Origin of the sequence: Acidithiobacillus albertensis (assembly GCF_001931655.1) — a bacterium.
GTDB lineage: Bacteria > Pseudomonadota > Gammaproteobacteria > Acidithiobacillales > Acidithiobacillaceae > Acidithiobacillus > Acidithiobacillus thiooxidans.
Genome location: NZ_MOAD01000001.1, coordinates 108,111 through 159,904, shown reverse-complemented (window position 1 = coordinate 159,904; position 51,794 = coordinate 108,111). Strand labels below are relative to the sequence as shown.

The following is a 51,794-nucleotide window of genomic DNA, read 5'->3' as shown; positions in this document are numbered from 1 at the left end:
ATGCCATTGAGTCCACCTTCGCTACGGTACGCCACCGGACTACCCGGACGAAGAACTGTGTATCACGCAGCAGCTTTCTGGGATTGGGTTTCAAGATGCTGCAGCAGGCTGAAAAACGCTGGATTGGGATTTATGCTCCAGAGAAAGTCCTGCAGCTTTTTGCAGGGGTGAAATTTATCGATGGCATACCGGCTAACCTCACCCTGCCGGATGATCAACAGACCGCCGCCTGATCTATGTCAGAAAATGCTCATACACCAGATTTGACTATAGCTCCCGCCCAGGCGGATCCCCCCGTCGGTCAGCACCTTGTGTAGCCGGTTCTTTTCGGAGGCCAGCATGCCGACCAACTTCTGGCGTTGGCGGGCAATCAAGCGTAATTCCCGCAGTGGCGCTGGCGGGACAAAGGAACCGCGTAACAAGCCCGCGCGCGCCAGCATGGCCAGCCATTCCGCATCGCCAACATCGGTTTTGCGCCCGGGCACCTGTTTGACGTGACGGGCATTGACGACCTGGGCACGAATGCCGACCTGCTCCAAAGCCGCATAGGGACTTTTCCAGTAAATCCCGGTACTCTCCATGACCACTGCATCCGGCTGCCAGGTCGCACACCAATCCGCCAAGGCCCGGCGGTCTTTCTTGAAGCCGCCAAACTGACGGCGCTCTACCTCCACAGTGCCATCCGGGTTGCCTATGATGGCACAGGCCGTGACTTGTGCCTGATGAATATCCAGGCCGATCACACGTTGAAAAATGGGTTTCAGTTCCATTGGCTTTCCTCTCCATCTATACTGAAAACGTGGGAGGCGACGGATGCCGATGCCGAATCAACCTGCCTGCAGCAAGCCACAGGCGGTCCTCTTAATGTGCGCTCTCATGGAGGCAATCCGGGGTACGAGTCGGCCCGGCGGGTCCCGTTAGAAACGGGATCAAGTCACCAAAATTTCGCGCGATCTCAATCCGCCGCCACCCGCTCCCATTCTCTTTCATTCTCCGGGGTGGCGCGAGTCGCAATGGACGTTAGAGTGAATCAGACATAGGGTGCGCGAAATGGAAGACAATTTGGTACTGGAACAACTCGGAAAAATCCGGGCTGAGCTGGATGCCGCCCGTGGGCGTGACCACGAAATCTTGGCGAGATTAAGCGGTATAGAGACAGGGCTTACCCGCATTGCCCGTGACGAAGCGGGTAATTATGCTGAAGTTATCCATGACCGACACAGCATTGACAGAATTCGGGAAAGATTGGACCGTATTAAAAGTCGCTTGGAAATAGCTGACTAAGGCCGCTTCATCACCAAGGTCACGCAAAGCGTTACGAACAAACTTAATCTGCACGCGAAGCCCATTTGTCGAACTCAGCCGCAACATCCTCTGTGCTGGAAAAATCTTCGGCATCAGCTTCTACAAGCCCAACATGAATCTGGGATGCCTGCCATTGCTCCCTTTCCAGGTACTCTTTGATAGCCTCCATAGCCAACCAAGACCGGCTACGTCCGGTCATTTCCGCCAACGATTCTAAATCATGCTGAACAGCTTCTGGCGCTCTGATAGTCAATACAGACGACATGATGCACCTCCGTACTCAATGTATGACTAAGCATACATAAGATACAGCGCAACATGAATGGGGTGTAAAGTCCAATGGTACGAAAACTTACGCGAAGCCCGGCGCGCTCAAGAACGAAGTGCAACCCAATGAAGAATACACTGGTTGAGCACGTTCAAACTTGCTTTTTATCCTGCCAGCAATGGTCAGGGTTTTTTGGTCTTTATAGTCCTGCCAGACGGTGTGCTGGACATATTACCCACTTTCTCCTGCGCTACATTGCCCGGCAATCTGTCAGACCATGAATTTCTCATCAGGATGCGCGGTCAGTTGGTCGACAATTGATTTGTCAAGATTAAGTGCCCTCTTCTTATCTTTCATTCGTAATGCTCTCAAACCGGCACTGTATTGAAATCACCGGCCAAGGCTGTGTGCTGTTTTACTCCACGAAGATCGACTGCAGTTGCGAGAACGCTGGAAGCTTCAGACAACGCTCCTTAAGACAAAACGGCAGCACCCAAAGGCGCATCCCGCTGGTTTTCGGAAAATCAAACACAGGTAACGGGTCGGCGAAGGCCCCCGTTCTGGGGTAGATCAGCACAACATCCCCGGCACCATCGAGATAACTCAATCCATAGGCCTGCAACTGGTAGAAGTCGCTTTGTGACAAGCCATATTTATCCGTTCCGTTCGACTTCAGTCCATCCAGTAGCTTCCACTTGGTGTCGAGTACCAGTAAATCGCGATCCGAATTTCTAACCAACAAGTCCGGTTTCAACCGAAACCAATTCTGTTCGCAGTGGCGCACCAGATGATGACTTCGTGCCTGAGTTTTCAGAATGAGCGAAGTGGCTAACTGTCGTGGAAGATGCTTGGCCACATAGGCTTCAAAGACAGCCTCCATCGGAAACAACAATGATGGAGCGCTGTGGCGGCCAGAACCGGTCAGGGGTGATTCCCCGTCCAAGATAAGCCTCGCCCATGCGAGGGCATCGGCGTAGTGGCCCATACCACGATCCAGTCGCACCTGCTGGAAATCGATCCTAGTTTGCGTGGAAGGCGGCACATCCGCAAATACGAAATCCAGCTCTCGGGCCAGCTGCTGGTTGGCCTGCGTTCCGGTCAGAATCAACACGCGCTGTAACGCCGCGTGTAGCAGTCGGTTCTCTGGTCGGTTAGTCGAAAACTCATCGTGCTCGGTAAAGAATCGGTCTGCCCGGAACAGGTTTTGCCGCAAATGAGGCGACATCAAGAGTTTGCCACGCAAGGCAAATAAATTGTCTTGACGCTGGCGATAGTCGCTGCGTAGCCCACGTTTGACGATGTGCTCGACAGTGCGCAAAAACTCGCTGATGAAAATTTCCAGTAGCGGCATCCGCGCCGCAGAAAGTTTGGCACTATCGGTAAGGACATGCCGAAAACCATGCAGGCAGCACAGCATTTCAATCAGCAACTGACGCGTCTCGACAGCGCCACCACCGATAGCTTTGCCAACCTTCGGCAACACCTCTATCTGGTATCCATCTGGAGCACGGATGACGCCGACAAAGCTGGTCACCTGTATGACACGACGACCTCGGCGTTGAGTCCATCGCAGCCAAGCGGCATCTCCAGCGTCTGCAGCCCGTAGGCATTGCTCCTCAAGCCAGCCAAATACATCGGTCGGAACAATGTGCACACCCTCGATGCCCGAGGAGTCAGCCCCCGCTGTTGCCAAGGCGTCAAACTCGTAAATCGTCAAGACATTCATGAGGCTGGCAGCGTCTGATAGATGCCGATGTAGGCATCTGGATTAGTGAAAGACGCATCCTGAACCACGTAGCGCTGCTTGGTGGCATAGGTGTCCAGGCCATGATCGCTGCCGAACAAGCGCGCCAGATCCTCTTCATGATCCTGGCTCTCAATCACAAACCGCGCCGCCTCGGGCTTCTGGTTGTCTGCCAGCACAAGCCGAATTTTTTGCCAGTCTTCGAAGAAGTATTCCTCGAGCAAGGGGACGATGCGATTACTGAAGAGCTGCGACAACGCCACGAGCCGTTCGTCTCCGTCAGGGACCTGTGCAAGCGATGTGAAGTAAGCATGACCGATGCAGTGATCACGGTCGTAAAGTGCCTCGACACGCTGATTGATGACAGACAGCATTCGCGGGATGTCGACCACCTGCCCACCCAATGTCACCCGCAGGCCAAAAAGTGGCGCACCCGCCTCATCACGCGCATCCGGCAGCACAGGCACAAAGTCGAACCTGCGACGCAGCGCCGTATCCAGCAGGGCAAGCGACCGGTCCGCTGTGTTCATCGTGCCGATGATGTCAACGTTGGGTGGCACCGAGAACGATTCGCCCGAGTACGGCAACGTGACCGAAATGGCGTTTTCCGCACCCTCACGCTTGTCAGGTTCGATCAACGTGATCAATTCACCGAAGATCTTGCTGATGTTGCCCCGGTTGATTTCGTCGATGACCATCGCAAAGCGCTGGTCCGGTGCGAGGCGTGCCTTGCGACACAGATCCTTGAATGCGCCTGGGCGTATTTCGTACTTGATCGCACCAGACTCAGTATCGTCATCCAGCACGGGACGCAGCCCCTCCACGAACTCCTCATAGCCGTACGATTGATGGAACGTGACAAAGCTGTAGTGACGAAGGATTTCCGAAGACTGGGCACCAGCCCGGTACTCCTTGAGCAAGGCAACGAGGTCGGCGCAGGCTTCTTCCCATTCACCGGCCAGTTGCCAAACAGACTCCTCTCTCTTGTCGAAAACCTGTGGGCTAAAGCGCAATTTAGTCTTAACCGTCGTTGACTCCTCGATTGTGCGCTCTTGCAATGTGCCCCAAATGGTTTGCCGCACATTCTGCTTCCGTCCTTTCATGCTCGAAATTGCATCAATAAAGTGATGTTCCAACAGCTGGCTGACATTCGCCTTGCCTCCCAGATCAACCAAGGCCAGGACGACACCTTCCCACCATTTCAGTGGAGCAATCCTGTCAGCGATAAATTGGCTCTGCCATTCCGCAGCGGACACCGAGGTCATTGCCTGCTCATAATCCCGCCGCAGCAGCTTGGATACCTCGTAAGTTTTGCCTGTCCCCGGCGGCCCGTAGTAAATACGATTGAAGGCTTGCGAAACGGCTGTATCCATTGGCGGCTCCTCATCATCAGATTCCTCGTCGGGCTCCGTAGGGTCATCTCGAAGTTGATAAGGCCACAGTCCTGGGCGTTCGGTTTCCAACACCCACCACTCGTCCAAGGTTTCGCGTTCGGCGACCAAAGCGGCTTCAATTTTGGCCACCAGATCATCGGTCAGTGGCTCCCGGTTCAACTTGGGCACCGCACCGACATTGCGTAACCAGGATAACTTCCTAATCCGGGTGCCACGGATCACACCGAGCACGCCGATCGCTCGCTCACTGCCAGGGTTCTTGCGGCCAAAGCGCACTTGAATCCCTTTGCCCATGTGCCACCAGTCCAGTCCCGCTGCGTGAACAGCTCTGGCCAGTCTGCAAAACGTCCCATTGTCTTGCGGCGACCATGAAGCTCGGAAGGTTTTGAAAGCAGGCTTGCCATCGAAGTGCTTGAGCAGATCTTCATCACTCAGCTTTTCAACCAAATCCAGCTGGGTCACCAGCTCGTCATAACGTACGCGGAATTTGCGAATGGCCTCGATGCTCCAATCCACCAGCTCAGCCAGCGATTTGCCCAGTCCTTCCGAGGCCGGAAGCATGGCGACGATGGGCGACCCGTTGTCGTAGCCGCCGCGCAGTGCAAGGTAGTCACGACGCTCGGGTGCGTCTTCATTAAGCCCGACCGTGTCGATCTTGACCACAAAGCCATCATCGGCCCCAATTCCCACGGTATAAGCCAGTTCCTTGGGCGAATCCGCTGCCGGGTAGATTCGCGCCCAGTTGTACGGCAGGAAGGAATTCGCCTGATTGGTCGGGCGCTTGCGAACCTTGACCACACCCGTCGGGAACAACTTGGTCTTCACCTCGTCGGCCCACGCCTCGGTCACCTCGTAGGCCTTCTTCAGTTCCTTGTAGGCGCGGTTCTGCTCGGGGTTGGATTCGTCGCGCTTTTGCCCCTTCCACTTATTCAGCAGTTTGAAGTGGTCACTGGTGAAATAGTCCGCCATGTTTTCTTATATCCCCTCAACATCAATTCCATGTTCGGCCAGCCAGGCCTTTCGCTGCGCATAGTCGGGCATTGCGCGCTCAACGCGTAGCCAGAAGGCAGGGGTGTGGTGTGGCTCGTGCAGGTGGGCAATCTCATGCACCACCACATATTCCGCGATACGGGCTGGCAGCAAGATCGTTTTCCAGTGGAAGTACAGCCAGTCGCCCTTTCCGCAAGAACCCCAGCGATAACCGAGGTCCTGCACCTTCACGCCAGCAGGTGCCACCTCCATGCGTGACTGGTAGTCGGCCACCCGGCCCGAAAGCCAGATCCGAGCCTTTTCGCTATACCAGCGGATGAAGTGCTCCCGTGCGCCTGCCTGCGCATCATGGCGCAGCGCAAAGCGGCCATTCACCAGCTTCAGGGGGGGGTCTTGGTCGTCGACCAATTTCAGCCGATGGCTGCGCCCGAGATACAGGAAGCCCTCGCCGCCAACGAACTCTTTGCGCGGCACCTGGCGTTGCAGCCGATCCTTCTCGGCCAGCTTGGTGTAGATCCAAAAGCGCTTCTCGCTGACAAATTCGCGGAGTTGGTCGATGCCCACCTCGGGCGGCGCGCTCAGAGTCAGTTCCCCCGTTCTTTCCACGGTGATTTGCATCGTCTGGCGCCGGGCACTGCGCCGTATCGTGAACTGCAAGTCGTCCACCTGGATGCAAGCCTCTGCCACAGTCGCAGAGCTTTCCGCGTGGTGGTGGGTAGATTTCAGGGGCGACAACATGGCTTTACACCTGCACCAGCTTGTCGTGACTGGCGCGCGCCTGCTCCATCAACTTGTCGGCCAGCACACCCGCCTTGTCGGTGTCCACCAAGGGTGGCCGTAGACGCATCAAGTGCTCGAACAGTTGCGTATTCAGGTCTTCTTGCGCCGCACGTTTATGGGGGCTCCAAATATCACGGTTGCCTTGCAGCTCCTGCACCAGCAGGTCCACCAGCTCCACGGTCACATCCTTCAGCCGCAGCAACTCGGCTGCCGTGGGCGTCTGGCCAGCACACACCACGTCCAGCACGGTGCGCAGGAAGGGCGCGCAATGCTCGGGCAAGTCGCTTGGGGCATCGGCACTGCCTGCCTTGCCCGAGCGCAGTTCGTCGATGATCTCCTGTAGTTGCGAGATCACCTCATTCCACTGCTCGCCCAAGGATTTCAGTATTTCATTCAAACGCTCCGAGAGCCTGCGGTAGAGCACAGGGTCCTCATCGATATGCTTGCGGATGTGCGAACGGATAGCGTGTTCCATTTCGGAAGCCACTGCACGACTGGCTGCAACACCCGCTTCACGGGCTGTTTTCTGCAGGTGCTTCTCAAAGGCAGCATCAGTCAGTTGAATAGGCGGAATCTTCGGATCGACACCGAGCGAGATCACATGGTCGTCGATCAGCTTGCGTACCTTGGCACCGACGTCCTTGCCCAGTACCGGCGTGTCCTTGTAGCGGTTGCGGGCGCGAGCGTAGATGTAGGCCAGGCGTTTGGCGTCGCCAGAATAGGGCAACCCTTCCGGTCGTGGCAACACGGAGTCGAGTGATCCCAGGAAGGCCTTGAGCTTGACGGCAAACTCGGCGCGCAGTTTCTCGCTGCCCAATGCCTCGACGCAGGCTTCGGTGTCGTCCAGTGACTCGATGCCTCGCTGGCGGAACAGATCTACCACGCGCAGATGCCGGTCGCGCAGTACCGGCACCTCGTCCTTCAGGCTGGCCAGCGCGCCTTCCACGTCCTCATCGGCGTAAGCCGCCAGCGCTTCCTTCAAATGCTGCGCCACGCCGAAGTAGTCCACCACGATGCCACAGCGTTTGCCGAAGCCGGTGCGGTTGACGCGGGCAATCGCCTGCAGCAGTTCCGCCTCTCGGATCGGTCGGTCAAGGTACATCACGCCCTCGATGGGTGCATCAAAGCCGGTGAGCAGCATCGATTTCACCACCAGGAAGGCCAGCGGGTCAGTCTTCTCTGGTTTGGCATGGAACAAAGGCTTCTTGAAGCGCTTGATCAGCTGCTCGTGCGTTACGCCGTCGGTCCACTGCTTCCAGACCGGGTCATCGTTGTTGCTGCCCGAAATGATGGGCGCGAATTCAATGCGCGTCAGCGTGTCGCGGTAGCGCCAGGCCTGCACCACCGCCTGCACGCTCACAGGGCGCTGACACAGCGCCTCGTCATCCAGCGCCTTGTCCTCAGGCGAGAGCGCGTGGGCCTCGGTCAGCAACTCATCGCGGGCTGATCGCAGGGCCTCGAAATAGCGAATCGCCGCCAACCGGCTGTACGCCACCACCTGCGCCTTGTAGCCGTTGGGCAGGATGTTGGTCACGTAGTGGCGAAGGATGTCGCGCGCTTTGTCGGCTATCAGCGCCGGGGCGTCAAAGATGTGGCCCTTGGTGGCGTACTTTTTCTTGATCGCCTCCAGGTCCTCCAGCGAGTGCTGGCGGAACAGGTCTTCGAACAGTTCGTCGAGGCTGGCGCCGTCCTTGATCGCGCCGTTGGCCGTGCGGCCCTCGTAGAGCACCGGCACCGTGGCACCGTCGGCCTCGGCTTCCTTGATGGTGTACTTGTCGATGAACTCGCCAAAGATCTCGTGGGTGCGCTTCTTATCGCCCATGATGATCGGCGTGCCGGTAAAGCCGATGCGCGCGCAGTTGGGCAGGCCCGCCAGCAGGTTCGCGTGCAGGTCGCCCGCCTGGGTGCGGTGCGCCTCGTCCACCAGCACGAGGATACTGTCGTCCTCGTTCAGCACCTCAAACTTTTCGTCGGGTTTGTAGGTGGCCTTCGGCTCTTCCACCTTCGGCAAATCGTCTTTCGTCAACGGGGCATCACCTGCGCTGTCCTGGTCGCGGTATTTCTGGATCGTGGCAAAAATCAGCCCCGGCCCTTTGCGCCGTGCCAGCGCTTTCACGCCCGCCGTGCTTTCGGCCACATCTACCACCTCGCCGGTCAGCGTGGCGGTCACCGACAACTGGCCCTGCAGGTCCTTGCGGTCGGTGACAACGATGACCTTGAAGCGCCGTAAGTCAGCGTCTGCGCGCATCTTGCGCACCAGAAACACCATGGTCAGGCTCTTGCCCGAGCCCTGGGTGTGCCAGATGATGCCGCCACGCTTGTCGTGTTCGCCGTTCTGCAGCCGCGTCTGGCCAGTCTTGAGGCGGGCAATCGCCCGGTTCACTGCCCGGTACTGCTGGTAGCGGCACACCGTCTTGATGGTCTGGCCGCCGGTCTGCATGAACAACATGAAGTTTTTCACTACATCCAGCAAATGCGCGGGGGCCAGCAGCCCGGCGATCAAACGTTCCTGCTCGGAAATTGCCGCCTTGCCTAGCGCCTGCGCCACCTCAATCTCGCCACCTGAACCCTCCGGGCCGACCACCGTTTTCCATTGGGCATAGTGCTCAAAGGCCGCGCCCACGCAGCCCACCCGCGCCTCGTCGAAACTACTGGCCACCAGCAACTGATTGGTGGCGAACAGCGCCTCGTTGCCCTCATTGTCGTCCACCTCGAAGGCGGCCTTGCGCTGGTTGCTGTAGCGCCGCAGCTGATCGACGGCCTCGGCCAGCGGCTCAGGCACGGACGGGCTTTTGCACTCCACCACCACCAGCGGAATGCCGTTCACCAGCAGCACCAGATCGGGCACGATGAAGGCCTTGCCGCTGTTGAAGCCGGGCGGGCAATCGACGCGGTACTGGTTGATCACCGTGAAGCGGTTATTGGCTGGGGACTCCCAGTCGATGTAGCGGATGGTCTGGCCGCGCCCACCGTCCCAGCCGGGTAGGCCGTCCACCGTCAGGCCACGGATCAACAGCGCTGTCGCCTTCTCGTTAGCCTCCATCAGCTTGTGGGTGCCCAGCTTTGTGATGGCCGCCACGGCTTCCGACAGTCGCGCCTCATCCAACCAGGGGGCACCGTCAGGCCCCAGGTTCAGCGCGTGCAATTGTTCGCGCAGCAGCCCCTCCTGAATCACCTCGGCAAAACTGGTTCGACCAGTGACTGCCGGGTCATCGAGACTGCCCGCGTTATAGGCCCAACCGAGTCCCTGCAGCTGAGCTACGAACGGTTTTTCGACGTCATCAAGTTCCCACCCCATCAGGCGCTCCCTTGTTGTTGGGCGGCTTCGGCCAGCAATGGTGTAACGCGGACGCGACCGGTGAGGAGGTCGTCCATGAGACCAGATTTCAAAACCACAAACTTCTGCTGTTCGTCGGTCTCATACCGAAGACGCGTTTCTAGCGATTGCATCCGATCAGCAATGAGTTGCTGCTCATCAAAAAGAGGGACGGGAATCTTGAAATCCTTGACCTCAGAAACGTTGAGATGAGGGTTCGTTGTCCCAGAGGTCAACGATCCGATTCGATCCTTAACAGCTCCAGAGTAGATTTGAGCAAGTAGGTAATCCGCAACCAATTTGCCATTCTTTGGCCTGAGCAACATGACCCGTTGACCGAGACAAATTCGCATTTCAGAAGGAACAATGAACGCTTCGCCAACCGGTGCCTCACGAGTGAAGATCAAATCGCCTCCTTGCGGCTCCAGCCTAGTAATTCTGTCGTGATACTGAAGTTCAGAAACACGAGAAGCCAGCGATTCGAGGAAGATCCCGTCCTTGATATGCATCGTCCTGGCAACGAGAACACCTTGCTCCTGGAAATGCGGTGTTGAATGGGGACAATCAACTACATCCGAGCATACCTTGGCAATGCTCTCGACATCCCACTCCTTCGGAATCCACCCCAGTGGCGACGGCTTGTAGAGATGCGGCGCCTCGGCTTGGGGCGGGCGCAGTTCGCCGTTGGCATCGATGCCGCGTGTCAGCAGATCGTGCAGTAGGCCCTGCTTGACGGCCTTGAGTTTGGCGATGATCGCCTCAGTTTCGTGGATGGCGGTGTCGAGGGTATCGAGGATTCCCGTAACATGCGCCCATTCATTTTTCGGGGGGAGTTTGAGGGAAAGCGTCAGCAAGTCACTCTTGTTGACCGCCTCGAACGTTGTACCCTGCGAGACGCGTCGAAGTGCTGAAGACTGTCGTGCAATTACTTCACCGACCAAAGAAGGTTTGATTCCCCTAACTCGGATGGCCGCGAGGCCGCGGCCAATGCAGTAATCGCGATCTGCAAGATTCACGGCGCCAACTGGGGCGCGAACGGATATAAGCACATCATTCGCCTTGCATAGCTTCGCAGGCCGCAGACATCCGTACTTTGGCTCAGGAAATACCGCTCCGAACTCTGCGTTACCCTGCAAAAATGGATGCCCGACAAAGGGGTCATCGATTACGTACCTAGAGTCCGGTGACTGCCCCATCTCTATATGAGCTATCTCGCCCAAGGGAACTGAAAGAAAGTCCGACGCGTTAGTTGTTTCTGCTTCAGACATACCTTAACCCCTTCAAAAACCCCTGCAGAACCTGTGCCGCTTCATCCCGCTTGCCCTCAATCTCGGTCAGTGTCACGCGGTACTTGTCCCACCAGTTTTCGAACGCGGCCACGATCTGCTTGCGCTGCGCGGTCATATAGCGCTCCACGATGACTTGCATGTCGTTGTGCAGAATGTTCAGCAGTAGTTCGGCGGATGCCTCTGGTGTCAGGCCATCAACCGCTTCATCAATGTGCTGCTTGAAGCTGTCGTTCTTGGCTTTGAGTTGTTTCTTGACGGCGGTGAGCTCCTTCTTCCAGGCTTTAAGCTGGGCTTCGTCCACGGCGTTTTCTTCGTCGCCATCGTCTTCCGCCGCCTCGGCGGATTCACCTTCCTCGCCCTCGGCGTCCTTGGGGCTGGCGGCCTTGATCTGGCTATCCAGCTCGGCCTTCTTGGCCTCCAGTTCGGTGATGGCACCGACGAAGTCGCTCATCAGGAACTTGACGAGCTTATGCTCCAGCGGGCTTTCCTTGCTGGCCTTGTCTTCCAGCGCGGTGACGATGCTGGTGCGCCAGGCGTCGGCCACGCCCTTGGCGCCGCGCGCCATCAGGGTGAGGAAGTCGTACTTGGTCTGGTACCAAAAACCGGCCACGATGCCGCGCACCTGGAAGGGGTCAAGCAGGCCAATGGCTTCCAGGCTTTGGCTGAAGCTGGCGAGCAGGTCGGAGCGCAATGCCACCAGGCTGGCGGCGTTGTCCATCTGGCCGGACAGTGCCGTGATGCGGGCGCTGTGGGCTTGCCACCATTGCTCGAAGGCGGCGCGGATGGCGGCTTCCTTGGCGACCAGACCGGCATTGGTTTCGATGGTCGGCTTGATTGCTTGTCGGGTATCGAGGGTGGGCGCGAAGTCGTAATACCGGGCGTCGCGCTCGACCAGCAGGTCCAGCGGTTGAGGCCGTGGGCGCTGAACAAGCCGGCTTTGTCGGCCACTTCGGTCTTGGGGATGCCGCCCACCAGATGGGCGCGCACGTCGTGCGGCTCGGGCGGTGGCGCATTGTCGGCGTAGCGGCGGATGTTGAGGTTATAGTCGTTGGCCTTAAGCGTGGCGGTGTCGACGATGGCCGAGAAGCCGTCGATGGCGCGGAATTCGTCGAAGGTGGTGACGATCTTCTCGATGTGTTCGGGCAGCAGGTAATTCTGTGCACGGCCTTCGAAGAACTCGCGGTCGGCATTGATGAACAGCACTTTGCCCTGGCGCTCGGCGGGCTTGCCGCTGACACGATTGGCGCCGTTCTGCACCCGCTGGCGAAGCACCAGAATGCAGGCCGGAATGCCGGTGCCATAGAACAGGTTGGGCGCGACGCCAATGACGGCTTCGAGTAGGTCGTCCTCAATGATGCCCGAACGGATGGTGCGCTCCTCGCCGCCCCGGAACAGCACGCCATGCGGCATGACGGTGGCCACCATGCCGCCGTCGCGGGTGACGGCCAGCATGTGCTGCAGGAACATCAGGTCGGCCTTTTTGGCACCCAGTGGCACCTGACCGTAGGGGAAGCGCTCGGCTTCGAACTTGGGCTTCCAGGCAGGCTTGCCGTCGGCATCCTTCTCGGTATTGCCCCAGTAGATGGAGAACGGCGGATTGGTGAGCACGCGGTCGAAGTGCATCAACTCGCCGCCTTCAACGTGCTGCGGTTCGGCCAGGGTGTCCTCGTTTTGCAGGTTGGCAGTGCTGATGCCGTGCAGCAGCATATTCATCTTGGCGATGGACCACACCGTGCCGTTGAATTCCTGCCCGAAGAGGTTGGCCTTGCGGCCGTCTTCGCCGTGCTCGTCGATGTATTCCTTGGCCGCAATCAACATACCGCCGGAGCCACAGCAAGGGTCGTAGATGTCGTGCTTGAGCTCGGGCTTGATCAGTCGCACCATCATCCGCACCACCGAGCGCGGCGTGTAGAACTCGCCGCCTTTCTTGCCCGCCGAATCGGCGAATTCGCCAATCAGGTATTCGTAGGCTGCACCCAGCAGGTCGGGGAACTCGAAGTCTTCGTTGCGCAGGCGGTGCAGGCTGAAGTGCGTGATGAGCTGCTGCAGCTTGATGTCGGGGATCTTGCTCTGGCCGATCTTGCGGGTGAAGTCGATGTGCTCCAGCACGTCGTACAGGCTGACGTTGTCACCTTCAATCCCCGCGAGCGCCTTGCTCAGCAGGCTTCCGACATTGGCCTGACGCGAGTTGTCGACCAGGTAGCTGTAGCGCGACTCCTTCGGCACCCAGAAATAGCCGTCCTTCTTGTACCAACGCTTGTTCTCGGCCGAGGCTTCCGCTTCGGCGGGCGACTTGCACGCATCGATTTCGAGCTGGATCACTTCGGCGCGGCGCTGTTCGAACACGTCGGAGCAGCGCTTGAGGAACAGCATCCCGAAGATGTATTCCTTGAACTCTGAGGCGTCCATCTTGCCGCGCAGGATATCGGCGGCTTTGAAGAGGTGGCGTTCAAGCTGGGGCAGGGTTAAGGGCATGTAGGGAATCCAGTCAAAATCGGTTGTTCTGTATTGGCGCGGCGCATCAGTCAGCCTTGCCCATGATGTTTTGTGCGTCTGGCGATCGGTATCCGGGGGCCAGCAGTGCGTTCTTGACGCCGTACAGCGCCAGGTGCTCTTTCAGCCAGAGCCGGTATTCGTGGCCGCGCAGACTGTGGTCCGGAGAGCAGTCCACACTCCACTGCCGCAAGATGTATCCGGCGGTGGCAGCACGCAGCTTCAGCCGCAGCACGCCGTCACGCATGCCGTAATTCATTTCCGTGATCTCCGGTCGGGGCTGATCCGGGTAATGTAACGCTGGCAGGTCATCAGTCCTGGTGAAAACATCGTTACCAACTATACGAGCTAAGAAGCCCCCTTCAGGGATTTCTACAACGATAAAGTGGATTTCAAGCATAATTTTCTCCTAAAAGCCGTCAATCCCCTCTGAAACAAGTTCTTCCAACAGATTCAAGGCATACATTCTGTTTGGATTGACGACCAATAATTTATAGACCTTTGCTGATGAATACTGACCAGAATTACAAGGACCCAAGTCCTGCATGGACGACTAATTCATCATAACTTTCCACAGCCTATTCCTCGTCGAGCGGCACACCCTCAACCCCGAAACACCACCCGCCCCTCCACCAGGGTATAGCGCACCCGACCACGCAGATCCCATTGTGCATAGGGCAGATTGCGGCCCCGGCTAGCTCCGGATGCGGGATTAAGGGTAAATACCGCTTCCGGATCAAACAGACACAAATCTGCCACACTGCCGACTTGCAGAGAAGGCAGCGGCAAACCCAGCGCCTGAGCAGGGCCGGTACTGAGTAATCGCAGTGCAGCCATTAAACCCAGCAGGCCGTCGTCCACCAGACGCAAAGTCAGCGGCAACAAGCACTCCACCGCACTGATCCCGAAAGGAGCCTGAATAAAAGTCATGCTCTCGCGGTCTACTCCCCAGGGAGTATGATCGCTGCTGATGGCCGCAACATCGCCCTCGGCCACAGCCCGGCGCAGGGCATCCCGTTCGGCCAAAGAGCGTAGCGGTGGCAATACTTTGGCATGGACGTTGAAAAACCCGACATCCTGCTCACTGAGCAACAAGTGGTGGATGCTGACCCCGCAGCGCACCGCCTCACCACGCTTACGGGCGGCTTTTACCGCAGCAACAGCGCCGCCCGTGCTGAGATGAGGGAAAAACAGAGGGCAGCCACTCAGTGCCGCAATGGCTATATCCCGCTGGATGCCCACCTGTTCAGCCACGGCCGTGCGCCCCGGAAGGCCCAGTCGCAGGCTCAACCCGCTTTCGTTCATCACGCCATGGGCGGCCAGTTCGGGGTCTTCGGGATGGAGCATTACCGGCAGTCCCAAATCAGCCGCGTAGCTCAGGGCCAGACGCAACAAAGCAGCGCTACGGATAGGTTGCTTGGCCTGACTGAACACCCGCGCCCCGGCATCCATAAGTGCCGTCATTTCACTCAAGGCTTGCCCTTGCAAGCCTGTTGTCAGGGCCGCGCTGACCTGCACCCGCGCCAGAGCCAGCTTTTCAGCCAACAGTTGCTGCTCCCGGAGGACGGCAGGGGTATCGGCAACGGGCTGGGTATCCGGACGCAGCACGACCTGCGTCACCCCACCCGCCACGGCGGCCTGTAGCTCGCTGGCCAGATCGCCATCGCGTCCATGACCGGGACTATGCGCCTGCAAGCTGCTTTCTATCAGCCCCGGGCAAGCTACCAGGCCTGTACCATCGAGAATTTCATCCGCCCGAAAATCCTCAGCAACAGCACCCCGTACAGCGATTTTTCCAGCGACAATGGCCAGGTCGGTAATCGCATCAAAACCATCGCCGGGATCCATGACGCGGACATTGCGGATGATTCTACGCATGGTTTTCGCCTCCTCCAGCAGCACCCGCCAGGAGGGTCAATACCGCCATACGCACGGCGAGACCGTGTGCAACCTGTTGCAAAATCACGGCCTGATGACCGTCCGCCACTTCCGACGCAATTTCCACGCCGCGATTCATAGGCCCCGGATGCAGGACTAGCGCATCAGGCTGCGCCCACTGTAAGCGCTCCGGAGTAAGGCCAAAGCGGCGATGGAATTCATCCAGACTGGGCAGACGATGGGATTCCATGCGTTCCTTCTGCAATCGCAGGGCACAAATGACATCGACACCGCGCAATCCTGCCTGCAGGTCGTGGTAGACATGCACCCCCAGCGCGGAGAGTTCTTTGGGAACCAGGGTTTGCGGTCCGATGACCCGGATTTCCGGGCAACCGAGAATCGACAAGGCATGAATCTGGGAACGCGCCACCCGCGAATGCAGGACATCACCCACAATAGCCACGACCCGATCTTCAATGGGTCCGGCCAGACGCCGAATCGTGAATACATCCAGCAAGGCCTGGGTCGGATGGGCATGCTGGCCATCACCTGCATTGATCACCAGCGCCGAGTCTCCCAGATGCCGGGCGATCAGATGCGCGGCCCCGGCTTCCGGATGGCGAATCACAAAACCATCCACCTGCATGGCCATCAGATTATCCACCGTGTCGATCAGGGATTCGCCCTTGCTGGCACTGCTGGTACTGACCGCAATATTCAAAACATCTGCTGAGAGGCGTTTGGCGGCCAGCTCAAAGGTGCTCCGCGTGCGTGTGCTGTTCTCAAAAAACAGATTGACGATGGTTTTGCCCCGGAGCGTCGGGGTTTTTTTGACGCTGCGCTGAGCGATGCTGAGGAAGGATTCGGCCGTATCCAGAATCTGCAGCATTTCGGGTTCACGCAGCCCTTCGGTATTGAGCAGATGGCGGAGGCGACCCTGGGCGTCGTACTGAGGATTACCATCACCAAAACGGAAAGTGGAAAGGCTCATGAAGCCGTCCTTGGCGATGTCAGCAATTCCAGACGCAGCGGATCGGGCCCCCGGAGTTTGATTTGTCCACCCACCGCCGCGTTGAGGCGCAGGGCAGCAATGTCGGCCGCCACCGGGACTTCGTGCCCACCGCGATCTACCAGTACGGCCAGGAGGATGCTAGCCGGTCGGCCATAATCAAATATTTCGTTCATGGCGGCGCGGATGGTACGCCCCGTATAAAGCACGTCATCCACCAGAATGATGGAGCGACCGTCCACAGCAAAAGGAATATCCGACGCCCGCACCTGCGGGTGCAGACCAATCTGACTGAAATCATCCCGATAAAAAGAAATATCCAGCTGCCCCAGCGCCGTTTTCAGCCCCAAAGCGCGGTGCAGCGCCTGGGCTATCCAGACACCACCTGTAAATATACCAATCATGGCGGTCTGCTCCGGGTCAACATGCGGGCGCAAATCCCGAACCATTCCTTCCAGCAGTGTTGTCACATCCCAGTCTGCATTCATTGCATGGCTCCGACATCCTGAAAAGTCTGGAGAATTTCACAGGCAGCGGCCTGATCCAAAAGCTCGGCGCGCTGTTTCGCCGAAAGCGCACGTTCTTTCAGCATCCATTCGGCAGCGTGGCTACTGAGGCGTTCGTCCACCCAATGCACCGGCAGGGGGAAACGGCGCTGCAAACTCCTGGCAAAATTGCGCACCCGGCGCACCATCAAGCCTTCACTACCGTCCATATTCAGGGGCAAACCCAGAACTATAGCGCGCGGTTGCCAGTCCTTGAGGATGCGCGCAAAGCTCTCCCAATCCGGGCCACTCTCGCCATTGCGCAGGGTAGCTACGCCCTGTGGCGCCCATCCGGATTCGCCCAATACGGCAATACCAATACGTCGCTCCCCGAAATCAACCCCCAGAAGCGGCCCGGAGCCCTCAGGCATGGCCCGCCGCCCCGCTGAGCAGGCGCATATCCACTCCGAGCGAGCGAGCGGCGGCCTGCCAGCGTTCACTGGCGGGCAACTCAAACATGACCTGCATATCCAGCGGACCGTGCAACCAGGAGTTTTCTTTCAGCTCTTCTTCCAGTTGCTGTGCGCCCCAACCGGCATATCCCAAAGCTAACAGATAACGCTGGGGTTCCTCATGCTGGGCGATGGCTTGCAAAATATCGGGAGAGCTGGTCAATGCCAGGTCTTCGTTCAACTCCAGACTGGAAAGCCATTCCCCCTTGGGCGAATGCAAAATAAAGCCGTGTTGCGGCTGCACCGGTCCACCCCAATACACCGGGCGATGAATCATTTCTTCGGAAGGCTGGATATCTACGGCCTTGAGAGCTTCGGACATGTTGATATCCACAAGACGATTGATGACCACGCCCATGGCACCGTCGGGGCTATGCTCGCAAACCACAATCACCGTCCGGTCAAAAATACCGTCATGAAGCGCCGGCATGGCAATGAGCAGATGATTTTTAAGAGAAGAGAAATTCGTCATACTGCCTATCATACGGGTTTTCGATGAAAAACGGCAGATTGCATTCCCGACTGTGCCAGCGCGGCCATTACTGCCCTTGTTCCAGACGCTGCCAGAGCAGCTCGGCGGCATCCACAGCAAAAAAGCGACGAATCTCCCGCACCCCGGTGGGACTGGTGACGTTGATTTCAGTCACATAGCCGCCAATCACATCCAGCCCGACAAAAAGTAATCCTGCAGCACGGAGAGCTGGCCCTATTGCCGCACAAATATCCTGATCCCGCGCACTCAGCTCTGCGGCTACGGCTGTAGCCCCTGCTACCAGATTGCCACGAAAGTCTTTTTCAGAAGGTACCCGCAACATGGCGCCAGGCACCGCCACGCCGTCCACCAGAATAATGCGCTTGTCGCCTTCGCGTATGGCCGGAATATAGCGCTGGGCCATGACATAATGCTGTCCCCAGGCCGTTACGGTTTCGAGGATGCTGCCCACATTGCGGTCTTGCTGGTGCAGGTAAAATACCCCTTCGCCCCCCCGCGCAGAAAGGGGTTTGACCACCACCTCGCCATGCTCGGCCAGAAAAGCGCGCAGGTCACCCAGATCACGACTGACCAGAAAGGGCGGGAGAAACTCGGGGAAATGCAAGGCATAGAGTTTTTCATTGGCATTACGCAGACTCACCGGATTGTTCACCACCCAGGTTCCGGCATGTTCCAGCAGATAGCAGGCGGTCAGATATTCCAGATCGACCGGAGGATCCTTGCGCATCAGTACCACGTCCATATCTGCCAGGGGCCGCTCTTCAACGTCAGCCAGCGTCGCGAAGTCGGTACTTTCATCCTGCACTGTCACCGCCTGCAGGCGTGCCCAGACCTTGCCATCGCGCATGAACAAATCAGGCAGGCCAAACACCCAGCACTGGTGCCCCCGTGCCTGCGCCGCCAGGAGCATGGCGAAAGTGCTGTCTTTGGCGGGTTTGATCCCGGCTATGGGATCCATGAGAATGGCTGCTTTCAACGGGGTCATCACTCAACACTCCGGATTTGCTGTCGACGCCAATCGGCCATTTCCCGGGCCGCCGCCACCAGGGTCAGGCGGGCAATGACGCCATAGGCATAGTAACGGTTTACCGGGGCATCGGGCGGCGATTTCCGGCAAGGCAGTATGCAAGGCTCACCAAAGGCCATGGGCTCAAAATGCGCGCCGGGGGCATTCAGGTTTTCATCGCGCCCTCGCCCGGTATGCACCCGGTAAAAGCCACCCAGCACCTGCTGACCCACCATATAAACTACCGGCTCAGCCACCGCCTCCTCGGCGGTCTGCTCAAAGGTATACACCCCTTCCTGAATAAACACGTCACTCACTGGCAGACCTTCCTTACTTTTAGCCATGCGCGTGCGTTCCTTGCGATTGAGATCCATGAACTCTTCACCGGAGTAAGCCGTCATGATGCCCATTCCGTAGGTGCCCGCGTCGGCTTTGACAATCACAAACGGACGCTGGGTAATCCCATAGTGGGCGTAGCGCTCGCGGGTCAGCTCCAGAACCGCATCCACATTGGCGACCAGGCAATCACGGCCTTCGGCACGCATAAAATCAATACCCTGACAACGCCGGAAAAACGGATCAATCAACCAAGGGTCGATATCTATCACTTCCGCCAGTTCATGTGCGGCGGCACGATAATGGGCAAAGTGCTGGGACTTCCGCCGCGAGCGCCAACCTGCCGCCAGAGGCGGGGATATGGGTTGTTCGAGATTCTCCAGAATTTCCGGCACACCGCCGGAAAGATCGTTATTGAGCAAAATCAGCTGGGGATCAAATCCTGCGGCCTTTAAGCGTCTACCTTCACGAAAAATGGGCTCCAAAAGCAGGGAATTACCCGAAGGTAAATCATAAGCTGTGCGCTCTTCCAGCAAGAGCGAACCCACCCGCACTTCAAGTCCGGACATTTCCAGAAGCTCTCGCAATCTGGCCACATTTTCCAGATAAAACAGGTTGCGGGTATGATTTTCGGGAATGAGCAGCACGCGCTCCAGGCCCGGATGATGCTGGTTCAGATAGTGCTGAATGGCCGATACATAGAGCGATGAAAATTCAGGGTTCAGATTGTTGAAACCTGCCGAAAACAGATTGGTATCCACCGGTGCCAACTTGAACCCGGAGTTGCGCAAATCGACAGACGCGTAAAAGGGCGCCGGGGTTTTTTGAAACTGACCTCGAAACCATCGTTCGATGGCCGACTGACCCGCTATCAGATGCCGCTCAATATCCAGCAAGGCCTCGGTACGTTCCGTAGCGAGGAAGGGAATATTTTGTAAAACTTCTGTCATGCCTGTGCCTGATTCCTTTTGTCCAGCGCTACATAAGCCCTTGGGCTTGCACCATTGTAAACCTGGGTGGGACGAAATATCCGGTTGTCTGCCAGCTGTTCCCGCCAGTGTGCCAGCCAACCTGCCGAGCGCGCCATGGCAAATATGGGCGTAAACAAATCAGCCTTGATTCCCATTTCGTGGTAAAGAACACCAGAATAAAAATCGACATTGGCGTGAATGCCCTTGGGGCCGAGGCGATCAGTCGCCTGTTTTTCGACCTCAATGGCAATTTCAAAAAGCTGGCTATGCCGCAAATGCCCGTTGCTGGCCAGTTTCTCCATCATCTCTTTCAAAATCGCCGCACGAGGATCGCGGGTTTTATACACCCGGTGACCAAAGCCCCAGATTTTTTCCTTATTGGCCATTTTGGCGTCCAGATAGGCACCCACCTTGGCCACACTGCCAATTTCCTCCAACATCTCAACCACCTTCTGATTGGCACCACCGTGCAAGGGACCCGCCAGCGTGCCAATCGCACTGCCAATCACATGGTAGGGATTGGTGAGCGTAGAACCGGTGACCAGCACCGCAAAGGTACTGGCATTGATGGTATGTTCGGCGTGCAGAATCAGACAGGTGTCGAGGATTTTCGCCAGTGCCGGATTGGGCTCCTTACCGGAAATCATATACAGAAAATTGGCGGCATGATTCAGATCCGTACGCGGCACGATGGGATCATTGCCGAAACGCATCTGCTCCCACATGGCGACGATGGTGGGCATCCGGGCGATGATGCGCATTGCCATGGCATCCAGATGCGGGGTGTTTTCGCGCTCAGCATCGGACAGCTCTTGCTGAGGATAAAACATCCCCAGACTCGCCACGGCGCAATGCAGCATATCCATGGGATGCCCGGTTACCGGCATGAATTTCATGATTTCCCGGACATTGTATTTGACTTGCCGATGACTGCGCAGCCCTTCATCAAAAGCTTTGAGATCTGCACCATCCGGAAGTGCGCCGTCCAGCAGAAGCAGGGCCACTTCTTCAAAGCTGCTATGGGCTACCAGGTCATCAATAGCGTAGCCACGATAACTCAGCAAGCCAGCCGCACCATCTATGTGAGAAATACTGGAGTGCGTTGCCGCCACGCCTTCCAGACCGGGAGCCACGTTCGTATCCGCCATGCCGAACTCCTAAGTTATTCTGGTCAGTAATGAATCCAACTGTCACTGGGCAACAACCCACGCACAGTTGCTGTCCTGATCAGGACAGCAAGAGCCTGAGAGTCATCATAACGCGCTGGAAAAATAAAAGGGAGGCCATGAGCCTCCCTTGGAGAAATCCTTATCTCTGCAAAAATCAGGCAGAGAAAGAAGATCCGCAACCACAGGTGGTGGTCGCATTCGGGTTTTTGATCACGAACTGGGCACCTTCCAGGCCTTCGCTGTAATCAATTTCAGCGCCAACCAGATATTGGTAACTCATGGGATCAATCAGGAGGCTGACACCAAACTGATGCACTTCCGTATCACCCTCGTTCATATTCTCATCAAAAGTAAAACCATACTGAAAACCGGAACAACCGCCGCCCGTCACAAAAACTCGCAGCTTGAGGTCTTCAGAGCCTTCTTCTTCAATCAGAGAGGTAATTTTATCCGCCGCGTTTTGCGTCAGGGTCATTACCGGAGGAATGGAATCCAGATTGGTCATTGTTTCAGTTGCTGTGCTCATTGTGCTTAACTCCATGCGCTGCAGCGCGTTGTTCAGTGGATACCCGACCATTTTGCTCGCTTTTTCGGGGCAGCGTCAAGTTGTCCGGACAATTTTCGGGACGGATATGGCCGTTTCAGTCTCTTTCGGTGTTCTTCGGAGCGTACTGAACAGCGGCAACCCGGGCACCGACCAGCACTGCAAGCAGCACTGCCGTTGCGATCAGATCCATGGGTCCGAGACGATGGGCATAAAGACCGATAAACAATTCCCGCAATACAAAAACAATGGCCACTTCCGACAGCACCCGCAAGCGGATACGGTGAAACTCCAGGTAATCGGTAAACGTCCGGAACAGTTCAATGAGCACAAATACCGACAGCACATCAGCCACCAGGCCCTGAATGGCCGCTTCTTCCCGAAAGGACAGGATGGTATCGTACACGTCCCAGACCACCCCCACCACAGAGGCCAGCAAGGTGATCAGCATGACAAATATCAGCACCACCACGATGAGGTCGAGGAATCTTTCGTAAAAGCGCAGGATGCGTGCGCGCACCCCACTGATAATTACTGCTGGCTGCGATTCCTCAACATCCGGCCTGGCCAAGTTGTCAGCCTGCTGCCCGTGCCGAGCGCCGCAAACGCGACAGCAGACGCCTGGCCATTTCTCCGAACAACTCAGTCTGGGTGGGATGGGGATGAATAGCCTCGGCCACCTGTTCCAGTGTCAACCCGGCACTGACCATCATGACCGCTTCGCCCACCAGCAGATCGGCGTGATCGGCCAGGAAGTGGACGCCAACAATGCGGTGGCTGACCTTGTCGGCCACCATTTTGATGAGACCATCGGTTTCACCGGTCATCATGGCCTTGGCATCAATACTCATGGGCACCTTGACCTCGGCCACATCCATACCTGCGGCCTTGGCCTGCTCCATGGACAGTCCAACGAAGGCGCACTGTGGCCGGGTAAAAGTCACACCACTATCTTTGGCTGCATCATATTGAGCGGTATGCCCGAGCAGGTTGGCAGCAGCTACCCGGCCCTGCTGACCCGCCGTGTGCGCCAACATGTAACCGCCCACCACATCACCTACCGCATAAATATGCGCCACGCTGGTCTGACCTGTGCTGCTCGCCGCAATCGCGCCCCGATCGGCAAGAGTCACGCCTGCAGAGGCCAAGTTCAGCGCGCTGGTATCAGGACGTTTGCCGGTAGCCACCAGCAGCAGATCACAGGAATGATGGGTGACTTCTTCACCAAACTGATAGCGAATATCCAGGGCTCCGGGCTTACCGGAAACTTCCTGCACCTTGACGTCAGTCAGAACCTGCAGACGCGGACTGTTGTGCGCCAGTGCCTTCATCAACTGCTCGGAAACTTCTTTTTCCATTTCCGCAACCGGTCGCGGCAGCGCCTCCAGCACCAGCACCTCGGCACCGAAATCATGGAACATCTGCGCCATTTCCATACCAATGGCACCCGCGCCGATGACACAAAGCCGCCTGGGAGGTTGGGCCAGATCCCAAACCGTATCCGAAGTGACCGCAGCACCACTTTTCAAGGCTTCCTGAACGCCGGGAATGGGCGGCACAAAGGCGGGAGCGCCGGTAGCGATGACGCAAGCACCGAAACTGAGACTGCGCGCGTCTTTACCGCTGATTTCGACGCTGTGTTCACCGGTAAATCGCGCCTTGCCTTCAAGCACCTGAATTTTCATGCCCTGGTCGGTTTTCAGGGCCATTTCTCCGCGTGTCTGCAAGATGCCCCGACGATGTTTTTCCAGTTGCGCCCAATCCAGCTTTGGCGTCCCCATTTGCAGCCCCATGGCCGCATCATGTTCCCGATCCCGAATCCGGTCTGCTGCAGCCCGCCAGGCTTTGGAGGGAATGCAGCCACGCCACAGGCATTCACCGCCGGGATAGGGGGCATTATTGACCATGGCTACCTTGACACCGTTTTCGACGAGTTCCCGGGCGCAATCCTCGCCGCCCGGTCCAGCGCCAATGACCAGCACCTGAACATCATAATCGCCTTCGGGAATGGGCGCGGCAGCAGTCCCCAGCCAGCCTTCCGGATGTTCAATGGCTTTTTTGAGGTCTTTCAAAAAGAGCGCGGCTTCGGCACCATTGACTACCCGATGATCCGCCGTAATGGTAATGGGCATGCCTTCCGGACTATTACCGGCAATGGCAATAATGGCGGCTGTTCCCGGCGTGACAATGGCATCAAACTGGCTGATGCCATACATCCCCATATTCGAAATGGTGAAGGTGGGATGTGTATATTCGGGAGGACTCAAGCGCCGCTTACGCGCTTTTTCTACCAGCGGCGTCCATTCGCTCTGGAGTTGCGCCAGATCTTTGCCCTCCACCGCACGCAACACCGGAACCACCAGCCCGCCGTCTTCCGTCGTCGCGGCGATGCCAATATCATGCTGGGCGCGCTCCACGATTTTGTCCGTCGGCTGATAAGCGGCATTCACCAGGGGATGCTTGGCCAACGCCTGGGATGCGGCCTTGGCGATAGCCACGGTCAGCGACACTTTGTGCGCTTTGGCAGCGCGCATCAGAGCTTCGGGTTTGGCCTTCACGGTGACATGAAACACCGGAATACTCAGGGAGGCCACCATGGCCTGACTGATGGCCTTTTCGATGGCGCTCATCGCCCGCCCTTCTCCGGGCACGGCAGGTTCAGAAACTCGGGCGCCCGCCGTGGTGGGTGCAGCACGACCAGTCGCAGCAATGACATCTGCGGCAACAATGACTCCTGCTGGCCCACTACCCTGCAGATGATTGAGGTCCACGCCATGCTGCCCGGCCAACTGCCGGGCAAAGGGACTTGCCGCCCCCTGCTGAGGGCGCGGCGCAGGTTGCGCTCCAGGCACCCGGGCTGACAAAGGCTGAGCAACAGGCGCTTGAGCGGAGACTGTGGAAGCGCCGTGAGTCTTGCCCACCGCAGCGGCCGACACCTCCGGTCGTGATCCCGAAACAGTGCCGGCTTCGCGCACCTGATCCGCAGTTTCTACCAACCAGGCAATCGGATCACCCACGGGTACCACCGCATCCACCGCAACTCGCGGACCGGAAAGATAGCCTTCACGAAATACTTCCACATCCATGATGGCCTTGTCGGTTTCAATGGTCGCCACCACATCGCCACGCTGGATTTTATCGCCCAGAGATTTTTCCCAGGACACCAGCACGCCTTCGGTCATTGTATCGGAAAGCTGTGGCATTTTGATGGCATGCCCCGAAAGCGCTTCAGATTCTGTCGGTTCTGAAGCAACGGCAGGCGCAGTTTGAACTGAGGCATCCTGAGCTGGGGCATCCTGAACCGGGGATACGGCATCATCCGGCGTTTCCGTCAGATAAGCCATGGTCGCACCAACCGGCATGACACTATCCACCGCCGCCAGAGGACCCGCCAGATAACCGGAGCGGAACACTTCCACATCCATGATCGCCTTGTCCGTTTCGATGGTCGCCACCACATCGCCGCGTTCGACCCGGGCGCCAATGGGTTTTTCCCAGGAAACGACCACACCTTCCGTCATAGTATCGGTCAGTTGCGGCATCTTGATGACGTAAGGTTCAGCCATTTTTCACCCTATTGAGTTTCTGTAGATCAAAACATATCGAGAGAAGTGCGGCCTTAGCGGCCAAACATCTTCCTTACCGCAGCAATCACATCCCCGGCATTGGGAATCGCCGCCTTTTCCAGACGATGATTGTAGGGAATGGGAATATCCAGGGCATGCACACGCACTGGTGCCGCATCCAGATCAAAAAAGCATTCTTCATTGATGATGGCCATGACTTCCGAACCAACACCAACCGGAGCTTCGTCTTCTTCCACGATGATGGCATGATGGGTTTTGCGCACGCTGGCAGCAATTCCGGCACGATCCAAAGGTTTCAAGGCCCTTAAATCAATCACTTCAGCATCAATACCATACTCGCTGGCCAGTTTTTTGGCCGCGTCCAATGCCCAGTGCACACTGATGTTGTAGGCAAAAATGCTGACATCCTTACCCGGACGCATGATTTCCACACCTTCCAGCGGGGTGAAAAACTCCTCGTCCGGCACTTCGCCCTTGAGGTTATACATGCTTTCATGTTCGATAATCACCACCGGATCATCTGAGCGTACGGCACTTTTCAGCAAGCCATAAGCATCCCGGGGGGTAGCCGGAGTCACCACGCGCAGGCCGGAAATTCCCATGAAGACTTTTTCCATACGCGCCGAATGCTGGGCACCCAGCTGATGCGCCGTGCCACCGGGAACGCGCATGACAAAGGGACAACGAATCCGTCCACCCGACATGTAATGAATTTTCGCCGCGTTATTCATGAGCTGATCCATAGCCAGCCAGGCAAAGTTCACACTCATAATTTCGACTATGGGGCGGGCACCAACCATGGCGGCACCCACACCAATGCCGGTGTAGCTGTTTTCGGAAATAGGGGTGTCAACAACCCTCTGTTCACCATATTTGGCGAAAAGTCCTGAAGTCGCCTTGTAGGTACCGCCAGCGACACCAATATCCTCACCCATGGCAAATACCAGCGGGTCACGTGCCATTTCTTCATCGTGGGCACGCAGAATTCCCTGCCAATACATTAACTCAGCCATGGTTGTTACCTCCTTCGGTATAGACGTAACGCGCTACATCCTCAACGCGCGGTTCCGGGCATTCATTAGCGTAACGCACCACTTCGTTCTCGATTTCGTCCTGAACAGCCTTGTCCATGGCATGGAATTCATCTTCAGTCACCACGCCGGCTTCTACCAGACGGCGCTTATAAATGCCGATGGGGTCGCGCTGCGCCCATTCTTCCACTTCTTCCTTGCTGCGATAGGCACCAGAGTCAGACATGGAATGGCCGCGCAAACGATAGGTCATGAGTTCCAGGAAATAGGGCTTGCGTTGTTCGCGCACATAATTTACGGCTTTTTCAGCGTGAGACATGACAATATCAATGTCTTGCCCATCACATTGCGCTGCTTCGATGCCGTAAGGTGCCACGCGTTTGTACTGGTTGATTTCCACCGTCGAACGCTCAATGGCCGTACCAATGCCATACAGGTTGTTTTCGCAGATAAACAGCACCGGCAGGTTCCACAGGCTTGCCATATTCATGGTCTCATGGAAGGTCCCCTGGTTGTTGGCGCCATCCCCCAGAAAACAGATGGAGATTTCCTGACCACCACGCAACTGGATCGCCTTGGCAAAGCCGGCTGCCAGCGGGAAGGGTCCGCCAACCAAGGCGTAACCGCCCATGAAATGCACGTCTGGGTCGAACAAGTGCATGGAACCACCCCGGCCCTTGGAGCAACCGGCTTCCTTACCGAAAAGCTCGGCCATCAGCGCTTTGGGGTCCATGCCGGATTTGAGGGCATGAATGTGGTCCCGATACCCGGTCACCACATAATCAGAACCCGTTTGGGCTTTCTCTAAAACACCAATCGCGCAGGCTTCCTCACCCGGATAAAGGTGTAAGAAACCGCCAATCTGACGTTCGTGATAAGCCTCCGCGCAGCGTTCTTCAAAGCGGCGGGCAAAAAGCATTTCACGCAACAGGCGCTTCTGGTCCGTGGCGTCCATGGTCCTCCCAGACAAAATAATGGACCGCGTCCGCAGACGTGGTCGTAGTGAAAATTCAGCCAAAGTCATGGAGATGATGGCCTAGGCTACTGCAAAGCGTCAAGAGTAGTGGATATGGCGTGGGGCATTCCAATGCCGTATCCTTAAAAAACCCGCTTGATAAAGACCAAGCGGGTCATCGCAAAAAAGCTCAAACGGCCGTCATACAACTTTATTTGACGGTAGTACGCACCATGACACTGGAATTGATTTCAACCCGCTGGTTTTTGAAACGACCAGCCGGAGTCGTGTTGGTAGCAATGGGATCTTCATAGGAGTGGCCTTTGACCGTCATATGATCCGCAGCAACACCCCGCTTTTCGAGATAACCGGCAACACTGCCCGCACGCGCTTTGGACAGCTTGTAGTTATAGGCATAACTTCCTGTTTTACTGCAATAACCGTTAATATGCAGAGTAGCATCCGGGTGCATTTTGGCGAAACCGGCCACTTTATCGAGGACGCCAATATCCGACCCCATCAACTGCGCAGAACCGGTTTTGAAATTGATACCGGTAATGGTGATGGGCTTACTTTCCAGCACCGTACGCTCTACCGGAGCGATAGGTGCAGGCGGCGGTGGTGGTGTCGGTGCAGAAACCACCGGGGCTACCGGAGCAGGACCAGCCGGGCAAGGTGTCACCTCATATAAACCACAGCCCGAAGCAGCAACGACGGACCCCAATAGCAGTAACTTGGATAATTGCGCAGCATGTTTCATGTTTGGATTCTCCTGAACTCAAAATACGTTAGATGGAGAACCCCGCAGCAGCGAGGCTCCCTTTTGATAAATTGACCGATCAGAACATGAAGCCGGTTTCGACCATGCCACGGAGTTGATTGGTGTTGGTTCCATTAGCACCGGAGAAACCGAGTCCGGCAGGTGCAGAGGCGGTCACATAAGATAGTTCTGCGCGGGCGAAGAACCCCCCACTTTGGTAGGTCGGCGTGAGGGTGATGGACCAGGCGTGGGAATCAGCGGGGAGACCTGTCAGACCTGAGGCGACAGAATTCAGCCCCTCACCTAGTTTTCCGCCAACTTCCAGGTACTCGGCACGGGCACCCAAAGAGATCGTTTTGGTAAAGCTATAGTCAGCCAATAGGGCGCCACCATAGTTATCGAACGCGTGTGGTATCCCTAGACGCGTCGATTTGGGTGTGTGCATGTACTGGAAATAGGGCTCAATCATCCATGGACCAGAGCTATATTCATATTCGACGCCATAAATCTGACTTTCATTACCTACAGGGCTGTAAGCCGTACTATTATAAGGCAGACGGGATTTCCCCAAAGAACCCTGAGCATAAAAACTGAGCGTATTGGATCCGTTGATCGCGTAGCTAAGCAGACCACTCATCACATTATAGCGATTCGAAAAATATCCATCCGTCCAGGCAATCGACGCACTCAACGGCCCTGCACTACCATTAAACTGGATTCCACGACTAATGATGGGCTCCATATCCCAGAGCAAACCGCGCTCAATATTGATATTCTGGTAGGTAAAAGCACTCTCAGCGCCAATCAGGGTGGGCAACTGTCCGATTTCCATGGAGTAATTTGAAGATGGTGCTATTTTTAAATAGGCTACGGGTAATGCACCAAATTCTTGTATATTAGTTGATGCAGAAGGAATAGGTTCTGCCAGCGTTGGAAAGCTGTAAGCCCCCGCTTGAATGTAAAACTGAATTGGACCATTTTCTTTCTGGATGATCACCATACCATTGGTGATAGAAGCGCCGACCCGCTTTGCCCCTAATAAACCTGCCAATTCGGCCTCAGTATCCCCACCTCCGGGAGGATTATCCTGATAAAAAGCCATGCCGCTGGCTACGCCTTGCACATCCAATTGACCCAATGGTCCGGCACAGAATTTGAGGGGATTCGGCAAAGATAATGGACTGGCATCCGCCACACCGGCGACCAATGGCAGACCCATCAGCATGCTGGCGAGAATTGAACGACGTAAAAACGAATAGCGGTTTTTAGTGCTGTAGTGCGACATATTGACTCCCTGGTTTGTATGAAAAAAATCAAGCCTGTTGTCAAAAAGCAAAATACATGCCCGCACAATGTTTTTGTATAATACTATGATTTATTTTATGTTTTAAAATTTAACACCACAATCCCAGGAAAATTATAAGCGCGCAATGCACCACTTTGGTGCCAAACGCATTAAATTGGTGCGACAGCAGATTGCGCCCACAAAAAACCCCGGCATAAAATGATGCCGGGGTTTGAGTACATAACGTCGGGGAAGTTTTCTGGTTAATTCCCGTTTAAGGTTCTTTCAATATTGGGCAGTGCCGCACCAACTCCGGCACCCACCGCACCACCCACGGCTGCACCCACCGCAGGATTGCCAGCAACAACCGTACCCAACACGGCCCCTCCGGCAGCACCAATAGCACCACCACTAAGTGCCCGTTGGCCGGTGGGACTCATGTTTGCACAACCACTCAGTGCAACCACACACAATGCGATCAACAACCATCCACTTTTTCTGGAGCCGCGCTCCAAAACCTCAGCATTCATTTTCACTTAACTTACTCCTGTGCTTTCCTGGCTCAGTGGACCACTGAGCCGATGAAACTAACGCCTCCAGCCATCATGACCATCATCATGCCGCCAACGACCCGCCCATGGCGGTGGACCGTGATGCTCCCAAGGGCGGGGCCGGTAATAGCGAATGGGTGCAGGCTGCACATAGTACCCGGGCAATTGATAGCGCACAGGCGGCGGAGGTGGCGGCGCTGGAACATAATACACACGGTGCGGTGGCGGCGCGTAATATACTGGCGGGGGTGCATAAACAGGCGCGGCATAATAACCGGGGTTATTCCCTAAAAACACGCTTAAACCAGGAACTGCAACGCCCAGGGACAAATCACCATCCGCCCAGGCAGGACTGCTCAACCCAAGAAATAGCCCTACCAATGCCACAAATTGCGGTATGCGATGAAGGGGGTGCGTCCATATCTTTATCATGTGGCCTCCTTGAGCCGTCAGACTCATCAAGATATATACGTTTGCAGATAAGCATAGGGATTCCCGATAGCTATCTGACTAACCCAATACCACTGCAAGAAACTTGCCAGTCCAGCACCTATATTTTTCAAGCAGTTAAAAATATCCCCTGTAGCCAAATAACCACAGCAATGCGCCCAAAAATGGAAACTATTGGTTTTTTATCACGTTACCTTGTCGCCGAAAGCTTCTGATTCAGGCTGTAGCTGAAGATCTGCGTCGTAAACCATCCAAAACTGACTCCGTTCCAATTTTTTCGCCTTGATGGCATACAAGGCCTGATCGGCACAACGGAGCATCGCATCCTGATTTTCTATCAGCCCCGCATCCTTGCAAAAACAAATGCCAAGACTGACTCGTACGGGTAGCAGCAAGTCGTGGGACAATTTGGCCGGAGATTCCAGGACACGTTCCAAACGCAGCAGAACGGCCTCCAATACCTGTCGTTTCTCCAATCCTTCGAAGAGAAGCACAAACTCATCCCCACCCCAGCGGGCTACACAATCAGAAGTACGCAACGCCTCTTCCAGCCTTCGGGCGATAATCACCAGTAAAGCATCTCCTGCATCATGTCCGTATTGATCATTGACTCCTTTAAAATCATCTACATCCAGAATACCTAATGCGATGGATTGACTATTTTGACTGGCACGTGTCAACCCCTTTTCTAATCGCTCATTCAGCAGGCGACGATTCGCCAATCCGGTAAGGCTATCGTAATAAGCCACCTTACGAATTTCGGCTTCCGCATCGGCCAGTGCGTTATGACGTTTCCAGAGAGTGAGAGCTAGCCCCACACTACTTGCCAACTGCCCGATAAGTGCTTTCAGCGCTTGGCTAAAGTGTTTAGTTTTGGCATGGGCAACCACCAGCACAGCTTCCACCTGCGCTGCGTCCTGCAAAATAATCGGGTAAGCGATCATACTCCGTATTCGTCGTAGCTGTGGACGTCTTTCCATAGCCGGCGAGTTTTCCGTCATTTCATCACGGAACCTGATTTCTTCTGCCTTGCCCAAACGAAACACCCGTTCAGGAAGGAAACTTCCATTACGAAGATCTTTTGGATTGAGTGCGGTTATCCAGGTAAGCAAGCTTTCACGCAAATCCTTTTGATCAGCCCCCAGAGCCGATATTTGCAGAGATTCAGTCATCGGATCGGGAACGAGCACGAACGCAGCAACAGCATTGGTTTCACGAACAATCGTTTGTACCAGACGCGCATACATAACTTTTGGTTCTGCCTGAACCAGAAGAGATTGCTGCGTCAGAAGTGCCGCTTGCTGGTACTGCCGTAAGTCGAGCAACTGACGCAGAAAGCGCACGGAAAGGCGATCCAGAATCAGCAAAAAAAGCAAAATAACTATAAAAGGGATACTTTGCCAGATATTCTGACGCCAGAAATTATGAGCAAATGCTAAAGAAGACCAGCGCACATAAGCCGTCCATGGGTAACCCGGCACCTCAACGCGCAGATACTGACCCGTCCAATGATCCTGTGGAGCAGGAAGTTGCCAAGTCCCACTTTTCCAAAAAGCCACTGGGATATGACCGGCACCCTTAATCAGAATATCCATATCTTCCGGGGTATGGATATTTTTCAGACGGGAAAGACGAAACGGCGATCCGATATAACCGACAACCTGCCCTTGATGATTCAACAAATGTTCGCGCATGGGCATCACCCAAATTTTACCCGGCAACAAAACCACGGGACGTCCAACCAGATAATCGGGGTTTCTCTTGAGCTGGGTAAATTCCGTGGCTTTTAGCAGAGGAGTTGGTAATTGTCCCTCACTTGACCAGATGATCTTATTTGCCTGAGCATCCAACAAGTTGATGGCAGCAATTGCAGGATGCGTCCTCTGAAACGCGATCATTGCCGCTTTTTTTTCTGTTGTGAGTAACAGCGGGTTTTGATCGAGTTCCAGTAAGGAGCGGCGAAAAAAAGTCAGGTCATGGAAATGACCGTCCAGATTTCCTGCTAATTGATCGGCAATACTGCGCAAGGCAATCTCACCTTTATATCGAAACTCCTTGTGCAAGGATGCCCGTAAATCTTCGAAGCGCCAGCCCCACAAGGTAATAAACAAAACGGCCATTCCGATAAAAAACAAGTGCAACAAAAAAATCGGAGAAGACTGTATCGTCGAAAGGAACTGTTTAGTTCGGTGCATGTCGATTTTTTATTCGCGTTGCTCAAGATGAATAGCTTCACGCACCAGCTCCTGAATTTCTGTTTCGATGTGATTCAAGGTCTGATCCAGATAACCCAGGTCAGGATCGGACTTCACGCTGACCAAACGATGATGGGCGGCAACAATGGGATGATCCTCTGTTGCCCCATGTTCGCGCAGAAAGGCTATCAATGGGCAGGGCGGAGGCGTCGTGACAGAAACATCAATCCAGCCACGTCGCAACGCATCCATCAAGGGACGACGCAAGAGGTGTGCTGCATAGGCGCCCAATAAGCTGGCAGGATGTTTAGCGCTGCCTTCCGGTAAATCATAGCCCTGAATGACCATGGCGATGAGTTCATGGGCAGGCATCGGCCTGGCAATGGCATAACCCTGTATAAAATCCAGATGCAAAGCGCGCATGGCATCCAGAATAGGTAGCGTTTCGACGCCTTCTATCACCAATTCGGCATTCAAAGCGTTAGCCAACAGTTGAATACTCTGCACAAAAGCCAGATTTTTGGGTTGCGCCGTCAAGTCGCGGATAAAACCCTGATCCAGTTTGATTTTATCGATAGGCAGCTCTTTCATGCGCAGCAGGGAAGAATAAGCCGAACCGACATCGTCCAGAGCAATGCGTACTCCCGTATCCCGTAAAGCCTGCAGGCGGTCTTTAGCAATATGGCGGTTCAGAAAATCGCCACTTTCCAGAAGCTCAAGACATACTCTTGACGGAGCCACGGGACTGTTCGTCATGGTCCCCTTAAAACAAATCGCACAATCATGCTCAACCATAAAATCAGGATCTACATTGAACGACAGGTTAAGAACAATGCCCTGGGCATCCAGTAACTCCAGAACCTGGAGGCCTGCTACCAGCATCAGGCGGCTGAGCTCTCGACGTTGCTCCATATCCAAAAATGGAATGAAAGAATGTGGGGAGATCAGCTGTCCGGAAGCATCGCGCATCCGTGCGAGAGCTTCAATTCCAACGATTTTTTGCTGACTGATGGAATATTCGGGCTGAAAATAAGCCACGACATCTTCAGGAAAGCGCCACGCGCTCAATCCCTTGGTATTCACCTGCTTTGCCAGGATAACGATTTTGTTTTTTCAACAAAAAAACCTGTGACGATAATCGCAAACAAAATAGACTGACCCACAGTCAAAGCCTCATCCTAAGAATACAATAGCCTAACACTATGGCAACAAAGCAATTTGTGTCAATCCAAGCGTTTCGGGCAAGGCAAACAGGCGGTTCATGTTCTGAACTGCCTGCCCTGCCGCACCTTTCACCAGATTATCAATGACGGACAGAACCACTACCTGCCCGGGACGGGGCTGGTGAACGGCAATACGACACACGTTGGCCCCGCGCACAGAGCGAGTTGCCGGATGACTGCCAAATGGCAGAACATCAACAAATGGCTCCTGCGCGTAACGCTCTGCAAACAAGGTTTGCAAGGCGGCGTCACTCAACGGTTGCCGCAACCGTCCGTACAAGGTGGCATGAATCCCGCGAATCATGGGCATCAGGTGCGGCGTGAACTGTAGTTCAATCGTCTCCCCGCTCAGTTTTGAGAGAGTCGCCTCAATTTCGGGACGATGACGGTGACCACTCACCCCGTAGGCAGTGACACTATCTGCGGCTTCCGGCACGATCAGGTTCACCCGTCCAGTGCGTCCCGCACCACTTACCCCCGATTTGCAATCGGCAATCAGCGTATCTTGATGCAGTAATCCCGCCTCCAGCAAAGGAGCGAATCCCAGAATGACTGCGGTTGGATAACATCCGGGATTGGCAATCAGGCGTGATTGGGCAATTTGCTCCCGAAAATATTCCGGTAGTCCGTAACAAGCTGCACGCAACGCCTCAGGCGCCCGATGCGCCATGCCATACCAGTGCGCAAAAGCCTCCGCATCGGCCAGCCGAAAATCCGCACCGAGGTCAATGACACGCACATCACGCGCCAGCAGTTCCGGGGCGCTATCCATGGCCACGCCGTGGGGCGTCGCAAAAAATACGACATCCAGTTTTGCCAGAGTCTCTGGATCGGGAGCTGTATAACACAGATCACACACGCCCCGCAGATTGGGAAAATGGATATCTACCCGTTCTCCCTCTTCAGCACGAGAGGTGATGACCTGCACTTCCACTTCGGGATGAGGAAGCAACAAGCGCAACAATTCCACTCCGGTGTACCCGGTACCACCCACAATGCCTGCACGAATCATGCTGTAACCCTCTGTCTTAGACCAACAACAAAAAAGCCGCCCTTAGGCGGCTTTTCCGATCCGAAGCGGTGTTATTAACGCTTGGAGAACTGATGACTACGCCGCGCCTTATGCTTGCCGACCTTCTTACGTTCCACTTCGCGGGCATCGCGGGTCACAAAACCCGCGCCACGGAGCGGACGCCGCAAGGTTTCGTCATAAACCATCAGGGCGCGGGTGATGCCGTGGCGAATGGCACCAGCCTGTCCGCTGGCACCACCACCGCTGACATTCACCAGAATGTCAAACTGGCTGCCGTGCCCGGTCAGTTCCAGTGGCTGCATGACTACCATGCGCGATGTCTCGCGACCAAAGTATTCTTCCAGGCTGCGCTTGTTGATGACGATCTTGCCAGAGCCACGACGCAAATAAACCCGTGCAGTTGCGCTTTTGCGCCGACCAGTGCCGTAATATTGTTCCATAATAGTGCTTACCTTAAATATCTAAAGTCTGAGGCTGTTGCGCAGAATGGGGATGCTCGGAACCACTATAAACCTTGAGTTTCCGGTACATAGCGCGGCCCAGGGAGTTTTTTGGAAGCATTCCCTTGACGGCAATTTCGATAATCCGCTCTGGATGCGTTTCCATCATCTTTTCAAAAGAAGCACTCTTCAGATTGCCGACATAGCCGGTATGATGATAGTACATCTTGTCTTTGGCCTTGTTGCCGGTCACCGCAATCTTGTCTGCGTTGATCACAATAATATGATCCCCGATGTCGGCATGGGGGGTAAATTCGGGCTTATGCTTACCGCGCAGGCGGGTAGCCACCTCTACAGAAAGACGGCCCAGCACTTTATCGGTCGCATCTACGACGAACCAGTCTCCCTGTACTTCATGAGACTTGGCAGAATAGGTCTTCATCACAAAACTCCGGCTTCGGGTTTTTCACTGAGGGGCGGGAGATTAGCGATGAAACGGGGCCATGTCAAGGCATATACGGGCTGGTGAAGACGCAAACTTCTCAAACCATTCCCAAGGGCGCCAGCAACCAGCCGAATAGCAGGATCAATATGCCCAGTGCGGCAAAAGTCTCCCAACTGCGCCGATGCAGCAGACGATCGGGGTTGCTGAGCACGGACGGTTTCCACAAGGTACTGAGATAGTAAGCAAAAGAAAAGGCGCTACCGAGAGCAATCAGAATGGCCAACCAATAGGCCTGGTCGTGCACATCGGCGATAATGACCAGCAATTTGGCAAAAAAACCTATGCTGGGCGGCATTCCAGCCAGCGAGAGCAAGGTCAGGCCCAGAAGCCCGGCCAGTACTGGTTGGCGCTCCCGCAATGCCGCCCAGGGGATGGCAATACTGTTTTCCGGCAGCGCCGACAGGCCCATGAAAGTCCCCATGTTCATCAAGCCATACACCAAGGCATAAATAGCGCCTGCGATGATACCCAAGGGGCCGACCGCGAGGGCGGCCAGAAAGTAACCGGCATGAGCAATAGCCGAATAGCCCAACATTCTTCGCAAATGTCCGGCGCGATAAGCCAGGACGTTACCCACTACAATGCTGGTTGCCGCAATGACGGCAATGGGTATTTCCAGCTTTGGTGTTGCCGCCGCCAGGGTAATCAGCGCCCCCATAATGGCGACTTTTGCCACTCCACCCAGAAAAATCAGAAATGGCGCTGGCGCGCCTTGATAAATGTCTGCTACCCAGGCATGAAAAGGCGCGGCGGCAATCTCAAAACTCAAAGCGGCCAGTAAGGCCAGCACGCCCATCAATCCGAATACATTGGATGTCATATCACCCATTGGCGGAATTACTGCCAGACTGCCATCACCCAGATAAATCAAGGCAATTCCAATGGCAAACTGGGCCGATGCAAGCCCGGCCAGCACCGCATATTTAAAGGCGGATTCTACGGCTGCGCGGCCGCTGCCAGGCCAGGCCAGCAACGCAAAAAAAGGTAACACCTGCAGCTCCAGACCAACAAACATCAACAGAAGATTCTGGGCACTCACCAAAATCAGACTACCTGCCAACATAGTCAGCAACAGCCCAACCAAACTGCCTGTCATCTTTCGGGAAAGTGGATGAAAGGTAATAAAAAACAGTCCCGCCGCCATGGCCAGGCTCAAATAGACACCGAGAAGAGTGGCGCTGAGATCCCAGTACAGATCAGCTCCCAGAGCCATATGTTCGACGAAAATACTGGCTGCAGCAGCAATACTGCTGATTCCGCCTAACCAGGGCATGAGTCGACCCAGCCGCAGGGCATCTGCGAGAAAAGCAATCAGTGCCGCAGCAGCAACTATGAGTAATGGCAGCAAGGTTGGACTATAAGCCATGACCACCTCCGGCAATGACATCTCCACTATGAATGGAGAGCAGGGTACCCAGATGGGCAAGGATGATCTGGGGATCCAGGCCGAGCCACAAGGTCAGCAGTCCCAGCACCCAGAACAGCAACCACTCGCTCTGCTGCAAATCCACCAGATTATCCGGCAAGGTTGCGTTCAGCGGACCCAGCATGATCCGCTCGTAGGCACGTAAAAAATAGACCACACCCGCGAGGATCCCCAAGGTCGCCAGTCCAGCAGCCCAAGGCAACACCCGAAAGGCCCCTGCCAGGCTGAGAAACTCTCCAGGAAAATTGGCCAGCCCCGGCAGCCCCATTCCTGCCAGAAAGAAAAAAAGCATCCAGGCACCGAGACGGGGCGCGCGTCGAAACAAGCCTCCCAGCCCTGACCATTCTCCCGTCAAACCCCGGCTTTCCATAATGCTGACTACGCCGAACAGTCCTGCCGAGACCACGCCGTGCGCAATCAACAAAAACACACTGCCATGTATGGCCTGCGTTTGCAGGGCAAACAGTCCGAGAGCCACCAGGTTCATGTGGCTGACACTGGCCCAGGCTGCGAAAAGGCGAAGGTTGGCAGCATTGAGGGCGAGGAAGGCCCCATACAGGGTCCCGATTGCACCGAGAATAATGCCGACCGGGGCAAACTCCAGTGCCGCCTGGGGAAGCATGGGGATAGCAAAATGAATCAGGCCATAGGCACCTGCGGTCACGGCGGCCCCCGAAAGAAACACACTCCCCGCCGGCGCGGCATTGCCGTAGCCAGAACCCGCCCAACTATGCAGAGGGAAAAGTGGCATTTTGACCGCCAGGCCGGCGACCATACCCAAAAACAGCCAGATACCGAGACCCCCGGTAATACGGGTGTCAGCAAGCTGCAAAATGGAAAAATTATAGATCCCGGTCTGCTGACCGTGGAGGACATAAACTACAACCAGTGCGACCAGAAAAAGTAACGAGCCAACGAAGGTGTACAACAAAAACTGTAAAGCAGCAGCACGGCTTTTGTGGCCGCTGCGCAAAATCATGAAAGCTCCCGCCAATGCGAGGATTTCATAAAAAATATAAAACATCAGGACATTCTGAGCGAAAAATATCCCGAACAAAGCTCCGGACATCACCAGCACGGCGCTCGCCAGCGCCCGGAATTCGGGTAAGCGCCAGGCAAAAGCCAGACTCACCGGAATCAGCAAAGCGCACAGAAGCGCCAGGGTGCTGCCCAGAGGGCCAGCGTGCAAGGTCCAAAGACTACCCAGATAAGGGATATGGAGAGCATGTCCTAAAGTGCCGCTGGCTCCGGGGGCAAAACGCTGAATCAACGCCAACAACAATTCGAGCAGTGCGATGCTCATGGCAAAGTACTGACCACTTTGTTTTTGCGCAGAAAGCCACAGCGCCGCAACCCAGGGGAGAACAATCAACACCGTTACCAGGATCACAACAAGTACCCCCAGGCGATGAAGAGCAGCACCACCAGACCCAGAATCATGCCACTGGCATAGCGACTGATCAGGCCATTTTCGCCCGCTTCCAGAGCGCGGCTACCGAGTCCAAAGCCGTCTCTCAGCCCGCCGAGCAGCATCAGTTGAAAACCGCCCTGCTCAATCAGTCGGTCCAGGATATGCGCGAATGCGTACCAGATGGGCGGAAAAATGCGTAGAAAAATCCGGTCGAAAAACCAGGCATTGAAAAGAAAGGCTATACGACTGAGGCCACGACCTTCACGCTCCCATTGTGCGGCTTTGTAGGCAATGGCAATACCAATGAGGGTGGCCACTGAACCCGCCACTTGCAGAAAAATATTCACATCCCCCGACGGGGCTGGCGGCATGCCCAACTCTGGAGCCAGCCAGGGTAACCAGATTTTCGGGCCTGGCCAGCCCGGCGGAAACTGCAGCCAGCCAATACCAATACTGGCAACGGCCAGGATTCCCAGAGGAATTTTCATGCCCCAACCCATCTGATAGGACTCGCCCGGCTTTTCCGGGCCTTCAAACACCAGAAAATAAAGCCGAAACGCATAAATCGCCGTAAATACTGCGCCCAGCAATGCCAGCACCCAGAGCAGCTTACCACCGGGAACGATAAAAGCCGTAGCAATAATGGCGTCCTTGCTATAAAAAGAGGCCGAAATCACGGGCACGGCAGCCAGGGCAAAAATACCCGCCAGAAACGTCCAGCGTAAAAAGGGTTGCTGCTTTTTGAGGCCGCCCATCTGGCGAATATCATGATTATCGCTGTAGATGAGAATGACCACACCCGCGCCCATAAACAGCAGCGCCTTGAAACAGGCATGTACAAGCAGATGGAAAAGGCCGAGCGAAGGAGCACCAATGCCCACCCCGAGAAACATGTAGCCCAGTTGGCTGATGGTGGAGTAGGCCAGCACCCGCTTGATGTCCACCTGAGCAATACCGCAACTTGCCGCATACAGGGCGGTAAAAGCCCCGCTCAACCCGATCACCCAGAGCATCCCGGGGACTGCTGCAAAAATAGGGTACAGACGAATACACAAATACACGCCAGCAGTGACCATGGTAGCCGCATGAATCAGGGCGGAGACCGTACTGGGACCGGCCATGGAATCAGGCAACCAGATATGTAAAGGAAACTGCGCAGATTTGGCAACAGCACCAATCAACACCAAAATCCCCGCTATGGTGAGGGCCAGTAGATCGGGGCGGGCCGCCACAGCCGCAAACAGCGTGTGGTAATTGAGGGTGTGATATTCGGCAAACAGGATAAATATTGCCAATGCCAGGGCTGTATCCCCAATGCGGGTCACCACAAATGCCTTGCGCCCGGCCCAGGCATTTTCCTGTTTGCGATACCAGTGCGCCACCAGGGCATAAGAACACAAGCCGACCGTCTCCCAACCCAGGTAAAGAAGCAGCAGGTTATCTGCCATGGTGAGAATCAGCATTCCGCCCACAAATAAGTTCAAATAAAAATAGTAGCGCCGCTCGCCGTAATCGCCGTTCAGATATTGCTGGGAAAACAGATGGATCAGAAAACCTACAAAGGAGGCAATACTGATCATGACCAAAGTCACTTGATCTACATGAAAGCCTATATTGGCATGGAAATTACCCACCGAAATCCAGGTCCAGACCTGTTCATGGAGATTGGGGTCGCGACCGTGGGTCATCCAGACTGCAAATACCACCAGGGTAGACAGGAAGGGCATGGTTGCGGCCATGCGACCTATTTGCCGTGGCGAAAAATGCTCCCCAAAAATGCCATTCAGCAACGCCCCCAGCAGAGGAAAACCAGGGATTAGAAAAAGCCACTCATTCATCGACTTCCTCCCGAAGCTGCCGCAGGTCATCTACCGTATCCCCGCCCAGTTCCTGCTTGACGCGCAACAACAAAGCCAGGGTCAAAGCCAGGGCCGCACCGCTCAGCGCCATCATGAACACCACCAGTACTTGCCCGGTGACAGAATGCCAGCGGGCACCTCCGGCCAGAGCAATGACCATGGCAGCGTTAAAGAGCAACTCAATGCCCAGCAACAAAAAAATGAGATTGCGGCGCAAAATGATCAACGCCATTCCAATCACAAAAAGTAATGCGGCAATCACCAGTGCGAGTTCAAGCGTCATGATCATCCCTCCGATGAATTGCCAGCACGGCGGCAATCACGGCAAAGAGCAGCAGCGCCACAGCCTCCGTGAGCCAGAGATAGGGACCAAAAAGGGCACGCCCTACTGTGCCTGGGCCTATTTCCTGAATAAGCACCATCAGATCCGGGCGACGACTGAAAAGAAGAATCAGGACTGCCGTCAGCAGAACCACCAGCACCGCTGGCCACCAAAAACCCCGGCGCCAGCGCGGTTCTTCCCGGATCGTCAGCGGAGTGCGTAACAACATGATGGCAAAAAGAAAAAGGACCAGAATAGCGCCCACATACAACATCACTTCCAGAGCCGCGACAAAGGGTGCTCCCAGCACCAGAAATAGAATGCTCAAGGCCAGCAGGCTGACGCCCAGATTCACCGCGCCATGCATGGGATCACGGACCACCAGCAACGCGGCTCCGGTTGTGAGAATAATCAACAATAACAGCAAGATCAGAAAAATTGTCATGGCAGATTACTCCGGACATTGACGGGCGTTTTTTCGTTGATGCCCTCACCTTTATCCTTGTCTTGCAGCGCCACTCCGGAATGCCGATAAAAATTGTAATGCGGATGCTTACCCGTCCCGTCAATGAGCAACGCCTCTTTTTCGTAGATAAAATCAGCGTGGTGTTCTTTACTGAAAGCAAATTCATCGAGGAGCTGGATGGCCAGCGTCGGACAAGCCTCCTCACAGAGGCCGCAATAAATGCACCGGGAAAAATTAATGCGAAACGTCAGGGGATAGCGGCGCGTGTCAGGGCGCTCCCCGGCTTGCAATTCAATGCAACGCGTCGGACATACCGCTGAACAAAGCTGGCAGGCAACGCAGCGCTCATCACCGTCGGGATCACGCGTAAGTACGGGCCGTCCCCGCCAGCGTGGCGGCAAATTCAAAGGCTCCTCAGGATAACTGACGGTTGAAGTTCGGCCCAGCTGACGCAAGGTCGTCCACAGCCCTGCACCCAGTTCGGAGATATTGCGCCAGACCCTCATGCCAGCCTCCACAAAGCTGCCGCCAAAGCCGTCGCAAGCACATTGAACAGGGCCAGTGGCAGAAGCACTTTCCAGCCCAAGGCCATTAACTGGTCATAACGTGGTCGGGGCAAGGTCGCCCGCAACCAGAAAAACACGAAAATCACCGCTGCCGTCTTGATCAGCAGCCAGATCCATCCAGGTAGCCAGGGACCATGCCAGCCGCCGAGGTAAAGTAATGCCGTCAGCACTGCGATCAAGGTCAGGCCAAGATACTCTCCCAGGAAGAAATAGCCAAAGCGCATCCCCCCGTATTCTGTATTAAATCCGGCCACCAATTCACTTTCTGCTTCGGGCAAATCAAAGGGAAGGCGGTGGGTTTCGGCCACACCGGCTATCAGAAAAATGACAAAACCCAGAGGCTGAAGGACGATATAGGGCAGATTTTGCGCCGCGACGATCCCGTTGAGGGACAGCGATCCACTCAGCAAAACCACACCTAAAAGGGCCAGTCCCATGGGTAACTCATAGCTGACTAACTGGGCCACTGCCCGGACTGCGCCCAGCAGGGAAAACTTGTTGCCCGAAGCCCAGCCCCCCAGAAATACTCCGTAGGCGTTCAGAGAACTCATGGCCAGAATGAACAACAAACCGATATTCCAGTTGCCTGCCCAGGAAAAATGATGATCCAGCGGTACCACGGCAAAGCTGGCCAAAGCGCTGAAGGCCACCAGAACCGGTGCCGCCCGGTAAAGCACCGGATCGGCAAAATCGGGCACAAAATTTTCTTTGCTCATCAACTTGAGGGCATCGGCAAGCGCCTGGCCGACGCCCAGAGGGCCCAGGCGATTGGGGCCCAGACGATTCTGCAGAAAACCCAGAACCCGCCGCTCTGCAAAAACCAGAAAACCCGCCACACCCAGCAAAATCAGGGTGGTAAACAACATGCCCAGAGCCATCAGAAAAAGCATCATCGGCTTTGCTCCCAGCTGACTTCGACGGGATCACCAGGATATAAGCCCAGCTCGGCGAAACCTTCCTGATCAATGGCAATGACCCCTTGGACCATTTCTGCGCAGGCAATAACCGGCAACTGCAGATCTCCGCAAGGACCATGCAAGGTAGCAGCCACGGCCTGAACATCCGGATGCACCCGCAAACCCCGGGCCGGAGCCAGAGAATGCAGTTCGTCTGCGGTATCAGCCAGCGTTTCCCCACCAAACCAGCGAAAAATATCGAGCTCCCATTGCTCGGGCGTCACCTTCCGGGTTGCCGGAACTGCTGCGATTTCAAAGCGGGCACGAATAGTGTCTGGCAATAAAACTCCGGGGCCCTCTGGGTCTGGCCGTTCAGGACACAGAAAATGCAAATAAAAATCCAGCCGTTTTTGCCAGGCTTCGTGCAAGTGCAGCATTTCCGCCAGACGACCCAGCCAAAACAAAGGCGGCGGCGGACCGAGCGGGTGTTTCAAGCCTCCGGCCGCCTCGGGAAAGCCGCTGCCATGCACCGCCGAGTGCAGTACCTGCGCCTCGCGGCGATAAACCGGTGAAAACGCCTGAATCCGGCCTTCATAATTCACAAACAAACCGGCCCGCTCGGGAAAGGCCGCCACGGGTATCAAGGCTTCTGCGCTTCTGGCCGTTTCTGAATCAACCATGTCCAGCAAGCTCAGACCATCCAGACCTGGAGCGAGCGTTCGCCAGGTACCCGCCCCCCAGTCCTCCCCCAAGGGATCAGCGCCCAGACAAAGCAGATGATTGATTTTGCGTTGCCGCAAGGCCTGCTGCAGGCGCTCGGTATGACCGTCTGCCGCAAAATAAGCGGCCCCAAACAAATTGGGTCGATTGACAAAAGCACCGGCCCGGGCGTTGGCAGGCAGTTTTTCCAAGGTTTTGCGCAGTGCATACAAACCAGATGGGCCCAAGGTTTCTGCGGTGGCCAACAGCACCGGAAACCGTCCCCCCTGCAAACAGGGATCATCCGCTAATTCGGCAACCTGATCACGCAAGGCACTCGGGCGTAAAGGCCGATAATCCCCTTTTTGGGCCAATTCGGTCCGGCTGCTGGCCAGCACCGTCAAACTTGCGCCCTGGCGCAATGCCTGACGTACGGCAAAACCCGCCATGGGGGCAATGCTGTCCAGATCGCCGATGACCACAATGCGGTCGGCAGCCGCCACTTCCTGCAAACTGGGCGCCTGCGGAAGTGCCAGGCATTGTTGTGCCAGCGCTTCTGCCCAGGAACTGGTGACCGCAGCAAAAGGCGCATGCAGGCAGTCTGCCAACGCAAAAAGACCCAGATTACTTTGCAGATCTTCGCGCGGGGAGCCCAGAAAGCCACTGCGTCCTTCTTCCAGACGGCTGGCCAGCTGACGCAAGACGGCATCCTGACGGCTGGGTTCCCCCTTCAGGCGGGGCTGCAGGGGCCGGGAATTTGCCGTCACGTAGGGAAAAGCATAGCGACCACGGTCACAGAGGAAGTGACCATTTATTTCCGGCCGTATGCGGTTTCGTATGCGGCGCAAGGTTCCCAGACGCGCTCCGGGAGTCGTGTTACAACCCACTGCACAATGAGGGCATACCGAAGGACCCTGCTGCAAATCCCAAACCCTGACATAATCATGACGAAAAACCTTGTCCGTAAATACGCCCGTCGGACAGACTTCGACCAGATTCCCGCTGAATGGACTTTCCAGCGGACCATCTTCCAGGCGTCCAAAGCTGACCCGGTTGCGGGAGCCGAACACTCCGAAATCTTCACCCTGGGCAGCATCCTGATAAAAACGCACGCAGCGATAGCAGGTAATGCAGCGATTCATTTCCTGATACACCAAAGGACCGAGGTCCTGATTGCGATAGGTACGCTTCGGACCGCTGTAATGGCGCACACTATGTCCGGTCTGCACCGTCATATCCTGAAGATGGCATTGTCCACCCTCATCACAGACCGGACAGTCAAGCGGATGGTTGGTCATCAATAGCTCAATAATTTCCCGATGCTCGGTATGCACGTCGTCTTCCAGAGTAACCAGTTGCAGACCATCGCTGGCTGGCAGCAGGCAGGCCATGGTAATCCGGGGTGGGTGTTTGCTGTCATGGGCGTACATTTTCACGGCACATTGCCGACAAGCCCCCAGACTTCCCAAAGCGGGATGAAAACAAAAATAGGGGATCTGCTGATCTTTTCCGGCGGCAATAGCTGCCTCCAGCACATTCTGTCCAGGGGTGAAGGGAATCTCCTGACCATCCAGAAAAAATACATGCTTCATGATTGAGGCCCCCGATATGGACAATGACCCAGGCGAACATGTGCCTCAAAATCATCCGCAAAGGCATGTAAACCCGAAAGCACCGGCATCAGCGCTCCCGGAGCCAACGCACAAAAACTGTTGGGGGCAATTTGCCCACCAAGCTGATGCAGGGTCGCAATATCCTCGGCACTGCCTTCTCCAGCCTCAATCCGCTCCAGCAACCAGCGCACATAGGGCAAGCCTTCCCGGCAGGGCGTGCAGAATCCACACGATTCGCGCGCGAAAAAACGGGTCGTCGCCACCAGAAAATCGACGGGGCACTGCCGATCATCCATCAGAATGAAGCCGCCTGTACCCAGTCGCGAACCGACTTTGGCCACCGCATCAAAATGCATGGGCGTATCGAAGTGTTCGGGCATCAGAAAGGGTGTGGAGGAGCCCCCCGGCAACACCGCGCGCAAAGTGCGCCCTGGCTGCAAACCTCCAGCATGTTCAAACAGTATTTCCTGAGCGGTCGTTCCCATGGGCAATTCAAAAACACCGAGGCGTTTCGCAGGGCCACAGACACTGTACAATTTGCTGCCCACGCCGCCATTGACGCCCAGACTGCGAAACCAGTCCGCGCCATGCGCGAAAATACCCGGCAAATGCGCAATGGTTTCGGCGTTGTTGACAGTGGTCGGTTGCTGCCAGAGCCCCTGTTGACTGATATGCGGAGGTTTTTTACGCGGATTTGCGCGTTTGCCTTCAATGGCATTGAGAATGGCCGAATCTTCGCCACAAATATAGCGTCCCAAAGAAACATGAATATCCAGGCGCAAATCGCCATCAGGCAAGCGCATGAGTCCTGCCTCGCGGGCCTGATGCAGTGCTTTTTCCAGAACACGGGCACCTGCTGCATATTCACCCCGTACAAAAATGACGGCATAACGCACCCCCAGAGCGTGAGCCGCAATAAACATGCCTTCCAGAATATGGTGCGGAGCCCCGAAAAGCAGAGCACGGTCCTTGATACTGCCCGGCTCGGTTTCATCCAGATTGCAAACCAGATAACGCGGTTCAGGAGCATCAACTCCGCGCAGACGCCATTTGAGACCCGTCGGAAAGCCCGCACCACCACAACCCCGAAGCCCGGATTTTTCTAGTTCCGCAATAATATCAGCGGGATCCATCTGCACGGCTCTTGCAAGCCCCACATACCCCCCGGCATCCCGGTAAGCGCGCAGATCTGCCGGATCGGGATCTGCAAAATGCCGGCTCAGGATGGCTTCCATATATCCGCCTCCAGTTGTGCCAAAAGCCGGGTCAATGTCTGGGTGTCCACCGGTCCCAGCGCCTGGTCATCCACCATCAGGGCGGGGGCCCGATCACAGAGGCCAATGCAGACATGCGGTATCACCGTCAGTTTGCCACTGCGACTGACCTCACCGAGATCCACGCCCGAATGCTGGCGGGCCTGGGTCAGGATATCCTGAGCCCCGGCCATATGGCAGGCGATGCTGTCACAGATGCGCAGAACATGGGTGCCCACCGGTTCACGCAACACCAGGCTGTAAAAGGTGCAAAGCTCCTCGACCTTGACCGGACTCAACCCGGTCAAAGACGCTGCCAGACGCAATGCATCCTCATCAATGTAGCCTCTGGCCTTTTGCAGGACCTGCAGGACTTCACTGATGGCGGCTTCCGGAACCGGTGACGCCACCACCAGATCCTGCAACCTGGCGAGAAGCGATGCATCATTCAAGTCAACGATCGAGGTCGGCGAGGACATAATCTATGGATCCAATCGTGGCAATAAAATCGGGGAGGGCCGTATCGCGCCCCAGTTCGGTAATCAGCTGGACGTGGGGGAAGGAAGGAGTCCGTACCCTGAGCCGGTATGGGTGGGCGCTACCGTCAGCCACAATGTAATAGGCGAGCATGCCGCGCGCTGACTCGGTGATGCTCAGTACCTGTCCTGCAGGAGGACCAATTTCGCCCGCCATCTGCTCGAAATGGTGAATCAGCGTTTCAATATCCCGCAAGGTATGGTCTTTGGGTGGCAGGGCATACCGGGCGTCAGCAGCCAGAGTCGCACCATCCGGCATTTTGTCGGCGAGCTGCCGAAGCATCCCGATACTTTCGCGAATTTCATCAATATGCAGTTGGGTTCTGGCTAAAGCATCCCCATCGGTGGAGGTCGGCACCTCAAAATCAAGAGCATCGTATAGCCCGTAGGGTGCTGCTTTGCGCATATCCCAGGCTTTGCCCGTACTGCGCAAGACAATACCCGATGCGCCCCACTTTTCCGCCTGCGCCGCTGACAGCACCCCAATCCCCTGAGTGCGGGCGCGGAAAATGGGATTCCCTACAGTGAGTATCTCCGTATCCCGCAAACCGGACTCTACTTTCTGGAGGACTTGCAGCAGATCATCGCGCCAGTCCTCCGGCAAGTCAGCCGCTACTCCACCAATCCGAAAAAACTGTGGATGCAGGCGCCCGCCGGTATATTTTTCGATCAGATCGAGCAACAGCGCTCTATCCCGAAATGCATAAAATGCCGGTCCCATGGTGCCGAGATCATTTCCATAGCTTCCCAACCACACCAAATGGGAAGATATCCGGCAGATTTCCGCCAACAAGGTCCGGATACCCTCGGCGCGATCCGGCAATTGCAAATCCGCCAGCATCTCCACCGCACGGACATAGGGAAACTCACCCAGGATTCCCCCCAGATAATCCACCCGGTCGGTATAGGGAATAAAATTATGGAACGTATGTCCTTCGGCTATTTTTTCCACACCCCGATGGTGATAACCAATATCGGGGTCCACGCTGGCAATTTTTTCCCCGGAAATTTTCAGTACAAAGCGCAAAATTCCGTGGGTTCCTGGATGATGTGGGCCAACATTCAGTACCGTCTGCCCGGATTCCGGAGCTGACACCTCGTCGCTGTAGGCTTTGAGTGCTTCCTGCAAATCGGTTTTACTCAAACGATAGGCGGGGCGCTCTGTGGCGCGGATGGCTTCGCTTTTTCGCAGCGGGTGCCCTTCCCAGAGGGGCGGGAGTAAAATGCGCCGCAAATCCGGATGACCACTGAACTTCAGACCAAACAGATCGTACACTTCCCGTTCATACCAATTGGCATTGGCAAAAATACCGGTTATCGACGGTACCGGAAGCTCGGCGTCGGCGTGTGTCACCCGCAAACGCAGGGCACCACAACCCTCCAGTCCGTGCAGATGATAGGTCAAGGTATATTGTGCAGCCTCTGCGGCACCATGTGATCCTTCATCCACGGCCGTCAAATCCAGCAACATCGGAAAAGACGGTTGCATTTGTTCATGCAGGAATTGCATGGCCGGCAGCAACTGCTCTTCAGGCAGCAGAAAATCCGGCCAGCCATCCCGCCCATCGGTAACCGGACTCGCAGCAAAGTGCTTTTGCAGCATCTCAGCCAGAAGCATTAGTCAGCTCCCGCTGAAATATCCGGGGAGGATTACGCCGGATTTTCTGCTGCAACAATAACAAACCGTCCATCAGGGCTTCCGGACGGGGTGGACAACCCGGCACATAAATATCTACGGGCAGCAGTCGATCAATACCCTGGACCACGCTGTAGACATCATACATGCCTCCGGAGTTGGAACAGGAGCCCATGGAAATTACCCATTTGGGCTCCAGCATTTGTTCATATATCTCCAGAATCATGGGCGCCATTTTCACGAAAATCGTCCCTGAAGTGATCAGCACATCCGACTGCCGGGGCGAGCCACGCAGCACCTCGGCACCAAATCGCGACAAATCATGGCGGGGCGTCACGGCAGCCACCATTTCAATAAAACAGCAGGAAGTACCAAAATTCAGGGGCCAGAGAGAACCTGCCCGACTCCAAGCCAGCATTTCTTCAAATTTGCCCACCAGCAAAGACAAGGGACCCGGAGCTAATGCCATTGCAAACCTCCCATACGCCACTCATAAAACAAGCCCAGACCCAGGATCACCATAAAAGCCAGTCCAGCCACAACCGGTCCCCAGCCCAGGGCATGAAAAGCCACTGCCCAGGCAAAAAGAAAAGCGGCTTCCAGCTCAAACACCAGAAAGGAAACGGCCAGAAGATAAAAAGCAACGGGGGTTCGCGGATGCGTACTGGTGTTGGCTCCCAGCCCACTTTCAAAAGGAATGTTTTTATTGCGATTGGGGTGTTGTCCGCCGAGCAGACCCGATATCCAGAGAATACTCATCAATACCAGCAACACTGCAGCGGCAAAAATCCCAACTATCAGGGCAGGGCTCGCCATCATTGCCGATTCTCCCAAAGTGCGATTTTTGTCGAAAAATACAAAAAGCCCCCTTTTCAGAATTCAGGCACGGCGCGATACCACGCAGTGTCATCATTGAACTACGCTGTATAGTATAGACCATCATTTGTAGCGCATCTGAGGAGCTCTCACATGAATATTTGGGAAGACCCCGTCGTCCAGTCGGGCATATTGGACTATCTGGAGCAAAAACAACTGCTGGCCAGCTTCACCAGCATGGGTGGTGTGGCACTCAGGGAAGGTGCACAGTGTCACTGCAGTCTTCCCGAGCATGAGGGCAATGAAGTGATTGTGCTTTGTCAGTTTGATTTTGAAGAACTGGTCCCCTTTGGAGCTGCTGGAGATCAGCGTCTGCGACAACAGGGACAGGCGCATGTGCGTCTTGATGCCAATGGTCAGGTCAGTGACGCATGGTTATGCCGGCCGGGTTCCTGCTAAAAAGTCCATTCAGCTTTTCATGAGCAGGGCAGGATCTTGCAGCTTACGGGCGTAGCGCAAACCGACCACCGCAACAGCAGCACAACCCAGAATGGTAATGCCCAATGGGAACGCACTGTGCATGACCATACTGCCAATAACCATGGCAGAAACAGATGCAGCCGTGAACTGCATGGCTCCGAGCAGTGCTGAGGCACCGCCCGCATGAGCGCCTTGCCCGGCCATGGCCAGTGCCGTGGCATTGGGACCGACCAGACCAATGCTCGCGACATAGACGAACAGCGGCAGCATAATGGAAAACATGCTGATTTCTGGATAATAACCAATGATAAACAATACGATACCCGCCAGCAACTGAATGATCACCACCGTCTGGAGGATTCCTTCTGCTGTGTAGCGCCGATGCAGGATTCGGTTGAGTTGTGACATGACTACCAGGCCCAAGGCATTGGCACCGAATATCCAGCCAAAACTGTTGGCCGGGACTTTATAAAGATCAATAAACACAAAGGGTGATCCGGCAATATACGCAAACATGCCGCCGTAGCACATGGCATAAACCAAAGAAAAAGCCATAAAACGCCTGTCCTGCAAGAGCGCATGGTAACGCCGCAAAACCTTGCTGACCTCCAGGGAATGTTCCGCTGTGGGTTGATGGCTTTCGTGCAATCCCAGATAGACCAGCCCAAAAATAAACAGCCCGAATACTGTCAACAACCAGAAAATACTCTGCCATCCCAACCAGACCAGCAAGTATCCGCCCATCAACGGCGCGATAATAGGGGCAAGGCCCATCACTAGAATCATGGCGGCAAAAATATGTGGCGCTTCCCTGGGGGAAAACAAATCACGCACCACGGCCCGGGAAATCACCAGACCTGCGCATGCTCCCAGCCCCTGCACAAAACGTAGACCGATCAGCACCCCGATAGAGGGAGATAAAGCACAGCCAGCCGAAGTCAGCACATACAGTATCAGTCCCAGCAACAGGGGTCGGCGGCGTCCAAAACGATCCGAAAGCGTCCCAAAAAACAACTGCCCCAGAGAAAGTCCTACAAAAAAACTGGCCAGGGTCAACTGCACCGCCAGATGTGGCGCTGTAAAATAGCGGGACAGCGTCGGCAGACTGGGAAGGTACATATCAATAGACATCGGGCCAAAGGCGCTTAACATGCCCAGGATAAAAATCAGTCGTCTTTTATGCAGCAACGTTTTTCCTTGCCATGCCTGATAAACCAAAGGCACGGGACGACCGTGCCTTCTGTTTTCACTAAACCTTATACTGAGCTAAGGAGGATACATCCTGATCTCAGGAATGCTTTTTTACCGGGCAGGTTTTGATACCCAGCAAAGTATACAACCCACAAAAACCAGTGATTCCAGTAATCAGGGGCACCAATCCAACCACTGCCCACCATTTGTTTTCACCGTGCAAGAATACTGCGAGCACCACAATAATCACCAACCCCACAATCACCCGGATCAGACGATCCATGCTTCCTTCATTGACTGGCATTGCCCTCTCTCCTGCAGGAATTTCCTGCCCGTATCAACTGGAACTGGATTATAGTACGTAAACTCCCTGAATCACTAAAAATGATCTGTTTTTACCAGGGACTGGATGTCAACCCGATTTCTTTCCCAGGCATTTTCGGTCCCTTTACCTACGGCAATCATGTACCCGATCGCATGATTTTCTGGCAAATGGATCAGTTTTGCCACAGCATCAAAATCAAAACCATCCATCGGACAGGAATCATAGCCGAGATCCTGGGCCAACAACATCAACGTCATTCCAAAAATGCCCAGGGTACGCATGGCTTCATCCCGCGCAATTTC

The 51,794-nt window shown here is 55.5% G+C and carries 48 protein-coding genes and 2 pseudogenes (1 of these 50 only partly in view); 4 read left to right on the top strand and 46 right to left on the bottom strand.

Annotation, left to right across the window (positions count from 1 at the left end):
• Positions 1-233 (top strand): annotated as a pseudogene (locus BLW97_RS00745) (IS256 family transposase); the annotation flags it as partial.
• Positions 234-260: 27 nt separating this feature from the next.
• On the opposite strand, the pseudogene BLW97_RS00740 reads toward BLW97_RS00745, so the two are convergent.
• Positions 261-770: pseudogene (locus tag BLW97_RS00740) on the bottom strand (IS110 family transposase); the annotation flags it as partial.
• Positions 771-1,050: 280 nt separating this feature from the next.
• On the opposite strand from BLW97_RS00740, the gene BLW97_RS00735 reads away from it, so the two are divergent.
• Positions 1,051-1,284: a hypothetical protein gene (locus BLW97_RS00735; protein ID WP_075322033.1), complete on the top strand. Its 234-nt coding sequence runs from the start codon at positions 1,051-1,053 to the stop codon at positions 1,282-1,284.
• Between the two features lie 43 nt (positions 1,285-1,327).
• On the opposite strand, the gene BLW97_RS00730 is transcribed toward BLW97_RS00735, so the two are convergent.
• The 24 genes from BLW97_RS00730 to BLW97_RS00610 all read right to left on the bottom strand — a co-directional run bounded on the left by BLW97_RS00730 (position 1,328) and on the right by BLW97_RS00610 (position 30,130).
• A complete protein-coding gene (locus BLW97_RS00730; protein ID WP_075322032.1) occupies positions 1,328-1,570 on the bottom strand; it encodes a CopG family ribbon-helix-helix protein in 243 nt (80 codons plus the stop codon).
• A gap of 418 nt (positions 1,571-1,988) precedes the next feature.
• Positions 1,989-3,290 carry an McrC family protein gene (locus tag BLW97_RS00720; protein ID WP_207650533.1) on the bottom strand — a complete coding sequence of 434 codons (1,302 nt, stop codon included), beginning with the start codon at positions 3,288-3,290 and terminating at the stop codon, positions 1,989-1,991.
• Between the two features lie 5 nt (positions 3,291-3,295).
• Entirely contained in the window at positions 3,296-5,680 is a 2,385-nt protein-coding gene (locus BLW97_RS00715) for an McrB family protein (RefSeq protein WP_075322029.1), read from the bottom strand.
• Positions 5,681-5,686: 6 nt separating this feature from the next.
• Positions 5,687-6,439 carry a M48 family metallopeptidase gene (locus BLW97_RS00710; protein ID WP_077218158.1) on the bottom strand — a complete coding sequence of 251 codons (753 nt, stop codon included), beginning with the start codon at positions 6,437-6,439 and terminating at the stop codon, positions 5,687-5,689.
• Positions 6,440-6,443: 4 nt separating this feature from the next.
• Positions 6,444-9,779: a type I restriction endonuclease subunit R gene (locus BLW97_RS00705; RefSeq protein ID WP_075322028.1), complete on the bottom strand. Its 3,336-nt coding sequence runs from the start codon at positions 9,777-9,779 to the stop codon at positions 6,444-6,446.
• Positions 9,779-11,065, bottom strand: coding sequence for a restriction endonuclease subunit S (locus tag BLW97_RS00700; RefSeq protein ID WP_075322027.1), 1,287 nt, complete (start codon positions 11,063-11,065; stop codon positions 9,779-9,781). The genes BLW97_RS00705 and BLW97_RS00700 overlap by 1 nt, the downstream gene beginning before the upstream one ends.
• A gap of 585 nt (positions 11,066-11,650) precedes the next feature.
• On the bottom strand, positions 11,651-13,561 hold the full coding sequence (locus tag BLW97_RS00695; RefSeq protein ID WP_207650532.1) for a type I restriction-modification system subunit M: 1,911 nt from the start codon (positions 13,559-13,561) through the stop codon (positions 11,651-11,653).
• Between the two features lie 46 nt (positions 13,562-13,607).
• Entirely contained in the window at positions 13,608-13,979 is a 372-nt protein-coding gene (locus BLW97_RS00690) for a BrxR family transcriptional regulator (protein ID WP_242947627.1), read from the bottom strand.
• Between the two features lie 203 nt (positions 13,980-14,182).
• The gene (locus BLW97_RS00685) at positions 14,183-15,457 is read right to left on the bottom strand and encodes a dihydroorotase (protein ID WP_075322026.1); all 1,275 of its coding nucleotides are present in this window, start codon (positions 15,455-15,457) and stop codon (positions 14,183-14,185) included.
• Positions 15,450-16,448 (bottom strand): aspartate carbamoyltransferase catalytic subunit, encoded by a 999-nt coding sequence (locus BLW97_RS00680; RefSeq protein ID WP_024893458.1) that lies wholly within the window; start codon positions 16,446-16,448, stop codon positions 15,450-15,452. Before BLW97_RS00680 ends, BLW97_RS00685 begins: the two co-directional genes overlap by 8 nt.
• Positions 16,445-16,954: a bifunctional pyr operon transcriptional regulator/uracil phosphoribosyltransferase PyrR gene (gene pyrR, locus BLW97_RS00675; protein ID WP_075322025.1), complete on the bottom strand. Its 510-nt coding sequence runs from the start codon at positions 16,952-16,954 to the stop codon at positions 16,445-16,447. Before pyrR ends, BLW97_RS00680 begins: the two co-directional genes overlap by 4 nt.
• On the bottom strand, positions 16,951-17,382 hold the full coding sequence (gene ruvX / locus BLW97_RS00670) for a Holliday junction resolvase RuvX (protein WP_075322024.1): 432 nt from the start codon (positions 17,380-17,382) through the stop codon (positions 16,951-16,953). The genes pyrR and ruvX overlap by 4 nt, the downstream gene beginning before the upstream one ends.
• Positions 17,375-17,935 (bottom strand): YqgE/AlgH family protein, encoded by a 561-nt coding sequence (locus BLW97_RS00665; protein ID WP_010640688.1) that lies wholly within the window; start codon positions 17,933-17,935, stop codon positions 17,375-17,377. Before BLW97_RS00665 ends, ruvX begins: the two co-directional genes overlap by 8 nt.
• Positions 17,936-18,002: 67 nt before the next feature.
• Positions 18,003-18,941, bottom strand: a complete 939-nt coding sequence (gene gshB / locus BLW97_RS00660; RefSeq protein WP_075322023.1) for a glutathione synthase — start codon at positions 18,939-18,941, stop codon at positions 18,003-18,005.
• Positions 18,941-20,248 carry a glutamate--cysteine ligase gene (gene gshA / locus BLW97_RS00655; RefSeq protein WP_075322022.1) on the bottom strand — a complete coding sequence of 436 codons (1,308 nt, stop codon included), beginning with the start codon at positions 20,246-20,248 and terminating at the stop codon, positions 18,941-18,943. Before gshA ends, gshB begins: the two co-directional genes overlap by 1 nt.
• Positions 20,245-21,417: a citrate synthase gene (locus tag BLW97_RS00650; RefSeq protein WP_010640693.1), complete on the bottom strand. Its 1,173-nt coding sequence runs from the start codon at positions 21,415-21,417 to the stop codon at positions 20,245-20,247. Before BLW97_RS00650 ends, gshA begins: the two co-directional genes overlap by 4 nt.
• A 175-nt stretch (positions 21,418-21,592) precedes the next feature.
• On the bottom strand, positions 21,593-21,964 hold the full coding sequence (gene erpA / locus BLW97_RS00645) for an iron-sulfur cluster insertion protein ErpA (RefSeq protein WP_010640694.1): 372 nt from the start codon (positions 21,962-21,964) through the stop codon (positions 21,593-21,595).
• 115 nt (positions 21,965-22,079) lie between these two features.
• Complete coding sequence (locus BLW97_RS00640) at positions 22,080-22,553, bottom strand: phosphate-starvation-inducible PsiE family protein (RefSeq protein ID WP_010640695.1); 474 nt, start codon at positions 22,551-22,553, stop codon at positions 22,080-22,082.
• 4 nt (positions 22,554-22,557) lie between these two features.
• On the bottom strand, positions 22,558-25,548 hold the full coding sequence (locus BLW97_RS00635) for an FAD-dependent oxidoreductase (protein WP_075322021.1): 2,991 nt from the start codon (positions 25,546-25,548) through the stop codon (positions 22,558-22,560).
• Positions 25,549-25,601: 53 nt separating this feature from the next.
• Complete coding sequence (locus BLW97_RS00630; protein WP_075322020.1) at positions 25,602-26,582, bottom strand: alpha-ketoacid dehydrogenase subunit beta; 981 nt, start codon at positions 26,580-26,582, stop codon at positions 25,602-25,604.
• On the bottom strand, positions 26,575-27,555 hold the full coding sequence (gene pdhA / locus BLW97_RS00625; RefSeq protein WP_075322019.1) for a pyruvate dehydrogenase (acetyl-transferring) E1 component subunit alpha: 981 nt from the start codon (positions 27,553-27,555) through the stop codon (positions 26,575-26,577). Before pdhA ends, BLW97_RS00630 begins: the two co-directional genes overlap by 8 nt.
• 211 nt (positions 27,556-27,766) lie before the next feature.
• Positions 27,767-28,315 (bottom strand): OmpA family protein, encoded by a 549-nt coding sequence (locus BLW97_RS00620; protein ID WP_010640703.1) that lies wholly within the window; start codon positions 28,313-28,315, stop codon positions 27,767-27,769.
• Between the two features lie 79 nt (positions 28,316-28,394).
• Entirely contained in the window at positions 28,395-29,600 is a 1,206-nt protein-coding gene (locus tag BLW97_RS00615; protein WP_075322018.1) for an outer membrane beta-barrel protein, read from the bottom strand.
• Positions 29,601-29,863: 263 nt separating this feature from the next.
• Positions 29,864-30,130 (bottom strand): hypothetical protein, encoded by a 267-nt coding sequence (locus BLW97_RS00610; protein WP_010640706.1) that lies wholly within the window; start codon positions 30,128-30,130, stop codon positions 29,864-29,866.
• Positions 30,131-30,237: 107 nt separating this feature from the next.
• Between BLW97_RS00610 and BLW97_RS19710 the strand changes: the two genes are divergently transcribed.
• Positions 30,238-30,816 carry a hypothetical protein gene (locus tag BLW97_RS19710; protein ID WP_158025100.1) on the top strand — a complete coding sequence of 193 codons (579 nt, stop codon included), beginning with the start codon at positions 30,238-30,240 and terminating at the stop codon, positions 30,814-30,816.
• Here BLW97_RS19710 and BLW97_RS00600 read toward each other — a convergent pair.
• The 18 genes from BLW97_RS00600 to BLW97_RS00515 all read right to left on the bottom strand — a co-directional run bounded on the left by BLW97_RS00600 (position 30,787) and on the right by BLW97_RS00515 (position 49,499).
• Complete coding sequence (locus BLW97_RS00600) at positions 30,787-32,796, bottom strand: diguanylate cyclase (RefSeq protein WP_075322017.1); 2,010 nt, start codon at positions 32,794-32,796, stop codon at positions 30,787-30,789. The genes BLW97_RS19710 and BLW97_RS00600 overlap by 30 nt on opposite strands.
• Before the next feature lie 9 nt (positions 32,797-32,805).
• Entirely contained in the window at positions 32,806-33,879 is a 1,074-nt protein-coding gene (locus BLW97_RS00595; RefSeq protein ID WP_024894623.1) for an EAL domain-containing protein, read from the bottom strand.
• A gap of 117 nt (positions 33,880-33,996) precedes the next feature.
• Positions 33,997-35,031: an N-acetyl-gamma-glutamyl-phosphate reductase gene (gene argC / locus BLW97_RS00590; RefSeq protein ID WP_075322016.1), complete on the bottom strand. Its 1,035-nt coding sequence runs from the start codon at positions 35,029-35,031 to the stop codon at positions 33,997-33,999.
• A 74-nt stretch (positions 35,032-35,105) separates the two neighbouring features.
• Positions 35,106-35,492, bottom strand: a complete 387-nt coding sequence (gene rpsI, locus BLW97_RS00585; RefSeq protein WP_010640716.1) for a 30S ribosomal protein S9 — start codon at positions 35,490-35,492, stop codon at positions 35,106-35,108.
• 13 nt (positions 35,493-35,505) lie between these two features.
• Positions 35,506-35,934: a 50S ribosomal protein L13 gene (rplM, locus tag BLW97_RS00580; protein ID WP_010640718.1), complete on the bottom strand. Its 429-nt coding sequence runs from the start codon at positions 35,932-35,934 to the stop codon at positions 35,506-35,508.
• A gap of 100 nt (positions 35,935-36,034) precedes the next feature.
• Positions 36,035-37,363 carry an NADH-quinone oxidoreductase subunit N gene (locus tag BLW97_RS00575; RefSeq protein WP_031570983.1) on the bottom strand — a complete coding sequence of 443 codons (1,329 nt, stop codon included), beginning with the start codon at positions 37,361-37,363 and terminating at the stop codon, positions 36,035-36,037.
• Positions 37,353-38,813: a complex I subunit 4 family protein gene (locus BLW97_RS00570; RefSeq protein ID WP_139110833.1), complete on the bottom strand. Its 1,461-nt coding sequence runs from the start codon at positions 38,811-38,813 to the stop codon at positions 37,353-37,355. The genes BLW97_RS00575 and BLW97_RS00570 overlap by 11 nt, the downstream gene beginning before the upstream one ends.
• On the bottom strand, positions 38,810-40,672 hold the full coding sequence (gene nuoL, locus BLW97_RS00565; protein WP_075322015.1) for an NADH-quinone oxidoreductase subunit L: 1,863 nt from the start codon (positions 40,670-40,672) through the stop codon (positions 38,810-38,812). Before nuoL ends, BLW97_RS00570 begins: the two co-directional genes overlap by 4 nt.
• Positions 40,665-40,976: an NADH-quinone oxidoreductase subunit NuoK gene (locus tag BLW97_RS00560; RefSeq protein WP_010640723.1), complete on the bottom strand. Its 312-nt coding sequence runs from the start codon at positions 40,974-40,976 to the stop codon at positions 40,665-40,667. Before BLW97_RS00560 ends, nuoL begins: the two co-directional genes overlap by 8 nt.
• A complete protein-coding gene (locus BLW97_RS00555) occupies positions 40,966-41,460 on the bottom strand; it encodes an NADH-quinone oxidoreductase subunit J family protein (RefSeq protein WP_024894630.1) in 495 nt (164 codons plus the stop codon). Before BLW97_RS00555 ends, BLW97_RS00560 begins: the two co-directional genes overlap by 11 nt.
• Positions 41,457-41,987 (bottom strand): NADH-quinone oxidoreductase subunit NuoI, encoded by a 531-nt coding sequence (gene nuoI / locus BLW97_RS00550; protein WP_024894631.1) that lies wholly within the window; start codon positions 41,985-41,987, stop codon positions 41,457-41,459. The genes BLW97_RS00555 and nuoI overlap by 4 nt, the downstream gene beginning before the upstream one ends.
• Positions 41,984-42,940 carry an NADH-quinone oxidoreductase subunit NuoH gene (nuoH, locus tag BLW97_RS00545; protein ID WP_024894632.1) on the bottom strand — a complete coding sequence of 319 codons (957 nt, stop codon included), beginning with the start codon at positions 42,938-42,940 and terminating at the stop codon, positions 41,984-41,986. The genes nuoI and nuoH overlap by 4 nt, the downstream gene beginning before the upstream one ends.
• Positions 42,937-45,234 (bottom strand): 2Fe-2S iron-sulfur cluster-binding protein, encoded by a 2,298-nt coding sequence (locus BLW97_RS00540; RefSeq protein WP_024894633.1) that lies wholly within the window; start codon positions 45,232-45,234, stop codon positions 42,937-42,939. The genes nuoH and BLW97_RS00540 overlap by 4 nt, the downstream gene beginning before the upstream one ends.
• Complete coding sequence (locus tag BLW97_RS00535; RefSeq protein ID WP_024894634.1) at positions 45,231-46,490, bottom strand: complex I 51 kDa subunit family protein; 1,260 nt, start codon at positions 46,488-46,490, stop codon at positions 45,231-45,233. Before BLW97_RS00535 ends, BLW97_RS00540 begins: the two co-directional genes overlap by 4 nt.
• Positions 46,475-46,960 (bottom strand): NADH-quinone oxidoreductase subunit NuoE, encoded by a 486-nt coding sequence (gene nuoE, locus BLW97_RS00530; RefSeq protein WP_226831421.1) that lies wholly within the window; start codon positions 46,958-46,960, stop codon positions 46,475-46,477. The genes BLW97_RS00535 and nuoE overlap by 16 nt, the downstream gene beginning before the upstream one ends.
• A gap of 1 nt (position 46,961) precedes the next feature.
• The gene (gene nuoD, locus BLW97_RS00525; RefSeq protein ID WP_075322014.1) at positions 46,962-48,662 is read right to left on the bottom strand and encodes an NADH dehydrogenase (quinone) subunit D; all 1,701 of its coding nucleotides are present in this window, start codon (positions 48,660-48,662) and stop codon (positions 46,962-46,964) included.
• Positions 48,649-49,149 carry an NADH-quinone oxidoreductase subunit B gene (locus BLW97_RS00520; protein ID WP_010640737.1) on the bottom strand — a complete coding sequence of 167 codons (501 nt, stop codon included), beginning with the start codon at positions 49,147-49,149 and terminating at the stop codon, positions 48,649-48,651. The genes nuoD and BLW97_RS00520 overlap by 14 nt, the downstream gene beginning before the upstream one ends.
• Positions 49,140-49,499, bottom strand: coding sequence for an NADH-quinone oxidoreductase subunit A (locus BLW97_RS00515; RefSeq protein WP_024894637.1), 360 nt, complete (start codon positions 49,497-49,499; stop codon positions 49,140-49,142). Before BLW97_RS00515 ends, BLW97_RS00520 begins: the two co-directional genes overlap by 10 nt.
• A 150-nt stretch (positions 49,500-49,649) precedes the next feature.
• Here BLW97_RS00515 and BLW97_RS00510 point away from each other — a divergent pair, with 150 nt between their 5' ends.
• The gene (locus tag BLW97_RS00510) at positions 49,650-49,955 is read left to right on the top strand and encodes a hypothetical protein (RefSeq protein ID WP_024894638.1); all 306 of its coding nucleotides are present in this window, start codon (positions 49,650-49,652) and stop codon (positions 49,953-49,955) included.
• A 9-nt stretch (positions 49,956-49,964) separates the two neighbouring features.
• Here BLW97_RS00510 and BLW97_RS00505 read toward each other — a convergent pair whose 3' ends face one another.
• The 3 genes from BLW97_RS00505 to BLW97_RS00495 all read right to left on the bottom strand — a co-directional run.
• A complete protein-coding gene (locus tag BLW97_RS00505) occupies positions 49,965-51,164 on the bottom strand; it encodes a Bcr/CflA family multidrug efflux MFS transporter (RefSeq protein ID WP_207650531.1) in 1,200 nt (399 codons plus the stop codon).
• A 100-nt stretch (positions 51,165-51,264) separates the two neighbouring features.
• A complete protein-coding gene (locus BLW97_RS00500; RefSeq protein WP_024894639.1) occupies positions 51,265-51,471 on the bottom strand; it encodes a YgaP family membrane protein in 207 nt (68 codons plus the stop codon).
• Positions 51,472-51,545: 74 nt separating this feature from the next.
• Positions 51,546-51,794 carry the final stretch of a nitroreductase family protein gene (locus BLW97_RS00495; RefSeq protein WP_031570980.1) on the bottom strand. Its footprint extends 351 nt past the window's final position, so 249 of the gene's 600 nt are visible here — the last part of the coding sequence; its start codon lies beyond the right edge, outside the window; its stop codon occupies positions 51,546-51,548.

Bases quoted from the DNA above. Each gene is read 5' to 3' on its own strand.
- BLW97_RS00735 (WP_075322033.1), top strand. From the start codon at position 1,051: ATGGAAGACAATTTGGTACTGGAACAACTCGGAAAAATCCGGGCTGAG.
- BLW97_RS00730 (WP_075322032.1), bottom strand. From the start codon at position 1,570: ATGTCGTCTGTATTGACTATCAGAGCGCCAGAAGCTGTTCAGCATGAT.
- BLW97_RS00715 (WP_075322029.1), bottom strand. From the start codon at position 5,680: ATGGCGGACTATTTCACCAGTGACCACTTCAAACTGCTGAATAAGTGG.
- BLW97_RS00710 (WP_077218158.1), bottom strand. From the start codon at position 6,439: ATGTTGTCGCCCCTGAAATCTACCCACCACCACGCGGAAAGCTCTGCG.
- BLW97_RS00705 (WP_075322028.1), bottom strand. From the start codon at position 9,779: ATGGGGTGGGAACTTGATGACGTCGAAAAACCGTTCGTAGCTCAGCTG.
- BLW97_RS00700 (WP_075322027.1), bottom strand. From the start codon at position 11,065: ATGTCTGAAGCAGAAACAACTAACGCGTCGGACTTTCTTTCAGTTCCC.
- BLW97_RS00695 (WP_207650532.1), bottom strand. From the start codon at position 13,561: ATGCCCTTAACCCTGCCCCAGCTTGAACGCCACCTCTTCAAAGCCGCC.
- BLW97_RS00690 (WP_242947627.1), bottom strand. From the start codon at position 13,979: ATGCTTGAAATCCACTTTATCGTTGTAGAAATCCCTGAAGGGGGCTTC.
- BLW97_RS00685 (WP_075322026.1), bottom strand. From the start codon at position 15,457: ATGCGTAGAATCATCCGCAATGTCCGCGTCATGGATCCCGGCGATGGT.
- BLW97_RS00680 (WP_024893458.1), bottom strand. From the start codon at position 16,448: ATGAGCCTTTCCACTTTCCGTTTTGGTGATGGTAATCCTCAGTACGAC.
- pyrR (WP_075322025.1), bottom strand. From the start codon at position 16,954: ATGAATGCAGACTGGGATGTGACAACACTGCTGGAAGGAATGGTTCGG.
- ruvX (WP_075322024.1), bottom strand. From the start codon at position 17,382: ATGCCTGAGGGCTCCGGGCCGCTTCTGGGGGTTGATTTCGGGGAGCGA.
- BLW97_RS00665 (WP_010640688.1), bottom strand. From the start codon at position 17,935: ATGACGAATTTCTCTTCTCTTAAAAATCATCTGCTCATTGCCATGCCG.
- gshB (WP_075322023.1), bottom strand. From the start codon at position 18,941: ATGACCCCGTTGAAAGCAGCCATTCTCATGGATCCCATAGCCGGGATC.
- gshA (WP_075322022.1), bottom strand. From the start codon at position 20,248: ATGACAGAAGTTTTACAAAATATTCCCTTCCTCGCTACGGAACGTACC.
- BLW97_RS00650 (WP_010640693.1), bottom strand. From the start codon at position 21,417: ATGGCGGATACGAACGTGGCTCCCGGTCTGGAAGGCGTGGCGGCAACG.
- erpA (WP_010640694.1), bottom strand. From the start codon at position 21,964: ATGAGCACAGCAACTGAAACAATGACCAATCTGGATTCCATTCCTCCG.
- BLW97_RS00635 (WP_075322021.1), bottom strand. From the start codon at position 25,548: ATGGCTGAACCTTACGTCATCAAGATGCCGCAACTGACCGATACTATG.
- BLW97_RS00630 (WP_075322020.1), bottom strand. From the start codon at position 26,582: ATGGCTGAGTTAATGTATTGGCAGGGAATTCTGCGTGCCCACGATGAA.
- pdhA (WP_075322019.1), bottom strand. From the start codon at position 27,555: ATGGACGCCACGGACCAGAAGCGCCTGTTGCGTGAAATGCTTTTTGCC.
- BLW97_RS00620 (WP_010640703.1), bottom strand. From the start codon at position 28,315: ATGAAACATGCTGCGCAATTATCCAAGTTACTGCTATTGGGGTCCGTC.
- BLW97_RS00615 (WP_075322018.1), bottom strand. From the start codon at position 29,600: ATGTCGCACTACAGCACTAAAAACCGCTATTCGTTTTTACGTCGTTCA.
- BLW97_RS00610 (WP_010640706.1), bottom strand. From the start codon at position 30,130: ATGAATGCTGAGGTTTTGGAGCGCGGCTCCAGAAAAAGTGGATGGTTG.
- BLW97_RS19710 (WP_158025100.1), top strand. From the start codon at position 30,238: ATGGCGGTGGACCGTGATGCTCCCAAGGGCGGGGCCGGTAATAGCGAA.
- BLW97_RS00600 (WP_075322017.1), bottom strand. From the start codon at position 32,796: ATGCACCGAACTAAACAGTTCCTTTCGACGATACAGTCTTCTCCGATT.
- argC (WP_075322016.1), bottom strand. From the start codon at position 35,031: ATGATTCGTGCAGGCATTGTGGGTGGTACCGGGTACACCGGAGTGGAA.
- rpsI (WP_010640716.1), bottom strand. From the start codon at position 35,492: ATGGAACAATATTACGGCACTGGTCGGCGCAAAAGCGCAACTGCACGG.
- rplM (WP_010640718.1), bottom strand. From the start codon at position 35,934: ATGAAGACCTATTCTGCCAAGTCTCATGAAGTACAGGGAGACTGGTTC.
- BLW97_RS00575 (WP_031570983.1), bottom strand. From the start codon at position 37,363: ATGGCTTATAGTCCAACCTTGCTGCCATTACTCATAGTTGCTGCTGCG.
- nuoL (WP_075322015.1), bottom strand. From the start codon at position 40,672: ATGAATGAGTGGCTTTTTCTAATCCCTGGTTTTCCTCTGCTGGGGGCG.
- BLW97_RS00560 (WP_010640723.1), bottom strand. From the start codon at position 40,976: ATGACGCTTGAACTCGCACTGGTGATTGCCGCATTACTTTTTGTGATT.
- BLW97_RS00555 (WP_024894630.1), bottom strand. From the start codon at position 41,460: ATGACAATTTTTCTGATCTTGCTGTTATTGTTGATTATTCTCACAACC.
- nuoI (WP_024894631.1), bottom strand. From the start codon at position 41,987: ATGAGGGTCTGGCGCAATATCTCCGAACTGGGTGCAGGGCTGTGGACG.
- nuoH (WP_024894632.1), bottom strand. From the start codon at position 42,940: ATGATGCTTTTTCTGATGGCTCTGGGCATGTTGTTTACCACCCTGATT.
- BLW97_RS00540 (WP_024894633.1), bottom strand. From the start codon at position 45,234: ATGAAGCATGTATTTTTTCTGGATGGTCAGGAGATTCCCTTCACCCCT.
- BLW97_RS00535 (WP_024894634.1), bottom strand. From the start codon at position 46,490: ATGGAAGCCATCCTGAGCCGGCATTTTGCAGATCCCGATCCGGCAGAT.
- nuoD (WP_075322014.1), bottom strand. From the start codon at position 48,662: ATGCTTCTGGCTGAGATGCTGCAAAAGCACTTTGCTGCGAGTCCGGTT.
- BLW97_RS00520 (WP_010640737.1), bottom strand. From the start codon at position 49,149: ATGGCATTAGCTCCGGGTCCCTTGTCTTTGCTGGTGGGCAAATTTGAA.
- BLW97_RS00515 (WP_024894637.1), bottom strand. From the start codon at position 49,499: ATGATGGCGAGCCCTGCCCTGATAGTTGGGATTTTTGCCGCTGCAGTG.
- BLW97_RS00510 (WP_024894638.1), top strand. From the start codon at position 49,650: ATGAATATTTGGGAAGACCCCGTCGTCCAGTCGGGCATATTGGACTAT.
- BLW97_RS00500 (WP_024894639.1), bottom strand. From the start codon at position 51,471: ATGCCAGTCAATGAAGGAAGCATGGATCGTCTGATCCGGGTGATTGTG.